48 protein-coding genes and 2 tRNA genes are annotated in these 57,671 nt (G+C 55.9%); 31 read left to right on the top strand and 19 right to left on the bottom strand.

Annotated features, from left to right (window positions below; all coding sequences use genetic code 11):
- The first annotated feature begins 39 nt into the window (after positions 1-39).
- From dnaK to greA, 7 genes are all read left to right on the top strand, one after another.
- A complete protein-coding gene (dnaK, locus tag HP566_RS00320) occupies positions 40-1,974 on the top strand; it encodes a molecular chaperone DnaK (RefSeq protein WP_249975257.1) in 1,935 nt (644 codons plus the stop codon).
- A 112-nt stretch (positions 1,975-2,086) separates the two neighbouring features.
- A complete protein-coding gene (dnaJ, locus tag HP566_RS00315) occupies positions 2,087-3,244 on the top strand; it encodes a molecular chaperone DnaJ (protein ID WP_249975256.1) in 1,158 nt (385 codons plus the stop codon).
- A gap of 322 nt (positions 3,245-3,566) precedes the next feature.
- Positions 3,567-3,848: a DUF2218 domain-containing protein gene (locus HP566_RS00310; protein ID WP_249975255.1), complete on the top strand. Its 282-nt coding sequence runs from the start codon at positions 3,567-3,569 to the stop codon at positions 3,846-3,848.
- A gap of 114 nt (positions 3,849-3,962) precedes the next feature.
- Positions 3,963-4,769, top strand: coding sequence for a 4-hydroxy-tetrahydrodipicolinate reductase (dapB, locus tag HP566_RS00305; RefSeq protein WP_249975254.1), 807 nt, complete (start codon positions 3,963-3,965; stop codon positions 4,767-4,769).
- Between the two features lie 405 nt (positions 4,770-5,174).
- Entirely contained in the window at positions 5,175-6,320 is a 1,146-nt protein-coding gene (carA, locus tag HP566_RS00300) for a glutamine-hydrolyzing carbamoyl-phosphate synthase small subunit (RefSeq protein ID WP_249975348.1), read from the top strand.
- A 71-nt stretch (positions 6,321-6,391) separates the two neighbouring features.
- Positions 6,392-9,622 (top strand): carbamoyl-phosphate synthase large subunit, encoded by a 3,231-nt coding sequence (carB, locus tag HP566_RS00295; protein WP_249975253.1) that lies wholly within the window; start codon positions 6,392-6,394, stop codon positions 9,620-9,622.
- Positions 9,619-10,095 carry a transcription elongation factor GreA gene (gene greA, locus HP566_RS00290; RefSeq protein WP_096921576.1) on the top strand — a complete coding sequence of 159 codons (477 nt, stop codon included), beginning with the start codon at positions 9,619-9,621 and terminating at the stop codon, positions 10,093-10,095. Before carB ends, greA begins: the two co-directional genes overlap by 4 nt.
- Before the next feature lie 131 nt (positions 10,096-10,226).
- Here the strand turns inward: greA and HP566_RS00285 are convergent, their stop codons facing one another.
- Positions 10,227-10,553, bottom strand: a complete 327-nt coding sequence (locus HP566_RS00285; RefSeq protein WP_249975252.1) for a YhbY family RNA-binding protein — start codon at positions 10,551-10,553, stop codon at positions 10,227-10,229.
- 111 nt (positions 10,554-10,664) lie between these two features.
- On the opposite strand from HP566_RS00285, the gene rlmE reads away from it, so the two are divergent.
- From rlmE to HP566_RS00185, 20 genes are all read left to right on the top strand, one after another.
- Positions 10,665-11,312: a 23S rRNA (uridine(2552)-2'-O)-methyltransferase RlmE gene (gene rlmE / locus HP566_RS00280; protein WP_249975251.1), complete on the top strand. Its 648-nt coding sequence runs from the start codon at positions 10,665-10,667 to the stop codon at positions 11,310-11,312.
- A gap of 204 nt (positions 11,313-11,516) precedes the next feature.
- A complete protein-coding gene (gene ftsH / locus HP566_RS00275) occupies positions 11,517-13,526 on the top strand; it encodes an ATP-dependent zinc metalloprotease FtsH (RefSeq protein ID WP_284041243.1) in 2,010 nt (669 codons plus the stop codon).
- A gap of 208 nt (positions 13,527-13,734) precedes the next feature.
- Positions 13,735-15,375, top strand: coding sequence for an ABC transporter substrate-binding protein (locus HP566_RS00270; protein ID WP_249975250.1), 1,641 nt, complete (start codon positions 13,735-13,737; stop codon positions 15,373-15,375).
- A 94-nt stretch (positions 15,376-15,469) separates the two neighbouring features.
- Positions 15,470-16,450 (top strand): ABC transporter permease, encoded by a 981-nt coding sequence (locus HP566_RS00265; RefSeq protein ID WP_249975249.1) that lies wholly within the window; start codon positions 15,470-15,472, stop codon positions 16,448-16,450.
- Entirely contained in the window at positions 16,447-18,183 is a 1,737-nt protein-coding gene (locus HP566_RS00260) for an ABC transporter permease subunit (RefSeq protein ID WP_249975248.1), read from the top strand. The genes HP566_RS00265 and HP566_RS00260 overlap by 4 nt, the downstream gene beginning before the upstream one ends.
- Positions 18,180-20,489, top strand: a complete 2,310-nt coding sequence (locus tag HP566_RS00255; protein ID WP_249975247.1) for an ABC transporter ATP-binding protein — start codon at positions 18,180-18,182, stop codon at positions 20,487-20,489. Before HP566_RS00260 ends, HP566_RS00255 begins: the two co-directional genes overlap by 4 nt.
- Positions 20,490-20,605: 116 nt before the next feature.
- Positions 20,606-21,523: a dihydropteroate synthase gene (folP, locus tag HP566_RS00250; protein WP_425348158.1), complete on the top strand. Its 918-nt coding sequence runs from the start codon at positions 20,606-20,608 to the stop codon at positions 21,521-21,523.
- The gene (glmM, locus tag HP566_RS00245; protein ID WP_249975246.1) at positions 21,520-22,869 is read left to right on the top strand and encodes a phosphoglucosamine mutase; all 1,350 of its coding nucleotides are present in this window, start codon (positions 21,520-21,522) and stop codon (positions 22,867-22,869) included. The genes folP and glmM overlap by 4 nt, the downstream gene beginning before the upstream one ends.
- A gap of 93 nt (positions 22,870-22,962) precedes the next feature.
- Positions 22,963-23,712, top strand: coding sequence for a triose-phosphate isomerase (gene tpiA / locus HP566_RS00240; protein WP_249975245.1), 750 nt, complete (start codon positions 22,963-22,965; stop codon positions 23,710-23,712).
- Between the two features lie 4 nt (positions 23,713-23,716).
- Positions 23,717-24,076, top strand: coding sequence for a preprotein translocase subunit SecG (secG, locus tag HP566_RS00235; protein WP_249975244.1), 360 nt, complete (start codon positions 23,717-23,719; stop codon positions 24,074-24,076).
- Positions 24,077-24,110: 34 nt separating this feature from the next.
- A tRNA-Leu gene (locus HP566_RS00230) sits at positions 24,111-24,197 on the top strand.
- 120 nt (positions 24,198-24,317) lie between these two features.
- A tRNA-Met gene (locus HP566_RS00225) sits at positions 24,318-24,394 on the top strand.
- Between the two features lie 317 nt (positions 24,395-24,711).
- Positions 24,712-25,173, top strand: a complete 462-nt coding sequence (gene rimP / locus HP566_RS00220; RefSeq protein WP_249975243.1) for a ribosome maturation factor RimP — start codon at positions 24,712-24,714, stop codon at positions 25,171-25,173.
- Positions 25,174-25,244: 71 nt separating this feature from the next.
- The gene (gene nusA, locus HP566_RS00215; RefSeq protein ID WP_249975242.1) at positions 25,245-26,759 is read left to right on the top strand and encodes a transcription termination factor NusA; all 1,515 of its coding nucleotides are present in this window, start codon (positions 25,245-25,247) and stop codon (positions 26,757-26,759) included.
- A 27-nt stretch (positions 26,760-26,786) separates the two neighbouring features.
- Positions 26,787-29,345, top strand: a complete 2,559-nt coding sequence (gene infB / locus HP566_RS00210) for a translation initiation factor IF-2 (RefSeq protein ID WP_249975241.1) — start codon at positions 26,787-26,789, stop codon at positions 29,343-29,345.
- Positions 29,346-29,362: 17 nt separating this feature from the next.
- A complete protein-coding gene (gene rbfA / locus HP566_RS00205; protein ID WP_249975240.1) occupies positions 29,363-29,779 on the top strand; it encodes a 30S ribosome-binding factor RbfA in 417 nt (138 codons plus the stop codon).
- The gene (gene truB / locus HP566_RS00200; protein WP_249975239.1) at positions 29,779-30,699 is read left to right on the top strand and encodes a tRNA pseudouridine(55) synthase TruB; all 921 of its coding nucleotides are present in this window, start codon (positions 29,779-29,781) and stop codon (positions 30,697-30,699) included. The genes rbfA and truB overlap by 1 nt, the downstream gene beginning before the upstream one ends.
- A gap of 144 nt (positions 30,700-30,843) precedes the next feature.
- Positions 30,844-31,113, top strand: coding sequence for a 30S ribosomal protein S15 (rpsO, locus tag HP566_RS00195; RefSeq protein WP_009723734.1), 270 nt, complete (start codon positions 30,844-30,846; stop codon positions 31,111-31,113).
- Positions 31,114-31,413: 300 nt separating this feature from the next.
- Positions 31,414-33,576, top strand: a complete 2,163-nt coding sequence (gene pnp, locus HP566_RS00190) for a polyribonucleotide nucleotidyltransferase (protein WP_249975238.1) — start codon at positions 31,414-31,416, stop codon at positions 33,574-33,576.
- Positions 33,577-33,667: 91 nt separating this feature from the next.
- On the top strand, positions 33,668-34,837 hold the full coding sequence (locus HP566_RS00185) for an MFS transporter (protein ID WP_249975345.1): 1,170 nt from the start codon (positions 33,668-33,670) through the stop codon (positions 34,835-34,837).
- A gap of 62 nt (positions 34,838-34,899) precedes the next feature.
- Here HP566_RS00185 and HP566_RS00180 read toward each other — a convergent pair whose 3' ends face one another.
- The 11 genes from HP566_RS00180 to dksA form a co-directional block, all read right to left on the bottom strand.
- The gene (locus tag HP566_RS00180; protein ID WP_249975237.1) at positions 34,900-36,078 is read right to left on the bottom strand and encodes an acetyl-CoA C-acetyltransferase; all 1,179 of its coding nucleotides are present in this window, start codon (positions 36,076-36,078) and stop codon (positions 34,900-34,902) included.
- Between the two features lie 212 nt (positions 36,079-36,290).
- Complete coding sequence (gene panD, locus HP566_RS00175; protein WP_249975236.1) at positions 36,291-36,671, bottom strand: aspartate 1-decarboxylase; 381 nt, start codon at positions 36,669-36,671, stop codon at positions 36,291-36,293.
- A gap of 32 nt (positions 36,672-36,703) precedes the next feature.
- Complete coding sequence (gene panC / locus HP566_RS00170; RefSeq protein ID WP_249975235.1) at positions 36,704-37,567, bottom strand: pantoate--beta-alanine ligase; 864 nt, start codon at positions 37,565-37,567, stop codon at positions 36,704-36,706.
- A 50-nt stretch (positions 37,568-37,617) separates the two neighbouring features.
- The gene (gene panB / locus HP566_RS00165; RefSeq protein ID WP_249975234.1) at positions 37,618-38,409 is read right to left on the bottom strand and encodes a 3-methyl-2-oxobutanoate hydroxymethyltransferase; all 792 of its coding nucleotides are present in this window, start codon (positions 38,407-38,409) and stop codon (positions 37,618-37,620) included.
- A 186-nt stretch (positions 38,410-38,595) separates the two neighbouring features.
- Positions 38,596-39,114 carry a 2-amino-4-hydroxy-6-hydroxymethyldihydropteridine diphosphokinase gene (gene folK / locus HP566_RS00160; protein WP_249975233.1) on the bottom strand — a complete coding sequence of 173 codons (519 nt, stop codon included), beginning with the start codon at positions 39,112-39,114 and terminating at the stop codon, positions 38,596-38,598.
- 12 nt (positions 39,115-39,126) lie between these two features.
- A complete protein-coding gene (gene pcnB, locus HP566_RS00155; RefSeq protein WP_249975232.1) occupies positions 39,127-40,512 on the bottom strand; it encodes a polynucleotide adenylyltransferase PcnB in 1,386 nt (461 codons plus the stop codon).
- Between the two features lie 847 nt (positions 40,513-41,359).
- Positions 41,360-42,745, bottom strand: a complete 1,386-nt coding sequence (locus HP566_RS00150; RefSeq protein WP_249975231.1) for a sigma-54-dependent transcriptional regulator — start codon at positions 42,743-42,745, stop codon at positions 41,360-41,362.
- On the bottom strand, positions 42,723-45,668 hold the full coding sequence (locus tag HP566_RS00145; RefSeq protein ID WP_249975230.1) for an ATP-binding protein: 2,946 nt from the start codon (positions 45,666-45,668) through the stop codon (positions 42,723-42,725). The genes HP566_RS00150 and HP566_RS00145 overlap by 23 nt, the downstream gene beginning before the upstream one ends.
- Entirely contained in the window at positions 45,658-45,834 is a 177-nt protein-coding gene (locus tag HP566_RS00140; RefSeq protein ID WP_249975229.1) for a hypothetical protein, read from the bottom strand. Before HP566_RS00140 ends, HP566_RS00145 begins: the two co-directional genes overlap by 11 nt.
- Position 45,835: 1 nt before the next feature.
- Positions 45,836-46,735 carry a tRNA glutamyl-Q(34) synthetase GluQRS gene (gluQRS, locus tag HP566_RS00135; protein WP_249975228.1) on the bottom strand — a complete coding sequence of 300 codons (900 nt, stop codon included), beginning with the start codon at positions 46,733-46,735 and terminating at the stop codon, positions 45,836-45,838.
- 97 nt (positions 46,736-46,832) lie between these two features.
- Positions 46,833-47,270 (bottom strand): RNA polymerase-binding protein DksA, encoded by a 438-nt coding sequence (gene dksA / locus HP566_RS00130; RefSeq protein WP_249975227.1) that lies wholly within the window; start codon positions 47,268-47,270, stop codon positions 46,833-46,835.
- A 186-nt stretch (positions 47,271-47,456) separates the two neighbouring features.
- Between dksA and HP566_RS00125 the strand changes: the two genes are divergently transcribed.
- Positions 47,457-48,617, top strand: a complete 1,161-nt coding sequence (locus HP566_RS00125) for an aminotransferase class I/II-fold pyridoxal phosphate-dependent enzyme (protein ID WP_249975226.1) — start codon at positions 47,457-47,459, stop codon at positions 48,615-48,617.
- Positions 48,614-49,342: a DNA/RNA nuclease SfsA gene (sfsA, locus tag HP566_RS00120; protein ID WP_249975225.1), complete on the top strand. Its 729-nt coding sequence runs from the start codon at positions 48,614-48,616 to the stop codon at positions 49,340-49,342. Before HP566_RS00125 ends, sfsA begins: the two co-directional genes overlap by 4 nt.
- Positions 49,343-49,346: 4 nt before the next feature.
- Here the strand turns inward: sfsA and HP566_RS00115 are convergent, their stop codons facing one another.
- From HP566_RS00115 to HP566_RS00090, 6 genes are all read right to left on the bottom strand, one after another.
- Positions 49,347-49,796, bottom strand: a complete 450-nt coding sequence (locus HP566_RS00115; protein ID WP_249975224.1) for a DUF4426 domain-containing protein — start codon at positions 49,794-49,796, stop codon at positions 49,347-49,349.
- 37 nt (positions 49,797-49,833) lie between these two features.
- Positions 49,834-50,427 carry a methionine biosynthesis protein MetW gene (metW, locus tag HP566_RS00110; RefSeq protein WP_249975223.1) on the bottom strand — a complete coding sequence of 198 codons (594 nt, stop codon included), beginning with the start codon at positions 50,425-50,427 and terminating at the stop codon, positions 49,834-49,836.
- Positions 50,427-51,623: a homoserine O-succinyltransferase MetX gene (gene metX / locus HP566_RS00105; protein ID WP_249975222.1), complete on the bottom strand. Its 1,197-nt coding sequence runs from the start codon at positions 51,621-51,623 to the stop codon at positions 50,427-50,429. The genes metW and metX overlap by 1 nt, the downstream gene beginning before the upstream one ends.
- Before the next feature lie 60 nt (positions 51,624-51,683).
- The gene (locus HP566_RS00100) at positions 51,684-52,277 is read right to left on the bottom strand and encodes a YggT family protein (protein WP_249975221.1); all 594 of its coding nucleotides are present in this window, start codon (positions 52,275-52,277) and stop codon (positions 51,684-51,686) included.
- Positions 52,278-52,307: 30 nt separating this feature from the next.
- Entirely contained in the window at positions 52,308-53,132 is an 825-nt protein-coding gene (gene proC, locus HP566_RS00095; RefSeq protein ID WP_249975220.1) for a pyrroline-5-carboxylate reductase, read from the bottom strand.
- A gap of 80 nt (positions 53,133-53,212) precedes the next feature.
- Complete coding sequence (locus HP566_RS00090; RefSeq protein ID WP_249975219.1) at positions 53,213-53,929, bottom strand: YggS family pyridoxal phosphate-dependent enzyme; 717 nt, start codon at positions 53,927-53,929, stop codon at positions 53,213-53,215.
- Positions 53,930-53,961: 32 nt separating this feature from the next.
- Between HP566_RS00090 and HP566_RS00085 the strand changes: the two genes are divergently transcribed.
- Positions 53,962-55,005 carry a type IV pilus twitching motility protein PilT gene (locus tag HP566_RS00085; protein ID WP_249975218.1) on the top strand — a complete coding sequence of 348 codons (1,044 nt, stop codon included), beginning with the start codon at positions 53,962-53,964 and terminating at the stop codon, positions 55,003-55,005.
- Between the two features lie 40 nt (positions 55,006-55,045).
- Here the strand turns inward: HP566_RS00085 and HP566_RS00080 are convergent, their stop codons facing one another.
- Complete coding sequence (locus HP566_RS00080; RefSeq protein WP_249975217.1) at positions 55,046-56,185, bottom strand: anhydro-N-acetylmuramic acid kinase; 1,140 nt, start codon at positions 56,183-56,185, stop codon at positions 55,046-55,048.
- Between the two features lie 120 nt (positions 56,186-56,305).
- On the opposite strand from HP566_RS00080, the gene tyrS reads away from it, so the two are divergent.
- Positions 56,306-57,505 carry a tyrosine--tRNA ligase gene (gene tyrS / locus HP566_RS00075; RefSeq protein ID WP_249975216.1) on the top strand — a complete coding sequence of 400 codons (1,200 nt, stop codon included), beginning with the start codon at positions 56,306-56,308 and terminating at the stop codon, positions 57,503-57,505.
- The last annotated feature ends 166 nt before the right edge of the window (positions 57,506-57,671 follow it).

The raw sequence follows: 57,671 nt of genomic DNA, 5'->3' as shown, positions 1-57,671 counted from the left end.
AACATCAGTTTTGTAATAACCGAATTCGAGGTTTTTGCTATGGGACGCATTATTGGTATCGACCTGGGCACCACCAACTCTTGTGTGGCCGTGCTTGATGGTGACAGCGCTAAAGTAATTGAAAACGCCGAAGGCGGTCGTACCACGCCTTCCATCATTGCCTACACCGATGACGGTGAAACCCTGGTAGGTCAGGCGGCGAAACGCCAGGCAGTGACCAACCCTGAGAATACGTTGTATGCGATCAAGCGCCTGATTGGCCGTCGCTTCAAAGACGATGTCGTACAAAAAGACATCAAGATGGTGCCGTACAAAATCACCGAAGCTGACAACGGCGACGCCTGGGTTGAAGTAAAAGGCAAGAAAATGGCACCGCCGCAGGTAAGTGCGGAAGTGCTGAAGAAAATGAAGAAAACTGCCGAAGATTATCTCGGCGAGCCGGTTACCGAAGCGGTGATCACCGTACCGGCCTACTTTAACGACAGCCAGCGTCAGGCGACTAAAGATGCGGGCCGTATTGCTGGCCTGGATGTTAAGCGCATCATCAACGAGCCGACCGCAGCGGCGCTTGCCTACGGTATGGATAAGTCGCGTGGCGATAAAACCATTGCGGTCTACGACCTGGGTGGCGGTACCTTCGATATCTCTATCATCGAAGTGGCGGATGTTGACGGCGAAACCCAGTTTGAAGTGTTAGCCACCAACGGTGACACTTTCCTGGGTGGCGAAGACTTTGACCTGGCGCTGATCAACTACCTGGTTGACCAGTTCAAGGCTGACAGCGGCATTGATCTGTCTGGTGATAACCTGGCAATGCAGCGTCTGAAAGAAGCCGCTGAGAAAGCTAAGATTGAACTGTCCAGTGCCCAGCAGACCGACGTTAATCTGCCGTATATCACCGCTGACAACACTGGCCCGAAACACCTTAATGTTAAGGTAACCCGCGCCAAGCTGGAATCGCTGGTGGAGGAGCTGGTACAGCGTTCGCTCGAGCCCTGCAAAGTGGCTTTGAAAGATGCTGGCCTGTCGGCTTCTGAAATCGACGAGGTAATCCTGGTCGGTGGGCAGACCCGGATGCCGATGGTGCAGAAGAAAGCGGCGGACTTCTTCGGCAAAGAAGCACGTAAGGACGTTAACCCCGATGAAGCGGTTGCGGTAGGTGCGGCGATTCAGGGCGGCGTGTTAGGCGGCGACGTGAAAGACGTACTGCTGCTGGATGTTACCCCGCTGACTCTGGGGATTGAAACCCTGGGTGGCGTGATGACGCCCCTGATCGACAAAAACACCACCATCCCCACGAAGAAGACGCAAACCTTCTCCACAGCGGATGACAACCAGACGGCGGTGACTATTCACGTCGTGCAGGGCGAGCGTAAGCAAGTGTCGCAGAACAAGTCGCTTGGTCGTTTCGATCTGGCTGATATTCCGCCGGCACCGCGCGGTGTACCGCAAATTGAAGTGGCTTTCGACCTGGATGCCAACGGCATTCTGAACGTGTCGGCTAAAGACAAGGCAACCGGCAAAGAGCAGTCCATCGTGATTAAAGCGTCCAGCGGTCTCTCCGATGAAGAGATTGAGCAAATGGTACGCGATGCCGAAGCTCACGCGGACGAGGATAAAAAGTTCGAAGCGCTGGTGCAGTTGCGTAACCAGGCCGACGGCATGATTCACGCCACCCGCAAAACTCTGCAGGAAGCTGGCGATAAAGCGACCGATGACGAGAAACAGGCCATCGAAACCGCGATCAGCGAACTGGAAGAAGCTGTCAAGACGGACGATCAGGACAACATCCAGAAGAAACTGGATGCCCTGACCGAAGCCTCAGGCCAGCTGGCACAGAAAATGTACGCCGAGCAGGCGGAAGCTGCTCAGCAGGCTGAGGGCGAAAGCACTGAAAATGCCAATGCCAAGCCAGAGGATGACGTGGTTGATGCCGAGTACGAAGAAGTCAGCGACGACCAGAAAAAGCAGTAATCAACCTCTTTCTGCCAAGGAAAGCGGCGACGCGGGAGGCACCTCCCGCGTTGCTGTTTCCGCAGCCGAGACGCCTAATTGAAAGCGTAGCTAACCAGGAGGCGTAGGACCCATGTCCAAACGCGATTATTACGAAGTCCTGGGTGTTGAAAAAGGGGCCGATCAGAAAGAGATCAAAAAGGCCTATCGCCGTTTGGCGCAAAAATTCCACCCTGATCGAAACCCAGACGATAACACTGCAGCGGAAAAATTCCGTGAGGTGTCTGAAGCATACGAAGTGTTAAGCGATGGCGAAAAACGCGCGGCCTACGACCAGTTTGGTCATGCCGGTGTTGATGGCCAGGGCGGCGGCTTTGGTGGCGGTGGTTTCGGTGGTGGTGGCGCTGGTGATTTCAGCGACATCTTCGGCGATGTATTTGGTGATATCTTCGGTGGCGGTGGTGGTGGTCGTCGTCGGGGACCCAATGCCGCTGCTCGTGGCTCAGACCTGCGCTACAACCTGGAACTTGACCTGGAAAGCGCAGTGGCCGGCACTACAGTGGATATTCGCGTACCGCGCCACATTGAGTGTGACCGCTGCGATGGCGGTGGTGCCGAGCCGGGTTCCAGCAAAGAGACTTGCCCCACCTGCCATGGTCATGGCCAGGTACGGATGCAGCAGGGCTTCTTCGCGGTTCAGCAAACCTGCCCAACCTGTCACGGCAGTGGCCAGCACATCAAAGTGCCGTGCCACAAATGTAACGGTGAAGGACGTGTGCGCGAAACCCGTACCCTCTCGGTGAAAATTCCGCCGGGTGTGGATACCGGTGACCGTATTCGCCTGAATGGCGAAGGTGAAAGCGGCTTGAATGGTGGTCCAGCAGGCGACCTGTACGTGCAGGTATCGATCAAGCCGCACCATATCTTCAAGCGTGACGGCAAACACCTGCAGTGTGACGTGCCGATCAACTTTGTGGATGCTGCACTGGGTGGCGAGTTGGAAGTGCCTACCCTGGACGGCCGCGTTAAGTTGAAGATTCCGCCGGAAACCCAAACCGGTAAGCTGTTCCGTTTGCGTGGCAAAGGCGTAAAGCCCGTGCGCGGCGGCGCCCCCGGCGATCTGCTGTGCAAAGTGGTGCTGGAAACCCCCGTCAATCTCAACGACGAGCAAAAAGACCTGCTGCGTCAGCTACAAAAGAGTTTTGACGGTAGTAACAGCCACAGCCACTCTCCGAAGAAAACCGGCTTCTTCGACAGTGTGAAGAAGTTCTTTGAAGAGATGAAACCGTAACGGTACCTACATGCTTTAACGGTTAATGCCCCAGTGACCATCCAGTTCTGGGGCATTTTTGTGTTTGCGCCCAACACCGTGCACGAAGGTTGCTGAATGTGCTCGCCGCTCTCTGGCGCCTTGGCTAAGTAACAGCTCAGTCCTTTTTGACGCTATGGCTTGCCAGCTAGATAATGGAACACGGCTGTTGTACACGTGTAGAACAGTCAGCTAAGCGCTGAACACACCGTTGCCTCAAATTCTCATTTGCTGCTTGGTTCTTATCGTCACGCGGCTTACGCTGGTGAGTACTAACTCGCAACGCTACCATGGAGAAAACAACATGCCTCTATCCCGTGCTGAAATTGCCACGCCTTCTGGAGAGCGGTTGATCAATCGGTTGTGCAAACACTGGGCGCATAAGCTTGAAGTGGAGCACAGCGAGCAGGATGCCAAAATTGTGTTCCCCAGTGGCACTTGCCTGATGCAGGCTGAGCCTGAGCGGTTGCTGGTGTCGATTGAGACCCTGGAAGAAGAGCATTTGGATCAGTTGGAAGGTGTAGTAGAAAGCCATCTGGTGCGCATGGCGAAAGATGAGTTGCTGGAGATTGTCTGGGAAAATTGAGGGTGCATGAATGGCGCTGCCGTTAGCGCCGCATCAGCAAAGGTGGTCTGCTATAATCGCGGCCACCTTTTTTGTTTCCAGTAGATGCCAAATAGCGCACGCGTAGGAGTTTCCATGACCCGAATTGCCATTGTAGGCGTAGCTGGCCGCATGGGCCGCACGTTAGTCAACGCCGTTGAGCAAGAGGCCAATGCCTCGCTAGCAGGCGGAATTGTTGAACCGGGCAGCTCCCTGGCCGGGGCCGATATCGGCGAACTGGCAGGCGTGGGCAAGCGTGGCGTGGTCGCGGTGGATTCTCTCAGTGCCATTGTGGATGATTTCGACGTGCTGATTGATTTCACTGCACCCCAGGTGACCCTGGCGAATCTGGCATTTTGTGCTGAACATGGTAAGCGCATCGTGATTGGCACCACCGGCATGAACGATGATGAGCTGGCGCAGTTGGATAGCTATCGCGATAGAGTGCCCATGGTATTTGCGCCCAATATGAGTGTTGGGGTGAACCTGACGCTGAAGCTGCTGGAAACCGCCGCCAAAGCCCTGGGCGATGAAGGTTACGATATTGAAGTGATTGAAGCCCACCATCGCCATAAGGTGGATGCACCTTCCGGCACGGCGATCAAAATGGGTGAGGTGGTTGCAGAAAGTCTGGGGCGCACGCTAAAAGAGCACGGTGTGTTTGAACGGGTAGGGCAGTGTGGCCCGCGCACCGATAAAGAGATCGGCTTTGCCACCGTGCGCGCTGGGGACATCGTCGGTGAACACACGGTGATGTTTGCCACTGAAGGCGAGCGTATCGAAATCACCCATAAGGCATCCAGCCGTATGACCTTTGCCAAAGGTGCGGTTCGCGCCGCCCGCTGGGTGGCTGACAAATCCCATGGCCGCTACGATATGCAGGATGTGTTGGGTCTTGAATAGTGAGCTGAATTCACCAATAGGCTTGTGCAGCACGTCGGATGATTTTAGGGCTAGCCGAAAGTCGATAAATCCTGTAACATTCCAAAAATTTTGGCCGAGTGGCTGCTGATACGCAGCAAAATGCCTGCAGCGAATGTCTGTGGAAAAGCACCGCGCTTGTTGCACTGGCCTTTAGGTTAGAGACAATAGTCAGCGCTTGGATTAGAGATAATAGTTAGCGCTGCGCGTAGCCAACGGCTATGGAAGAGAACAACAAGCGGGATGAAACCGATTTTTTTACTATCGGCTTCGTCCCGCTTTTTTACGACCAGACGTTTGCACGCAAACGCCGTAAAAACCGGATCGCTGAGCCTGCGCCCACAGGCTCCCACCAGCATGGGAGAACTTGTCTTGAATAACCCCGCATTGAGCAAACCCGCGATATTGGCCCTGGAAGATGGCAGTGTGTTTCACGGAACTGCTATTGGCGCGGATGGAGTCACAAGCGGTGAGGTGGTGTTCAATACAGCCATGACCGGCTATCAGGAAATCCTCACTGATCCCTCCTATACCCGCCAAATCGTCACTCTCACCTACCCCCATATCGGCAATACCGGCATTAACTCCGAAGATGTGGAATCCGCCTCCATTGCGGCAGCGGGTTTAGTGATTCGTGATCTTCCCCTGCTGGCCAGCAGCTTCCGTTCAGAGCAAACCCTCTCTGAATATCTGAAAAGCCAAAATGTGCTGGGCATTGCGGATATTGATACGCGCCGCTTAACACGCATTCTGCGCGATAAAGGGGCGCAAAACGGTGCGATTCTGGCGGGTGTGGATGCGGAGGGCGATGACGCGGTAGAGCGGGCACTGGCGGCGGCGAAGGCATTTCCTGGGTTGAAGGGCATGGATCTGGCCAAAGAGGTATCGTGCAAAGCAGCCTATGAATGGTCGGAAGGTGAGTGGACCCTGGGTGAGGGCTATGCTGATGCCACACAAGGCGAGCGCCCCTACCATGTGGTGGCGTACGACTATGGGGTGAAATACAACATTCTGCGTATGTTGGCGGCACGCGGTTGCCGTTTAACGGTAGTGCCGGCTCAAACGCCTGCCGCTGAGGTACTGGCGATGAACCCGGATGGCGTGTTCCTGGCGAATGGCCCTGGCGACCCGGAACCCTGCGACTACGCTATCAAGGCCATTCAGGAAGTGCTGGAAACCGATACACCGGTGTTTGGTATTTGCCTGGGGCACCAGTTACTGGCGCTCGCCTCCGGTGCCAAAACCGTCAAGATGGGCCACGGCCACCACGGTGCCAACCACCCGGTGCAGGATTTAGACACCGGCACGGTCATGATCACCAGCCAAAACCATGGCTTTGCAGCCGATGAAGCGACTCTGCCTGATAATGTGCGTGCCACTCACCGCTCATTATTCGATGGCACGCTGCAGGGAATTGAGCGTACTGACCGCTCTGCGTTCAGCTTCCAGGGGCATCCGGAAGCCAGCCCCGGCCCGCGTGACGTTGCGCCGCTGTTTGATCGCTTTATCGCCATGATGCAGGCGCGCCGCTAAGCGGCATCTCAATAGCAGCAATGTAACGCCGTTTTTGTCGCTCATCGTCACCTATTTTTGCGGGAACCGTTATGCCTAAGCGTACCGATATCAACAGCATTCTTATCATTGGCGCTGGCCCGATCGTTATCGGCCAGGCCTGCGAATTTGACTACTCCGGCGCCCAGGCGTGTAAAGCGCTGCGCGAGGAGGGGTACCGGGTTATCTTGGTTAACTCCAATCCGGCTACCATCATGACTGACCCGGCCATGGCCGATGCCACCTATATCGAGCCAATCACCTGGCAGGCGGTGGAAAAGATTATTGAAGCGGAGCGTCCGGATGCCATTCTGCCTACCATGGGCGGCCAGACCGCGCTGAACTGCGCGTTGGACCTGGATCATCACGGTGTGCTGGCCAAATACGGCGTTGAGATGATTGGCGCCAATGCCGATGCGATCAACAAAGCCGAAGATCGCGATCTGTTCGATAAGGCGATGAAAAACATCGGCCTGGAATGCCCCAAGGCCAAAGTGGCTCATACCATGGAGGAGGCGTGGGAAATTCAGGCGGAGCTGGGCTTCCCGACGATTATTCGCCCTTCATACACCATGGGCGGTTCCGGCGGTGGCGTGGCGTATAACAAGGAAGAGTTCGAAGAGATTTGTACCCGTGGTTTCGAGCTTTCCAACAACCATGAACTACTCATTGATGAGTCGCTGCTGGGCTGGAAAGAGTACGAAATGGAGGTGGTGCGCGACCGCAACGACAACTGCATCATCGTCTGTGCGATTGAAAACTTCGACCCCATGGGCGTGCACACCGGTGACTCGATTACCGTGGCCCCGGCCCAAACGCTGACCGATAAAGAGTACCAGATCATGCGCGACGCCAGTCTGGCGGTGCTGCGTGAGATCGGAGTGGAAACCGGCGGTTCGAACGTACAGTTTGGTATGGACCCGAAAACCGGTCGGATGGTCGTGATCGAGATGAACCCCCGTGTTTCCCGTTCGTCGGCGCTGGCCTCGAAGGCTACTGGCTTCCCGATTGCCAAAATCGCCGCCAAGCTGGCAATTGGCTATACCCTGGATGAGTTGCAGAACGATATTACCGGTGGTCAGACGCCTGCATCCTTCGAACCGTCGATTGATTACGTTGTTACCAAAATTCCTCGCTTCACGTTTGAAAAATTTCCCCAGGCGAATGACCGCCTGACCACCCAGATGAAGTCGGTGGGTGAGGTGATGGCGATTGGCCGTACCTTCCAGGAGTCGTTGCAAAAAGCGCTGCGCGGCATGGAAACCGGCAATGACGGCCTCGACCCGATTGTGACCGAGTTTACCGATGAGGCGATGGCGCTGATCAAAGGAGAACTACAGGCCGCCGGTGCTGAGCGTATCTTCTTTGTAGCTGATGCCATGCGCGCAGGGATGAGTGTGGACGAGATCTTTGCGCTCACCAATATTGATCGTTGGTTCCTGGTGCAACTGGAAGACCTGATTCTGACCGAAGCCGCTGTGCAGAAGCGTTCCCTCGCTGAGCTTTCTGCCCGTGAGCTGTTCCAACTGAAGCGCAAGGGCTTCTCTGATGCCCGCTTAGCGAAACTGCTGGGTGTGTCGGAAAAAGAGTTCCGCAAAACCCGTCAGGCAGCCAATATCCGCCCGGTGTATAAGCGCGTTGACACCTGTGCGGCGGAATTTGCCTCTGACACTGCCTACATGTACTCCACCTATGAAGAGGAGTGTGAGGCAGAGGTGTCTGACCGCCAGAAGATCATGGTGCTGGGCGGTGGCCCGAACCGTATCGGCCAGGGCATCGAGTTCGACTACTGCTGTGTGCACGCCGCGTTCGCTATGCGCGATGATGGCTATGAAACCATCATGGTCAACTGCAACCCGGAAACTGTCTCTACTGACTACGACACCTCAGACCGTCTCTACTTTGAGCCGGTGACGCTTGAGGACGTGCTGGAAATCGCTGACAAGGAGCAGCCGGTCGGCGTGATTGTCCAGTTCGGCGGCCAAACCCCGCTGAAACTGGCCCGGGAGCTGGAGGCCGCTGGCGTGCCGATTATTGGCACCACACCGGACGCTATCGACCGTGCCGAAGATCGTGAGCGTTTTCAGGTAATGATCGACAAGCTGGGTCTGAAACAGCCGCCCAACGCTACCGCCCGTAGCTTTGAGGATGCCTTCGCGAAGGCGGAGAAGATCGGTTATCCGCTGGTGGTGCGCCCCAGTTATGTACTGGGTGGTCGGGCCATGGAGATCGTCTACGACGCCTCCGAGCTTGAGAACTACATGACCAATGCGGTCAAAGTCTCTAATGACTCACCGGTACTGCTGGATCACTTCCTAAGTGCGGCGGTGGAAGTCGATATTGATGCGGTGTCCGACGGCCAGCAGGTGGTCATCGGCGGTATCATGCAGCACGTTGAGCAAGCGGGTGTTCACTCCGGTGACTCCGCCTGCGCGCTACCGCCTTACTCGCTGCCTGCCGATGTGCAGGATGAAATGCGCGAACAGGTCAAGAAAATGGCCGTGGAGCTGGGGGTTAAGGGGCTGATGAACGTGCAGCTTGCCTGGCAGGATGGCGAGATCTACGTGATTGAGGTTAACCCCCGCGCATCACGTACCGTGCCGTTCGTCTCCAAATGCATTGGCACCTCGCTTGCCCAGATCGCTGCCCGTTGTATGGCTGGCAAAACCCTGGCCGAGCAGGGCTTCGAGCGCGAAATCGTGCCACACTTCTTCAGCGTGAAAGAAGCGGTATTTCCGTTCAATAAATTCCAGGGTGTTGACCCGATTCTCTCCCCTGAAATGAAATCCACCGGTGAGGTGATGGGCTCGGGTGATACCTTTGCGGAAGCCTTCTTTAAAGCGCAGCTGGGCGCTGGAGAGGCCATTCCGACACTCGATGGTTCCCGCAAGGCATTCCTGTCGGTGCGCGAGCCGGATAAGCAGGGGATTATCGAAGTGGCCCGTTCTCTGCTAACATTAGGCTTCACATTATGTGCAACACGCGGTACGGCAGCCGCACTTGAGGCTGCCGGGCTTGAGGTGGAGCACGTCAATAAAGTCTACGAAGGCCGTCCCCATATCGTCGATCTGTTGAAGAACGACGAAATCGCCTACATCGTGAACACTACCGAAGGTCGTCAGGCAATTAACGACTCTTCGATTATTCGCCGTACTGCTCTCGCGCGCAAGGTGCCCTATGCGACCACCTTGGCGGGCGCTAATGCTGTTTGCATGGCGCTTGAGTACGGTAGGGAGATTACGGTGCGGCGCCTTCAGGATCTGCATGCAGGAGCAAGTAAATGAACAAGGTCCCGATGACGGTAGCGGGAGAGAAAAGCCTTCGCGATGAGCTCAACCACCTGAAGAGCGAAGCCCGCCCCCAGGTGATTGCCGCTATCGCTGAGGCGCGTGAGCACGGTGATCTTAAGGAGAATGCCGAGTATCACGCCGCTCGCGAACAGCAGGGGTTTATTGAAGGCCGTATTCAGGAAATAGAAAGCAAGCTTTCAGGTGCCCAGGTGATTGATGTCACCAAACTGCCGAAAACCGGCAAAGTGATCTTTGGGGTGACGGTGTCATTATTGAATCTGGATAGTGATACCAGCGTTACTTATCGTATCGTGGGGGAGGATGAGGCTGATATCAAAGCGGGCCGCATCTCCGTCACATCACCCATTGCCCGAGCGCTGATCGGTAAGGAAGAGGGCGATGTGGTGGTGGTGAAAACCCCCGGTGGTGACGTTGAGTATGAAATTGAGAGTGTTGAACACCTCTAACTACCATGAAACCATGCCTTTGGGCGCGTGTTATGCCGCGCCCAGAGAGCAAATAAAAAGCCCGCGGCAGTGATGAACTGCGCGCGAGCGTTTTTTTTCGTGTGCTTGTTAAGCACACAACAACATCAGTGTTAATGGCGCCCGTGATGATTCTCGAAACGTGTAACGTTAGAGAGCTTTGGGTTTGCCTTTGGGTTGCGGCGATACAGTAACGCCATCTTGCCAATGGTTTGCACCAAGTCAGCCTTGCTGTCGGCCAATAGCTCGTTAAGCATGGCGGCACGATCATCACGTTCGGGCAAGGCGAACTTTACTTTAATGAGCTCGTGGTCATTGAGCGCGCGGCTGAGTTCTGCGAGCAGGTTTTCGGAGACGCCGTTCTCAGAAACGGTGACCACTGGATTCAGGTGGTGGCCAATGCTACGAAATGCTTTCTTTTGTGCCTGTGACAAGCTCATGGTATCTTGCGGTATCCCGGTTAGCGCTTAACGTTCCATCTTACGGTGAAATGCCGCTAAGTGAAAGCAGTCGCGTTACGTGCCCATCTCTTATTCCAGTGTTAAGTTTCCATGCAACAAAAACCTCCAGGCCGTAAGCGTTCGGTAAGCAAGACCAGCGCCAGTTGGATGAAAGAGCACTTTGACGATCAGTACGTCAAGCAGAGCTGGCAGGATGGCTATCGCTCCCGCGCCAGCTACAAGCTGCTGGAGCTGGATGAAAAGGACAAACTGTTTCGTTCCGGCATGACGGTGATTGATTTAGGCGCTGCCCCCGGTGGGTGGAGCCAGGTTGCCGCAGAAAAAGTGGGACCGGAAGGTGTGGTTATTGCATCGGATATACTGGAGATGGATGCACTGGCAGGCGTTGACTTTATTCAGGGCGACTTTACTGAGGGGAGCGTACTTAATGCGGTTCTTGAGCGTCTGAGAAATCGTCCGGTAGACCTTGTTATGTCCGACATGGCCCCCAATATGAGTGGTATGGCGGCTATTGATCAGCCGCAGGCGATGTATCTGGTAGAGTTGGCACTTGAACTCGCCCGGGAAACACTGCCTCCCGGCGGACGTTTTCTGGCTAAAGTCTTTCAAGGGGAAGGGTTTGACGCCTACCTGAAAGAGCTGCGTGGAAGCTTTGATCGGGTGGTTACCCGCAAGCCAGGCGCTTCGCGGGCGCGCTCCAGGGAAGTTTACTTTTTAGCTGAAGGGTTTCGCGGCTAGCCATATATGAGCGCGATAGCAAAGATTTATCACCACGATTGCCAGACAGGCAAGCGTAAGGTGTGTCACATTATGCACATTGGACGAGCGTGACACAGATGGCCCAAAGCCAGATGTGCTTTGGCAATGGTTGAACGTTGATCTCTAGTGTAAGGTCTGAGTATTGACGGATAACTGACGGATTCTTGTAATGAGGGTAGCCCCTTGAACGATATGGCGAAGAACCTGATTCTGTGGTTGGTCATCGCGGCCGTTCTACTGACAGTGTTCAACAATTTCAGTACGGAAAGTGCACCACAAACCACCAACTACTCCCAGTTTGTGCAGCAGGTGCAAAATCAACAGATACGTAGCGTCACCATTGATGGCTATACCATCACTGGTGAGCGGACGGATGGTTCGCAGTTCCAAACCATCCGTCCTGCGGCTGAAGATCCGAAGCTGATGGACGACCTGTTGAGCAATAACGTCACTGTGGTGGGTAAAGAGCCAGAACAACAAAGCATCTGGACGCGCCTGCTGATTGCCAGCTTCCCGATCCTGTTGATCCTGGCTATCTTTATGTTCTTCATGCGCCAAATGCAGGGCGGTGTTGGCGGCGGTAAAGGCGGTCCGATGAGCTTTGGTAAGTCCAAGGCCAAGCTGCTCTCTCAAGATCAGATCAAAACCACCTTTGCTGACGTTGCAGGCTGTGACGAAGCGAAGGAAGAAGTGGAAGAGCTGGTGGACTTCCTGCGTGACCCCACTAAATTTCAGCGCCTGGGTGGCACGATTCCCCGTGGCGTGTTGATGGTGGGGCCGCCGGGTACCGGTAAAACGCTGCTGGCCAAGTCCATTGCCGGCGAAGCGAAGGTGCCGTTCTTCTCCATTTCAGGCTCTGACTTTGTTGAAATGTTTGTAGGTGTCGGTGCGTCCCGCGTACGCGACATGTTTGAGCAGGCGAAAAAGCAGGCGCCCTGCATCATCTTTATTGACGAGATCGATGCGGTTGGTCGTTCGCGTGGTACCGGCATGGGCGGCGGTAACGACGAGCGCGAGCAGACGCTTAACCAGTTGCTGGTGGAAATGGATGGCTTTGAAGCCAATGAAGGCATCATCGTCATCGCTGCCACCAACCGTCCTGACGTACTGGATCCGGCGCTGTTGCGCCCAGGCCGTTTTGACCGTCAGGTCACCGTTGGCTTGCCGGATATTCGTGGTCGTGAACATATTCTGGGCGTTCACCTGCGTAAGGTGCCGCTGTCAGATGACGTCAAGCCGCAACTGATTGCCCGTGGTACGCCCGGTTTCTCAGGTGCCGATCTTGCCAACCTGGTTAACGAGGCTGCGCTGTTTGCTGCCCGCCGCAACAAGCGTCTGGTAAGCATGGAAGAGCTTGAGTTGGCCAAGGATAAGATCATGATGGGCGCCGAGCGCAAATCCATGGTCATGACCGATAAAGAGAAGCTCAATACGGCCTACCATGAGGCGGGCCACGCCATTATCGGTTTGGTCATGCCTGAACACGACCCGGTGTATAAAGTCACGATTATTCCCCGTGGCCGGGCGTTGGGTGTCACCATGTTCCTGCCGGAAGAGGATCGCTACAGCCTGTCGCGCCAGCAAATCCTCAGCCAGATCTGCTCGCTGTTCGGTGGCCGTATCGCCGAAGAGATGACGCTGGGGCCAAACGGTGTCACTACTGGTGCGTCAAACGATATTAAACGTGCCACCGAGCTTGCGCATAACATGGTGGCGAAGTGGGGTCTTTCAGATGAAATGGGGCCGATCATGTATGACGAGGACGAGTCTCATCAATTCCTCGGCGGCCCAGGTCAGGGTGGTGGAAAGCTGAAGTCGGGTGAAACCACCTCTCGCCTCGATAAAGAAGTACGCAAAATTATCGATGAATGTTACGAGCAGGCACGTCAGATCCTGCATGACAATCGCGACAAGCTGGATGCCATGGCCGAAGCGTTGATGAAGTTTGAAACCATTGATGCCGACCAACTGAAAGATATTATGGAAGGCCGTGACCCCCGCCCACCTGAAGGCTGGGACGATGGCAGCTCATCCGGCGGTGGTATGCGTGTGGATGAAGATAAGCCTGAAGCAAAAGCGGAAGATAAGGCGGAGGACACGCCCCCCAGTGCGTCTGGTGATGATGGCGAAGAAGATGACGACGGGCCCCGTCGCCGCCCCTCTGACCCATTAGGTGGTCCAGCGGGCCCGTAAATAATCAACGTTGATATGTTTCAAAAGCACCCTCTTCAGGGTGCTTTTTTGTTTGTGCATACCCGGCACGGCTAACTTCTGGATAATAGCAAGCTGAGAAACGTTTAAGGAGACGTTTGACGGTTAAACGTTGCACTCATTAGGTTGGAATCGGCTTAAAAAATACAAGTGGCTACGTTTGCTTGGCTAATACGTTGAGGGAGACCTAATGAATAACGCAATAACGGAAGCGTTGGCAAAACCCTATAGTGGGAAACGCACTTCGCTGCGGGTACTGGCGGTAACGCTGGGTTTGGGGGTCTGTGCATCACAGTCTCAGGCGCAAGAGCCAATGCCCTCCATTACCTTAACCACGACCACCGAGTCTTACGACCCGATTCGCTATGAGGCGGCCTTTATCATCGCCGAGCGTTGGGAGGAGCTGGGGCTGGATGTAACGGTAGCTCCCACGGAGTTCAGTACCGCGCTTGAGCGCCTCTACGACCAGCAGGATTTCGACGCGACCATACTTGGCTGGACCGGCCGCACAGACCGGCTTGATCCGCAGTTTTTTCTAAGCACCCTGGATTCGCGGCAGTCCAATCCTGGGGGGAATAACCCTGGCGGTTACGACAACCCTGAGTTCAATGCCCTGTTTGACCAGCAATCCCAGGCCTTTGACCCGGACGAGCGTCAGCAACTGGTGATGGAGATGCAGGAACTCTATAAGCCGGATGCCCCACTGATTGTGCTTTTCTACCGGGATGAGGTGGTGGCTTATAACCACGATACCTTTGAAGGATTTGAGCCAATGGCGGGCGAGGGCTTGTATAGCGAGTGGGGACCAATGGAAGCGGAGCCGGTGGGCGAGCGTGGCACACTGCGCATCGGTGGCCCCCAGGAGCCTGACAACCTTAACCCGCTGGCTTCCACGTCTGTATGGGGATGGAAGTGGATGCGTCTCTACTACGACCGTCTGGTGCGTCTATCCGCCGATGTGGAACCGCTTCCCTGGGCGGCGGAAAGCGTAGAGCAAGTCGGTGATACCACGATTGCTGTGACGCTTCGTGAAGGTATGACCTTCCATGATGGTGAGCCGGTGACCGCCGAAGATGTGGCGTTTACGTGGAATTACTATCTCGATCAGGATTACAGCTACTTCAACTCCTATCTGGCCGCGCTTGAGAACGCAGAAGTGGTGGATGAACGTACCGTACATTTCAACCTGAAAGAGCCGTCTGCCTCTTTCGCCAGCATATCACTGTCGCAAATCCCCATCCTACCCGAGCATATCTGGTCGGAAATTGACGACGCATCCTCGCTGAGTCCCGTAGATGTGCCCACCGTTGGTTCAGGCCCGTTCCAGTTTGAGCGCTTTGACCGTGGTGAATTTATGGCCATCAGTAAGTTCGATGACCACTTCTACGCTGACGATATTGCCGTCGATGGTGTTGAATTCATCATCTACGCCGATATGGAGGGGGTTTATACAGGGCTGCAAACGGGCGAGATTGATGTTACTGCCTGGCGTATGGAGCCGGGGCAGATCAGTCTGGCGGAGAGCCAGGATCACCTCACGGTGGTCAATGTGCCGGACTTCGGCTACTACCACCTGACCTTCAACCTGCGTCGTCCTCCATTTGATGATCGTGCCGTGCGCCGTGCCTTAACCATGGCGACTGACCGTGAGCGGATGGTTAATGTGTTACTCGATGGGCGCGGTGAAGTGGGGAACAGTGTCATTGCTCCCGTCAATAACTACTGGCATGAGGCGTTCATCGAACAGTTTGAGTTCGATATGGATGCCGCTCGTGCCGAACTTGAAGATGCCGGCTACTCCTGGGATGAGCAAGGTCGCTTAGTACGCTAAGCACGACGTATTCACCCACACGATAGGTGCCTGCCAACACGCCGTGCTGCTCACAAGGCGGAGCGGAGTGTTGGCTGTTCATAGCGAGTCCGTCATGTCCTCACGTAGAAGTTACCTGATACGCCGTGTATTCCACGGTTTTATGGCGCTGTTTATCATCGCCACGCTGCTATTTTTTCTATTCCGATTAGGCTTGCCAGACCCAACGGCGGCCCTTATTACCGAGGGGTTGAATCCCGAGGAGCGCGAACGTATCCGCGCCAGCTTTGGTCTCGACCGGCCCATCTGGGAGCAGTACTTCATCTATTTGGTCAATATTGTCCAGGGGGATTTTGGCTACTCCTTTCACTACCGCGCCCCAGTGGCGGATATTATCTGGGAGCGCCTGGGCAACACCATGATCCTGATGCTGCCCGCTATCGTGCTGGCATATGCGGTGGGCGCACCGTTAGGGGCCTGGCTTTCCTGGCGTCGCGGAAGCCGTGCCGATACCAGCGGCATCTTTGTCGGCCTGATGTTTCGCTCGGCGCCGATGTTCTGGACCGGAATGATCGCTATCCTGATCTTTGGTATTGGGCTGGGCTGGCTACCTACCAGCGGTATGCGCACGTTGCCTTACGAGGCGACGGGCTTCTTCGATAAGATTTTCACCCTCGACTTCCTTCACCATCTCATCCTGCCTGCTCTGGTAGTGGCGCTCTACTATCTGGGCTCACCGCTACTGATCATGCGTAACACCATGCTTGAGGTTTATGGGGAAGATTTCATTGAAATGGCCCGTGCCAAAGGCTTGCCAGAGCGTCGCATCCTCTATGCCCATGCGGCCCGTAATGCGCTGCTACCCGTGGTTACCCAGTTAGCGGTCACGATTGGCCTGGCCGCAGGGGGGCAGGTGGTGGTTGAAGTGGTCTTCTCATGGCCGGGACTGGGGCGCGAGATTCTTAACTCGGTACGTACCTCTGACTTTCCGCTTGCCCAGGCCAGTTTTCTGGTGATGGCGGCGTTCGTCATTAGCCTCAACCTGCTGGTCGATATTCTTTACACCATGCTGGACCCGAGGGTGAGCTTCAAATGAACCGATCACGACTACTTAAAAGTGCCCAGGAACCTGTACGGGCAATTCTCGGTGATCGACTGGCGCTGGTAGGGTTGGCGGTACTGATGTCAATTATCGCCATGGCGCTGTTTGCACCGTTTCTTTCCACCCATGCGCCCCTGGCGGTCAACGAGCGCGAAGAAGGGTCTATTTTTACCCGCACCCTGGAGGGAGAGCAGGTTCGCTGGGAGGCATTACCCCCACTGGGTGATGAAACCCTGAATGCTGCTGATTACCGGGATGGCCTGGGGATGGCGGTTGGGCGCAATGGCGTGGTTTGGCGCTATGCAGAGGGTGACTGGTCGCGCCTAGATACACCGCTTACCACAACGCTGAATGCAGTCAATATCCGCGAGGATGGTGCCACCCTGGTGGCGGGCGTGCGGGGTACCGTCGCACTGTGGACGCCGGATGATAGCTGGCGAACCTACGATATGCCCGAACCAATGGGCATTAACGGTATCGTATGGCTTGATGACAGTACGGCCCTGCTGGTGGGCGGGGGTGAAGTGATCTGGCGCCTTGATCTCCCCCGTGGCGAGGTTGAAACGTTGGCAAGCCCTGTGGGGCGTGGTTTTGACCTTAATGCGGTGGCGCTGGATGTGGATGGCAGCGCCTGGGTGGTCGGAGACCGGGGCCTGGCACTGCGGCTCGATCCTGAAGATGACAGCGTGAGCCTGGAGCGGTTGCCCGGTAATCGTGCCTTAAACCATATTCACTTTGCTGATAGTGGCGCAGGGCTGATCGTTGGGGAGCGGGGCACACTGCTCATACGTGAGGATGCCAGTGCCCGTTGGCAAAGCCAAAACGCCCCGGACTCACGTGCCATCCGTGCAGGCTGGATCACCGATGAGGGGCATGCGTTCGCGGTGGGGCGTAGTGGTATCATCTTTGAACGCGAGCCGGGAGCCGACTGGCGGCTGGTGCCCAGCAGCGAAGAGCGCCATTTGCGCGCGCTGATGGTCACCGATGAGCATTATTTCGCCATTGGTTCCGACCGCTTCGTGAATCGCCTGGCACCTCCCTCGGGCGAGCACTGGTTCGGTACCGATCACCTGGGTCGTGATCTGTTCAGTCAAAATATCCACGGCTCCCAGATCGCGCTGCTGGTGGGCTTTCTGGGGGCCACGTTAGTGGTATTGATCGGCGCCAATGTGGGGCTTGTTGCCGGGTATTTCCGGGGGCGCACCGAGACGGTGCTTATGCGTACCGTGGATGTGATGTATGGCATCCCCTTTGAACCCTTTGCGTTGATTCTGGTGCTGCTGTTTGAGCCTAGCCTGTTCATTGTGATCCTGGCGGTTTCGCTGCTTACCTGGCGTACCGTGGCGCGCTTGATTCGCTCTCAGGTGTTGAGCCTGCGCGAGCGTCCCTTTGTTAAAGCGGCCAGGGTGGCGGGGGCGTCCGACCTGCGCATTATGTATCTGCATATTTTTCCCAATGTGATGCCGCTGGTCTTCCTTGAGTTGGCAATTATCGTTGGGGTGTCGATTATTGCGGAAGCGACCTTATCGTTCCTGGGGCTGGGGCCACCCCAGTCGATCTCCTGGGGCGGCATTCTGCATAACGCGCGCTTATCAGGAGCCTGGCGCGAAGCCTGGTGGTGGAACCTGCCGCCGGGACTGTTAATCATGATCACGGTGCTCTCCGTGTTTTTCATCTCCCGCTCGCTTGAGTTGGTAGCTAACCCGCGATTGAGGGCACGCCGATGACTACACAGCCACTATTAACGGTCGACGACCTGGCCATTCATTATCAAACCGGAGCTGGCCCTGTTCAGGCCGTGGATGGCGTGAGTTTCGCCCTTGCGCCTGGAGAAGCGCTGGGGCTGGTGGGCGAGTCAGGTTGCGGCAAAACCACTGCTGCCAAAGCGATGCTGCGCCTTTTGCCGCCCAATGGACAGGTGCCAAGAGGACGTATCGACTTTGCAGGCCGGGACCTGTTAGGACTCGATCCAGAAGCCATGCGCCAGGTGCGTTGGGACGAGATTGCCTGGATCTCCCAGGCAGCGATGAATGCCCTGGACCCGGTGTATACCGTGGGAGATCAGATACTTGAGGCAATGAGTGCCCACCGGAAAATTGACCGCAAAGAAGCCTGGGCACACGCTGAGCAGCTATTTCGGGATGTGGGGATTGATCCGGGGCGGTTGTCCGCGTACCCCCATGAGATGAGTGGCGGTATGAAACAGCGCGCTGTGATTGCCATGGCGCTGGCCCTGGACCCGCAATTGATCGTTGCCGATGAGCCGACAACGGCGCTGGATGTGGTGACTCAGGCGCAGATTTTGTCGCGCCTGACCAAACTGCGCCGTGAACGTGGCATGGCGTTGATATTTATTACCCACGATATCTCTGTCGTCGTGCAAACCTGCGACCGCGTAGCGGTGATGTACGGTGGCCATATCATGGAAACGGGGCCGGTGCGGAAGGTGTTTGCGACGCCTTTCCACCCTTATACCATGGGCCTGACCAATGCGTTTCCCACCCTGGAAGGTGCTCAGCGGGAGTTGATCTCAATTCCAGGCAGCCCGCCTAATCTGCTCAGTCCACCGCCAGGGTGCCGCTTTGCCGAGCGCTGCCCTTTCGCGACCGAACGCTGTCGCCAAGAGGTGCCAGCATTGGCATGGGTGGGTGAAGGGCGGCATGCGGCGTGTCACTATCCTGATCAAACAGAAGACTTCCGTCAGCGTGCTGCCCGAAACGATACCTGGCAGATTGCCGGTGAGCGCCTTGGTGAGCAGGTGCAAGGAGCAGGAAGTTTGGAGCGTCGCATGAGCGAGACACCGCTGCTTGAAGTGGAAGGGCTGAAGAAACACTTCCCGGTTGAGCAGGGGTTCTTCGAAGGACTGCGTGGCCGTCGCCAGGAGCGTAAGGTTCATGCTGTCGATGGTATCAACTTTGAATTGCGTGAGGGCGAGATTCTTGGGCTTGCCGGTGAGTCAGGTTCGGGCAAAACCACCACGGGAGAGATGCTGGTCCGACTGCAGGATGTGACCGCAGGTGAAATTCGTTTCGATGGCGAGAATATCGCCGCCCTTAAGGGCGCTGCACTTAAAGCGTTCCGGCGCAGTGCGCAGATGATTTTCCAGGACCCGTATCAGACGTTGAATCCGCGCTTTACCATTCACGATATCGTGGCAGAACCGCTGATTATCCACCGCTTAGCCGATGGTGATGAGTTGGAGCGGCGGGTGGTGGAATCGTTGGAGCGGGCCGGGCTTAAACCCGCCAGCGCCTACCAGGAGCGCTTTCCCCATGAGCTGTCGGGAGGCCAACGGCAGCGGGTAGCCATTGCACGTGGTATTGTGTTGGAGCCGCGTTTTATGGTGGCGGATGAGCCGGTATCGATGCTGGATGTGTCAATTCGTGCTGGTGTATTGAATCTGATGCGCCGGTTTCGTAATGAGCTGGGTATTTCCTTCGTTTACGTCAGCCATGACCTGCCTACGATCCGTTACGTGGCGGATCGTACGGCCATTATGTATCTGGGTGAAATTGTAGAGGTTGGCCCTACGGATACCCTGATTCGTGAACGCAAGCATCCCTATACGCAACTGTTGCTGGATGCCAGCCCTGAGCCTGATCCTGCCGTGGTGAAGGCGCCCCTGGAGAGTGCCGGCGAAATTCCCAGCGCCGTTGAACCACCCAATGGTTGCCACTTTCATACCCGCTGTCCCAAGGCGCTGGCGCACTGTGGCTGGGAGGGGCGTGATGTGGCCACTGCTTTCAGTGAATGGCGCATCAGAGGGAATGCTATCAATCACTTGGCCAGCGTCAATGTGGTGGGTCTGACAGCCCGGCTGGCACTGGCTGAAGGGGCCAGCGAGGCCACTGCCCAGGATGAGCTTAACGCTATACTCTCTGCCAAGCATCCCTCCTTCTGGCAGGCGGCTCGGGTAGAGGTACAGAACGGCTATCTGAGCGTCCAGTTTGACGCACAGGCATCGCCAACGCGCCGTTTAATTGCCCGAGAGCATGAGGTGGCCTGCTATCTTTACGATAAACCGGTGGATTAGGGCGTAGCTGTGCTGTCATTTACACAACTGCCTTGACTGCGGCGCCCCAATCCGGGGCGCCTTTTGTTATCCTTACAGTCAATAGCTTTTTACCCATTTGCTCATCGGACGCCTGTATGACAACAAATGCCGACATCTCCATGCGCCAAACTCCAGGCGGCGCGGCTCAGCAACTGCGCTGTGGACGTCACTTACTGGATCTTTCCTTTCCCCGCGTGATGGGCATCCTGAATGTAACGCCCGATTCGTTTTCTGACGGCGGTCAGCATATCGCTGTGGACGATGCGCTGCGTCATGGCGAGCGCATGTTGGCAGAAGGGGCTGCGATGATTGACGTGGGCGGGGAATCAACTCGCCCCGGCGCCCATCCGGTCACTGAGCAGGAAGAGCTGGATCGCGTTGCCCCAGTGATAGAAGCACTGGTGCGCGAGCTGGACGCCCTGGTATCAGTGGATACCAGTAGTTCTGCCGTAATGCGTGAAGCCGGCGCGCTGGGGGCAGGGATGATTAATGATGTGCGGGCGCTGGAGCGTGAAGGCACACTGGCCGCAGCGGCCAGCAGCGGCCTGCCTGTCTGCCTGATGCATCGCCAGGGCGAACCCCAGGATATGCAACAGTCTCCCCGTTATGATCAGCCGGTTGAAAGTGTTGTGGCCGCCTACCTGGCCGAGCGCATAGCGGCATGCGAAGCGGCGGGGTTGCGACGCAGCCGATTGTTGATTGATCCCGGGTTTGGCTTTGGCAAAACCGTCGAGCATAACTTGCGCTTGCTGAAATATATGGATGCTTTACAAGTGTTGGAGCTACCGCTGTTGGTGGGCATGTCCCGTAAAAGTATGATTGGTAAAGTATTGGGTCGCCCGGTTGAAGAGCGTTTGGCCGGGGGGCTGGCGCTGGCGGCCATGGCCGTTGAGCGAGGCGCGAATATTTTGCGGGTCCATGATGTGGGGCCAACGGTGGATGCCGTTAATATGGCCTGGGCGGTGCTGCAGGAGGGCTGCGAGCTGACGCTGAATAAGGAGTTCAATGCATGACGCGACGTTATTTTGGCACCGATGGCATCCGTGGCACTGTGGGGCAATCGCCGATTACCGCTGACTTTATGCTCAAACTGGGGTGGGCGGCAGGCCAGGTGCTGCGCCGTGAAAAAGGCCGCACACGGGTGTTGATTGGTAAGGACACGCGTATTTCCGGCTATATGTTTGAATCCGCGCTGGAAGCCGGCCTTTCAGCAGCGGGCGTTGATGTCTCTCTGCTGGGGCCCATGCCGACGCCTGGCATTGCGTATCTGACGCGTACCTTCCGGGCCGATGCTGGCATTGTGATCTCTGCGTCCCATAATCCGTTTGACGATAACGGCATCAAATTTTTCTCAGCAGAAGGCAAAAAACTACCCGATGAGATCGAGGATCGTATTGAGGCGATGCTGGAGGCGCCGCTCACGACGGCAGAGGCTGCTCAGTTGGGCAAGGCAACGCGTATCGACGATGCCGCCGGTCGCTATATTGAGTTTTGTAAGTCAACACTGCCCGACCGGCTGAGCCTGCATGGACTGAAAGTTGTGCTGGACTGCGCCCATGGGGCTACCTACCATATCGCGCCCAATGTGTTTCGTGAGCTGGGGGCTGATGTACGGGTGATTGGCGTTGCTCCCGACGGGTTAAATATTAACCATCAGGTAGGCTCTACCCATCCCGCCGCATTGCGGGCGGCTGTCATTCAGCAGGGGGCTGATTTGGGGGTCGCTTTTGATGGTGACGGTGACCGGGTGCTGTTGGTGGATGCTGATGGCCGTGAAGTGGATGGCGACGATATCCTCTACCTGATTGCCCGGGATCGGCATGAACGTGGCCTGTTAGCCGGTGGTGTTGTGGGCACCCAGATGAGCAATTTTGGCCTGGCCATGGCCCTGGAAAAACTGGGCATCCCGTTTGAGCGTGCCAAAGTAGGCGATCGCTTTGTCATGGAGATGATGGCCGCTAATGGGTGGGAACTGGGAGGCGAGGCATCTGGCCATATCGTTTGTGGGCACGTACAGACGACCGGTGATGGGGTTGTCTCAGCGCTGCAGGTACTGGCACTTATGATGCGTGAGCAAAAGACGCTGCCTGTGCTGCTTAAAGGGCTGGAGAAAGTGCCCCAGTCATTAGTGAATGTTCGCTTGCCCGCCGGAGCGAACGCAAAGGAAATAGTGGCATCTAAACCTCTACAGCAGGCGGTTGCCGCACTGGAAGAACAACTGGGTGATCAGGGTCGTGTGCTGCTCAGACCATCCGGTACCGAGCCATTAATTCGAGTGATGGTGGAAGGGCGAGCCCACCTGGATGTGGATTCGTTGGCGCATACGGTAGCCGATCAAGTGCAGGCCCTGCTCAACTAACTTGCTCAAGAAACCCAGCTGTGCTTGCAACAGCGGTTGTCTTGACAAGGCCGCTCCTATACCATTTCGCTCCACCTTGAGTGAGGATAGTCAATGCGTACGCCATTAATTGCCGGTAACTGGAAAATGAACGGTTCTACGGCGTTGATTAACGCGTTTGGAGACACTTTCGCGACAGCCACGCTGCCTGCGAATATTGATGTTGTCGTGATTCCGCCGTTTCCTTACCTGGATGCCGCGCGTCATGCGTTCCAGAACACGCCGTTGCAGTTAGGGGCGCAAACGCTCAATCCTCAGCACTCTGGGGCGCATACGGGGGAAATTAGCGGCCGTATGCTGAAAGAGTTTGACGTGACTTACGTGCTGGTAGGCCACTCTGAGCGTCGCCAGCTATATCAGGAGACCGATGCTCAGGTGTTTAACCGCCTGGTGGCTGCCCTTGATGTTGGGTTGACGCCCATTCTCTGCGTCGGGGAAACCCTTGAAGAGCGCGATGCGGGGCGTACCATGGACGTTGTGCTACGTCAGGTGGGGCATGCAATGGCACGTTTAGAGCCTGTGCAGCGCCTGCAGATAGTGATTGCCTATGAACCCGTATGGGCGATTGGCACCGGGCGGACAGCAACGCCTAAGCAAGCCCAGGAAGTGATGGCGGGTATTCGTTCCTATCAGGCTGGGTTTGATGTTTCGCTTGCCGAGCAGCTTAAACTGCTGTACGGCGGCAGCATGAATGCAAGCAATGCGGCTGAGTTACTCGCACAGCCGGATATCGACGGCGGTTTAGTGGGCGGTGCTTCGCTCAAAACCGACGATTTCTACGCCATTTGTCAGTCAGCAGGATAACTCCATGCAAGTTGCAATTCTTATGGTTCATGTGGTGATTGCGGTCGCCCTGGTTGTACTCATCCTGCTTCAGCAGGGTAAAGGTGCCGAAGCGGGCGCTGCCTTTGGTGGAGGGGCGTCACAAACGGTCTTCGGTTCTCGGGGAAGTGGTAGCTTTCTATCACGCACTACGGCTGTTTTGGCGGCGGGCTTTTTCGTTACCTCCATGGCGCTGGCTTACTTTGCCACTCAGGCGGGCCAGGCGCCCGAGGCAGGTATTCCCGACTCGCGCCTGATTGAACAGCAGCGCAATATTCCAACGCTTGACGACGGTCCTGCAAGTATGGATAATACCGCGCCAGTGCTAGAGGAAAGCAGTGAGTAAGTTATTGAAGTCGCTTTCTTTAGCCTCCCCTGATGCCGAAGTGGTGGAATTGGTAGACACGCTATCTTGAGGGGGTAGTGACCGTATGGTCGTGCGGGTTCAAGTCCCGCCTTCGGCACCATCTGTTTCGCTGGTACGCCAGCTTTCCAGAGTTTTTTGTCAAGAAAATCGGGATTGGCACAGACGAAAACAGTACTTGACGTAAGCGGTTCAAGTGTCTATTATCGTCGACCTAGATTGATGCGGGGTGGAGCAGTCTGGTAGCTCGTCGGGCTCATAACCCGAAGGTCATCGGTTCAAATCCGGTCCCCGCTACCATTATCTGGTGGCATGTAAAGTAGCTTGGTCGCGATCATTATTGAGTGACTGGGTTGGCGGGAAAGATACGTCGCATGTTGCTAAAATGGTATTACAGGTTTCTTTCGAAAAGCCCCTTCCTGTGAAGGGGCTTTTTGTTAGTAGCTTTTTTGTCAACAGCTTTAACGAGCCAAGCGTGTCTCATGAGTGGATGTCGTGTGCAGTGTTAGATATCCAGGTTGCCAGAGACACATTTCCGGGTAACGCCAATCAGCCACCTAGCTTTTCTTATGACTCCTGGCCAGGTGCCTGATGCAACGGCTATAGGAGCTTTGTCTGTGGCCACAAAACACGCTGCGCTTCACGCGCTGATCGAACCTGTCGTTGCCGCCATGGGCTTTGAACTGTGGGGTATCGACCATGTTTCCCAGGGCAAACATTCGCGACTGGTGATCTACATCGAACGTGAAAGCGGTGTCAGTGTTGAAGACTGCGCTGATATCAGTCGCCAAGTCAGTGCCGTTATGGACGTAGAAGACCCTATTCCCGGTGAATACCGGCTGGAAGTCTCTTCGCCAGGTATGGCACGCCCCTTATATACCCTGGATCATTTCATCCGTTATCAAGGTCATCAGGTCGCGCTAAAACTACGCGTTGCCTTTGATGGGCGGCGGAAATACCAGGGGCTGCTTGCGGGAGTTGAGGGTGATGAGGTGCTGCTTCAACTGGATGGCGAAGAGTACTGCTTTCCTATTGAAAGCATCGATTCTGCACAAATTGTCCCGCAGTTCGACAATTAAAACGGGTGGCGGCTTCCGGCAGGTTTGCCGGGTGATGCACAAAAGGACAGGTTTTCTGGCGAGGCAGACGCATGAGTAAAGAAATTTTAATGGTCGTGGACGCGATCTCCAACGAAAAAGGCGTTCCCCGTGATGTTATCTTTGAAGCGGTAGAAGCCGCTCTTGCAAGCGCGTCACGCAAGCGTTTTGAGAATGAAGAAGCCAACGTGCGGGTGCGGATTGACCGCCGGACAGGCGATTACGATACCTTCCGCTACTGGACCGTTGTTGAAGATGACGAGTTCGAAACCCCTGATTACGAGATCAAAGAGAGCATTGCCGAGCAGCGCGAACCGCCACTCAAATTAGGCGATGTTGTCGAGCAGAAAATTGAAAACGCAGTATTTGGCCGTATTGCCGCGCAAACCGCGAAGCAGGTCATTGTGCAAAAGGTTCGCGAAGCCGAGCGCGCCGAAGTGGTGCGCCAATACGCGGACCGTGAAGGTGAGCTGGTAGCGGGTATTGTGAAAAAGACCACCCGTGACGGCTTGATTATTGATCTTGGCGAAAACGCCGAGGCCTTCCTGCCGCGCAATGAGATGATTCACGGTGAACGCTACCGCATGAATGAACGCGTGCGCGCGCTGCTGGTAAAGGTAGACCCGGATGCCCGTGGTGCCCAGCTACAGCTGTCGCGTACCAGTCCTGCCTTCATTATTGAGCTGTTTAAGATTGAAGTGCCGGAAATCGCGGAACAACTGATTGAAATTAAAGGCGCTGCGCGTGACCCAGGCTCCCGGGCCAAAATCGCTGTTAAAACCAATGACCGCCGCATTGATCCTGTCGGTGCCTGTGTTGGTATGCGTGGTTCACGTGTGCAGGCTGTCTCTTCCGAGTTGCAGAATGAGCGTGTGGATATCGTGCTGTGGGATGACAATCCCGCGCAGTTGGTGATTAATGCCATGGCGCCTGCCGATGTAGCATCTATTCTGGTTGACGAAGATGCTCACGCCATGGACGTGGCGGTTGCGCAAGATAACCTGGCCCAGGCCATCGGTCGTAGTGGGCAGAACGTGCGCCTGGCTTCAGAGCTTACCGGCTGGCGTATTAATGTCATGACCGAAGATGAGGCTGAGTCCAAGCGTGAGCAGGAAATCGATAGTTTGGTGGACTCCTTCGTTCAGCACCTGGAAGTGGACGAGGATGTTGCCCGCCTGCTGGTAGAAGAAGGGTTCACTACCCTGGAAGAAGTTGCCTACGTGCCGCTTGAAGAAATGCTCGAAATCGAAGAGTTCGACGAAGAGTTGGTAGAAGAGCTGCGTGCACGTGCGAAAGACGAGCTACTGACGATGGCAATTGCCTCGGAAGAAGCGCTGGATGGTGCCCAGCCAGCAGATGACCTGCTGGAAATGGACGGTATGGAGCGCCACCTGGCCTTCATTCTGGCTAGCCGAGGCATTGTTACCATGGAAGATCTCGCCGAGCAGTCTGTCGACGATCTGGTCGATATCGAGGAGTTGGACGAAGCGCGCGCAGCGGCACTGATCATGACTGCCCGTGCGCCCTGGTTCGAAGGCGATGGCGTATCGGATTCGAACACACAGTAAACAGGTCACGGGCTGAGGAGGGTCACTATGTCAGATATGACAGTTAAAGATTTTGCAGTAAAGGTGGGCCGTGATGTGCCCCGCCTCTTGGAACAGATGAAAGAAGCTGGTTTGAAGCACGCGTCCGAAAGCGATGCGGTATCGGAAGAAGACAAGCAAAAACTACTGAGCTTTCTAAAGAAAAGCCACGGTGGCGGCGATAGCGATGCGGGCAAAAACCGCATTACACTGACCCGTAAAACCCGCAGCCGTATTAAAACCGGCGAGCGTGGCAAGACCATTGAAGTTCAGGTGCGTAAGAAGAAAACTTACGTTAAGCGTGCCGAAGACGAAAAACCGAAAGCCGCCGAGCCCAAGCACTCCGGCCCGCGTCAGTTGGTAGGCGATATGGCTGAAGCGGAAGCTGAGCGTAAAGCCCGTGATGCTCGCGAGGCGGAAGAGAAAGCCGCAGCAGCCAAGGCCAAAGCGGCTGAAGATGCCGCACGCAAGCAAGCGGAAGAGCAGGCCAAAGCTCAAGCAGCCAAAGCCGCTGCAGTACCCGATATCGCAGTACCTGAGCTTGAAATCGACGACACTCCGGTAGCTGATGATCTGCCGCCTGCGCCGCCGAAAGAGGGTCGTACGGACCGTCGTACTGCGCCCCCGAAAAAGGCTGCTGCGAAGAAGAAAGGTCGTGATGACGACGATGATCGTGGCGATCGCGAAGAGCGTAAACGTGGCGGTGGCAAGAAAGCAAAGCGTGCCGAACGCCGTGGTGGGCGTCGCGGCGGCGGCGGTGGTGCCAGCCAAAGTGGCAATGGCAAGCATGGCTTCCAAAAGCCGACCCAGCCGATTGTGCGTGAAGTTTCGATCCCTGAGTCCATCAGTGTTGCTGAGTTGGCCGACAAAATGTCGATCAAAGCCAACGAAGTCATCAAGGCCATGTTCACCATGGGCGCCGCGGTGACCATCAACCAGACGATTGACCAGGATACAGCGGCCATCGTTGTGGAAGAGATGGGCCACAAGGTCAAACTGGTGAAAGATGACGCGCTGGAAACGGAAATGCTCGAAGGCATCTCCTATGAAGGCGAAGAGATCACCCGTTCACCGGTTGTAACCGTCATGGGTCACGTTGACCATGGTAAAACCTCGCTGCTGGATTATATCCGTCGTGCCAAAGTGGCTACTGGCGAAGCCGGTGGTATTACTCAGCACATTGGTGCTTACCATGTGGAAGATGACCACGGCGGCGTGACCTTCCTGGATACCCCTGGCCACGCAGCGTTTACCGCCATGCGTGCCCGTGGTGCCAAGGCAACGGACGTGGTTATCCTGGTGGTGGCAGCAGATGACGGCGTTATGCCCCAAACCGTTGAAGCGATCGAGCACTCCAAAGCGGCTGAAGTACCCATGGTCGTGGCGGTGAACAAGATTGATAAGACGGGCGCCGACTTTGACCGCATTCGTAATGAACTCTCGCAGCATGGCGTGATTTCAGAAGAGTGGGGCGGTGACACCCAGTTTGTGCACGTCTCAGCGAAGACCGGTGAAGGCATCGAAGAGCTGCTGGAAGCCATTCAACTGGTATCTGAAGTACTTGAGCTGAAAGCCGTGCCATCTGCACCAGGTAAAGGCGTCGTGGTGGAGTCACGCCTCGATAAAGGCCGTGGCCCGGTGGCTACCGTGCTGGTGCAAAACGGTACGCTGAAGAAAGGCGATATCGTTCTGGCTGGTCTGCACTATGGCCGTGTACGTGCCCTGACCAATGAACTGGGCCAGCAGGTGGATACCGCAGGTCCTGCCATGCCGGTAGAAATTCAGGGTCTGGATGGTACGCCGGATGCCGGTGATGACTTCATGGTGGTGGCCGACGAGAAGAAAGCGCGTGAAGTGGCGAACTTCCGTCAAGGCAAATACCGCGAAGTGCGTCTGGCGCGTCAGCAGAAGGCCAAGCTGGAAAATATGTTCAGCCAGATGGGCCAGGACGAAGTGGCCAAGGTCAATATCGTCCTGAAAGCGGATGTTCAAGGCTCACTGGAAGCGATCAAAGGCGCCCTGGAAGAGCTCTCCACGGATGAAGTACAAGTGGCGGTTGTTTCTTCCGGTGTTGGTGGTATCACCGGTACCGATGCCAATCTGGCACTGGCTTCTGAAGCTATCGTGGTCGGCTTTAACGTGCGTGCCGACGCAGCAGCCCGCGAGATCATCGAGCGTGAAGGCCTTGATCTACGTTACTACAGCGTCATCTACCAGCTGATTGATGAGGTCAAGCAGGCGATGAGCGGCATGTTGGCCCCCGAGTGGAAAGAAGAGATCGTGGGCGTGGCCGAAGTACGCGACGTGTTCCGTGCGCCGAAGATCGGTGCGGTGGCTGGTTGTATGGTCGTCGAAGGTACCGTCTCGCGCAGCAAGCGCATCCGTGTTCTGCGTGACAACGTGGTGATTTACGAAGGTGAACTCGAATCGCTGCGCCGTTTCAAAGATGACGTTCAGGAAGTGCGTAACGGCATGGAGTGTGGCATCGGCGTGAAGAACTACAACGATGTCCAGGTCGGCGACAAGATCGAAGTCTTTGACCAAGTGAAGGTCGAGCGCAGCCTGTAAGGCCGCGAGGAGCAACCATGCGCGAATTTAAGCGTACCGACCGGGTAGCCGACCAGCTCCAGAAGGAGCTGGCGGTACTGATCCAGCGCGAAGTGAAAGACCCGCGCTTGGGCATGGTAACGGTGAGCGGTGCCACTGTAAGCCGTGACCTTGGCTATGCCGATATCTATGTCACCCTGCTGGGTGAACAGGACCCCGAGCGAATCAAGGAAAACCTTCAGGTACTGAAACGTGCCGCAGGTTTTCTAAGAAGCCAGATTGCCAAGCGTATCAAGCTGCGCCATGTGCCCGAGCTGCGCTTTCATTACGATGAAAGCGTAGTACGCGGCCAGCACCTCTCATCGCTGATTGACGAAGCAGTCTCAACAGACCGTGCCCGTCAGCAGCATGACGAGGACGGCAGTGAAAACAGCAATGGTGAGGAGACGCGCTGATGGCACGTCGCCGTCGTGGATTACCGGTTAACGGCGTCGTGTTGCTGGATAAGCCGAAAGGTATTTCCAGCAACCATGCGTTGCAGCGAGTGCGCCGTCTGTTTGAGGCGCAGAAGGCTGGTCATACCGGCACGCTGGACCCCATGGCCACGGGCTTGCTGCCGATTTGCCTGGGGGAGGCCACCAAGTTCTCCGCGCACCTGCTGGAAGCCGACAAGATGTATCGCACCCGGGTGGAACTCGGGGTGATCACCGACACCGGCGATGCGGAAGGCACCGTGATTGAGCAGCGCGAGGTGCCAGACCTCACCGCTCAGGATGTTGAGTCTGTCTTGACGCGTTTTCGTGGTGAGATAGAGCAAGTGCCGCCGATGTACTCGGCCTTGAAGCATCAGGGTAAAAAGCTCTATGAGTTGGCCCGCGCAGGAAAGCAGGTTGAGCGTGCAGCGCGGCGGGTAACCGTGTATGATGCGCGGCTGCTTGCGTTTGAGGGCACTGCCTTTGAACTGGAAGTAAGCTGCAGCAAAGGTACCTATATCCGCACATTGGCCGAAGATATTGGTCATGCTTTGGGGTGTGGTGCCCACATTAGTCAGTTGAGAAGGCTTAAAACCGGGCCTTTTAGCGGTGACGGCATGTGGACACTGGACGCCCTTGAGGCATTGGCGGGGCAAGCCACCCGTGAGGCTGAGCTGATGCCTGTGGATGTGCTGGTGGAACATCTGCCTTCACTGGCAGTGGATGAGACGGCCTATGGTCGGCTTTCCCACGGCCAGTCAGCCAGTTTGTCCATCGGAACGTTAATGCCTGATGCGCTGGCAAGGCTTTATTACGCTGAGTCGTTTATCGGCCTTGGTGTTGTAAAAGGAGCACAGGAAGTGGCTCCCAAGCGGCTGTTAAGTACCGTCGCTTGTTCGTAAATTCGCCTGTAAAACGTTGCAAGGAAGTAACGATTTGCGCGAAAATCGTACGTGAAGATTGTACGTGAAGAGAGTCGACTGAGACTGCAAATATGCGTGGTCTCACCCATTCATTTTTAGGCATATTGCTTACTGGAGAGACAGATGGCATTAACCGCTGAGAAAAAGGCCGAGATCGTCAACGAATACGGCCGCGGCGATAACGATACCGGTTCCCCTGAAGTTCAGGTTGCACTGCTGAGCGCCAACATCAATGGCCTGCAGGACCACTTCAAAACCAACAAGCAGGATCACCACTCGCGTCGTGGTCTGATCCGCATGGTAAACCAGCGTCGTAAGCTGCTGGACTACCTGAAGCGTAAAGATTTCGAACGCTATCAGTCTCTGATTCAGCGTCTGGGTCTGCGCCGCTAAGCGTTACCGGCAAAGATTAAAAAACGGGCAGCTCTTACGAGCTGCCCGTTTTTTTTATAGTGCGCCAGTCAAGGCGTTGTTCCTGGGGGCGTCTCTAATATCCCTGATTAACTATTATGCTGGCCCATCCGGTGTTGCCATTAGCTTCAGAGTGCTTTTATAACGTTATCTAAAACATATTTCAGCGACTTTTTAGCCGCCTCAACAGGCGATTTTGGGTTTCTGGTAGCCCTATGGCGCGGCAACGCCTAGAATGGTGACGAGTCAAAACGACCCAAACGAATAGACAAGTAGATATTAATGTTAAAGGAAGTCGCCGTGAATCCGGTAAAAAAAACGTTTCAGTACGGTCGTAGCACCGTCACTCTTGAAACTGGACGCATCGCCCGCCAGGCCACCGGTGCCGTTATGGTCACCATGGATGAAACCGTCGTACTGTGTACGGTAGTGGCAAAGAAAGATGTGAACCCAGGCCAACCCTTCTTTCCGCTCTCGGTACATTACCAGGAGAAAACCTACGCAGTAGGTAAGATTCCCGGCGGCTTTTTCAAGCGTGAAGGGCGTCCGACTGAGAAAGAGACCCTTACTTCGCGTTTGATCGATCGCCCGATCCGCCCGCTGTTTCCCAAAGGGTTTATGAACGAAGTGCAGGTGATCTGTACCGTTCTGTCCACTGACCGTAATCATGATCCTGATATTGCGGCCATGCTGGGTACCTCGGCAGCGCTGGGCATCTCTGGTGTTCCCTTCAAAGGCCCGATTGGTGCCGCTCGTGTTGGCTTTAATGAAGAGCAAGGCTACTTCCTTAACCCAACGGTTGAAGAGCTGGACACTTCAGAGCTGGATATGGTGGTGGCGGGTACTGAAAACGCCGTACTCATGGTGGAGTCAGAGGCTCAAGAGCTACTCGAAGACGAAATGCTGGGAGCCGTGCTGTTTGGCCACCAGGAGATGCAGGTCGCCGTTAGCGCCATCAAAGAGCTGGTGGCTGAAGCCGGCAAACCCCGTTGGGAGTGGCAGCCGCCCCAAGAGAATGTGGCGCTGAAAACTGCCATGGCCGATGCTTTTGAAGCCAAGGTGGGTGATGCTTACCGCATTACCGACAAAATGGCCCGCCAGGATGCCCTGGCCGTGCTGAAAGAAGAAGCTCTGGCACAGTTGGCTGCTGTTGATGGCGAAGACGTGGAAGGCAAGTTTAGCGCCGATGAAGTGAAAGGCGCGTTTGCGGGTCTTGAAAAGCGTGTTGTACGCTCTCGTGTGGTGAAAGGTGAGCCGCGTATTGATGGCCGCGACAACTTCACTGTGCGCCCGCTGGCGATTGAAGTGGGTGTGCTGCCCAAGACTCATGGCTCTGCCATCTTCACCCGCGGTGAAACCCAGGCGATTGCGGTGGCGACGTTAGGTACGCTGCGTGATTCGCAACTGATCGAATCCTTGGAAGGTGAGCGTAAAGATCGCTTTATGCTGCACTACAACTTCCCTCCCTACTCGGTAGGCGAAGCTGGCTTTATGGGTGGCCCGAAGCGCCGCGAAATTGGTCATGGCCGCTTGGCGCGCCGTGGCGTGCAGGCTATGTTGCCCTCGGAAGAAGCCTTCCCCTACACCATTCGCGTGGTGTCAGAAATCACTGAATCCAATGGTTCCAGCTCGATGGCGTCCGTATGTGGCTCCTCCCTGGCGTTGATGGATGCGGGTGTGCCGCTGAAAGCGCCGGTCGCGGGTATCGCAATGGGTCTGGTGAAAGATGAAGATGGCTACGCGGTATTGACCGATATTCTGGGTGATGAAGACCACCTGGGCGATATGGACTTCAAGGTTGCCGGTTCTGAGGAGGGTGTCACCGCCCTGCAAATGGACATCAAGATTGAAGGCATCAACGAAGAGATCATGGAAACGGCGTTGCAGCAGGCTCACAACGCACGTATCAGCATTCTTGAGCAGATGAATGTCGTGATCAGCCAAAGCCGTACCGAGGTATCTGAAAACGCCCCGTCGATGGCCACCATCAAAATCGATCCAGACAAGATCCGTGACGTTATTGGTAAAGGCGGTGCCACCATTCGTAAAATCTGCGAAGACACCGGTGCCTCTATCGATCTGGACGATGACGGTACCGTGCGGATCTACGCGGAAGATAAAGCTGCCGCGAAAAAAGCCATTGATACCGTGCTGGCTATTACGGCAGAAGCGGAAATCGGTAAGCTCTATAACGGTAAAGTGGTACGCATCGCTGACTTTGGCGCCTTTGTGAACATCATGCCGGGTACTGACGGTCTGGTGCATATCTCGCAAATCGTCCAGGAGCGCGTGAATAACGTACGCGACTTCCTAAACGAAGGCGATGACGTGATTGTGAAGGTGCTGGATATTGATAACCGCAACCGGGTGAAGCTCTCTATTAAAGAGATCACTGAGGAAGAGAAAGCGGCGTTTGCAGCTGCTGAGGCGGAGATCGTTAGCTAAATAGCAGTGCGTTAGTTCTACCGCCCCCGTAGTCACTGGCTGCGGGGGCGGTGTCGTTTTTATGCAGCGCATAGGAAAAGAGAGGAGTGCCATGGAGCAGGAGCAAACGCCGCGCTGGTGGGCGGTAGTGGCCGTTATGATCGGCATTTTTTTATTGGTGACCGCGGAGCAGCTACCCATTGGGCTGCTTTCACAAGTGGCGGCGTCTATGGGTGTCACTCCCGGTATGGCAGGATTAATGGTGACGGTGCCCGGTGTGGTGGCGGCGTTTTCAGCCCCATTGCTGCCGGTGGCTGTGGGCCGTTTGGATAGGCGCGTGATGCTCACACTGATGATGGTGGTCATGGTCATCGGTAGTGCACTATCCGCCATGGCGAGCAGCTTTGCGTTGTTGTTGGCAGCTCGTGTGTTAGTGGGTATCAGCATTGGTGGATTTTGGGCGATTGCGGGGAGTATTGCCCCGCGCCTGGTGCCCCAGGAGCAGGTGCCTAAAGCGATGACGGTAATTTTTGGTGGCGTAGCCGCCGCTTCGGTACTGGGTGTACCGTTGGGCACGCTGTTAGGGGATCTGAGCAACTGGCGGGTGGCATTTGGCGCACTGGGTGGGTTCAGCCTGCTCACGGCCATAGCCTTATGGTGTTGGTTACCACCACTGCCTCCCAGAGAGCCCGTGCGCTTACGGGTATTGGCGCAGCAGTTTAGTAATCAGGGAGTACGGGTCGCGGTATTGACCACGGGGTTTGTCGTCGTCGGGCATTTTGCGGCCTACACTTTTATCAGCCCCATCCTGCAGGAGATCAGTGGCGTTGCACAGCGCCATGTGGGTAGCCTACTGCTGCTATACGGGGCGGCGGGTATCCTGGGCAATATCGCTGCCGGAGCCTTCGCCGGGCGGCACCCTTACCGCGCGGTGCTGGCCATTCCCAGCCTACTGCTGGTGGTCGTGGCGGTATTCCCGCTATTAGGTGTGCAGCCCACCAGCGGTGTCATGCTGTTGATGGTATGGGGGGCTGTCTTCGGTAGTGTATCGGTCAGTATTCAAACGTGGATTCTGCGCGCGGCACCCAATACTGAGGCGGCAACTGCGCTCATGGCCTTTGTGTTTAATATGTCCATTGGCCTTGGCGCCATGGTGGGTGGGCGTGTTGTGGATGGCACCAGCTTACCCATAGCAATGTGGGCCGCCTCGGGACTATTTCTGCTGGGAGCGCTGTTGGTATGGCGGACACCCGCCAGTGTGGTGGGGGAAAAACACCGCTGATCCATTAAAAAAATCCCCCGTTAGTAACGGGGGATGGCGGCTTGCTGGGCTAAACGTGCGACTTAGCGGCGCTCAATCGCCAGCGCAACGCCCTGGCCGCCACCGATGCATAGCGTGGCCAAGCCTTTCTTGGCATCGCGGGCGATCATCTCGTGCAGCAGTGTCACCAGTACACGGCAGCCCGAAGCACCAATGGGGTGGCCCAGGGCGATGGCGCCGCCATTAACGTTTACCTTTGAGGTATCCCAGCCGAGCTCTTTGTTGACTGAAAGTGCCTGGGCGGAGAACGCTTCGTTCGCTTCTACCAGGTCCAGGTCATCAAGGCTCCAGCCGGCCTTTTCCAGGCAGCGACGCGTGGCAGGTGCTGGGCCAATGCCCATGATGGCCGGGTCCACACCGGCGTTGGCGTAGGCTGCAATGTGAGCCAGAGGCACCAGGCCAAGCGCTTTGGCTTTTTCTGCCGAGCAGAGCATGACCACCGCGGCGCCATCGTTCAACGACGAGGCGTTACCGGCGGTAACAGTGCCGTCTTTCTTAAACGCGGGACGCATACCTGCCAGTTTGTCGGCAGTGACTTCCCGCGGGTTTTCATCGGTATCAAAGACGATGGGGTCGCCTTTGCGCTGGGGCACTTCCACCGGCACTATTTGGCTCTTGAATTTACCCTCTTTGATGGCAGCGGCGGCTTTTTGCTGAGACGCTGCGGCAAACTCATCCATTGCCTCCCGGGTAATGCTGTATTTTTCGGCTAGATTTTCTGCTGTGATGCCCATGTGGTAGTTATTGAAGGCATCCCATAGTCCGTCGTGAACCATGGAGTCGATGGCTTTCCAGTCGCCCATGCGCTGGCCGTTACGGGAGTTGGGAAGAATATGCGGAGAGGCCGACATGTTTTCCTGGCCTCCCGCCAGAATAATCTCCGCATCACCACAGCGAATGGCCTGGGTTGCTAAATGCAGTGCCTTAAGGCCAGAACCACAGACCTTGTTAATGGTCATGGCTGGTACGGATTCGGGTAAGCCCGCTTTAATGGCGGCCTGACGAGCAGGGTTCTGGCCAACACCTGCGGTAAGCACTTGCCCGAGCAGGACTTCATCAATCTGTTCCGGGGCAACTCCCGTGGAGGCGAGAATATCTTTGATCACCAGTGCACCTAAGTCACTGGCGGGAATACCAGCGAGTGATCCACCAAAACTACCTACGGCGGTGCGGCGAGCTGCAACAATAACCACGTCTTGCATAGGAGGACTCCTTGGGTAAGTAACGCGAACGGTCCGCTTGACGGTGGGTCAGCGAAAACTCTGCTGCCCATCCATTATTGGTCAGCCGTGTCTTGTCAGACTTACCCTTCAGCATAGGGGAAGGTTGTGCGTTGCGGCAATACGCTTTTTAGCCAAATAAAAACGGGCCGATGAGCGGCCCGTTACCCTGTACGCTTAGCGTGTTATTGGGCTTATGCCAATTGCACCGGAATTGCGTTGCTGGTATGGCTGACGTGATTACCTTCCTGCAGATACACCAGCGCTGGCTGGTGGCCATCAAGTTCGGCATCCGAGTAGTGAGCGTAGCTACAGATAATGATGCGGTGCCCTGGCGCTGCCAGATGGGCTGCCGCGCCGTTAATGGAGATCATTCGGGAGCCTTCTTCACCACGAATGGCATAGGTGGTAAAGCGCTCACCGTTTTCCACGTTGTAGATCTGGATCTGTTCGTTTTCGCGGATACCCGCCATATCCAGTAGGTCGCCGTCGATGGCACAAGAGCCTTCATAGTTCAGTACTGCATGGGTAACACGGGCCATATGCAGCTTGGCTTTGAGCATAATGGTATGCATGGAAACAAACTCCTTAGAACGGCTCGCGCCGCTTAATGGCTAGAGGTGGCGTTGGGCAGCTGTACGCTGAGGTTGTCGATTAGCCGGGCAGGACCCAGCGTGGCGGCTGCCAGTAGCACGGCGTTGCGCGTAGCAGGGGTTACCGGCGCAAGTGTCTCATCACGCAGCTCAAGGTAGTCGGGGGTAAAGCCTGCACCTGTTAGCAGGCTGGCTCCCCGCTGTAATACCTCTGCGGTGCTTTCTCCGCGCTCAAGAGCGTCCCGCAGCTCACACAACGTGCGATAGAGCATGGGGGCAGTGGTGCGCTCCTGTTGGCTTAGATAGCCATTGCGGGAGGAGAGGGCCAGACCATCATCGGCACGCACAATGGGCACGCCGATGATCTCAATAGGCATATGCAGGTCGCTCACCAGTTTGCGAATAACCGCCAGTTGTTGATAGTCCTTTTCACCAAAGCAGGCGATATCTGGCTGAACCAGATGAAAGAGCATGCTGACTACCGTTGAAACGCCATCAAAATGGCCTGGCCGTGCTGCGCCGCATAGGCCCTCACCCACCTTGGGAACATGCACACGAGTCTGGGTGTCCAGGCCGTTGGGGTAGAGGGCGCTGACGGTAGGCGCGAATAGAATATCGCAGCCTGCGTCGGTCAACTGCGTCTGGTCTGTCTCGAAAGTGCGTGGGTAGGCATCAAGGTCTTCACCTGGGCCAAACTGCATCGGGTTCACAAACAGGCTGGCTACCACGATATCGGCATGTTGGCGTGCGCGGGCGACAAGCGCCAGGTGGCCTTTGTGAAGGTTACCCATAGTGGGCACTAACCCAATACGCTGGCCGCGCATACGGTGTGCACGAAGAGTGCTGCGGAGGTCGTTAATATCTCGCAAAGTACGCATAGGAGAGTGGTCGTCATTCACAGGCGTTGCGTTAAAACCGTGGGCATCGCTTAGAAGCAGTGCTCCGGTGCAGGGAAAGTGCGGGCTTTGACCGCTTCGTGGTAACGCTGAAATGCACTTTGGATACTGTCAGCGTCCGCCATAAAGTTTTTAACAAAGCGTGGTGTACGGCCGTTGGTAACGCCTAGCACATCGTGCATGACCAGAATCTGGCCATCTGTACCGGGGCCTGCACCAATACCGATGACAGGTACATCCAGGGCCTCAGTGACCGCTTTACCCAGGCTTGCGGGTACACATTCAAGCAAAATCACCGAGGCACCCGCTTCAACCAGTACTTTGGCGTCGTTGATGATTTGTTCGGCCTGCGCCGCTTCCCGGCCCTGTACTTTATAGCCGCCCATCTGGTACACGGTTTGCGGTGTTAACCCCAAATGCGCGCATACCGGTACGCCCCGGCGGGTGAGCTCGCGGATACCTTCGGCCATCCATGCTTCACCTTCTACTTTTATCAGTTCCGCTCCGGCGCGCATTAAGGCGGCTGCATCTTCGAGCAAGCGCTCAGTGGTTGCGTTACTCATAAAGGGCAGATCAACCATCAGCAGGCTATGCCCTTTGCCGCGCGCCGCGCAGCGGGTGTGGTAGCAAATGTCGTCGATGGTCACGGGTAGAGTACTGGTATGCCCTTGTAAGACCATGCCCAGGGAATCGCCTACTAATAGGACATCAACGCCTGCAGTACTCGCCGCATGGGCAAAAGAGGCATCGTAAGCGGTAAGGCAACTGAACGTTTCACTGGCTTTTTTGTACGCCTGCAGGGTGCTCAGGGTGACGGTTTTCATGGCGTGCTCTCGTAATTTCTACGTGGGGCCGATGCCGCTTGGCCGATGACTGAAAACGTGCTTTGCGCGCTAATGTTCCAGGCATCTTCTAGGCAGCCGACCATTATTATCGCTGCATCCCTGCAAACGCGAAGTGGCGTAACCGGCAATTGTTACCTGAATGTGGGTCTGGTGTCGAGATTTGAGTCAGATGGTAGCAGTAGCGGTGATGTTCTGGTCGGTCAAACGGTGTATTTCGGTTTGTTGCAGACCATCCAGCCAGCTGCCTAGTGGCTGCTCATACAGAGTCAGCGGATGATCCAAGGCCCGTACCAGCTCTGCTAGGGGGATCAGCACAAAGCCACGTTCGTGCATCTCGGGGTGGGGAACCTGCAAACGTGGATGATTAATTGCTTGCTGATCATAGAGCAGCAGGTCCAGGTCAAGCGTACGCGGCCCCCAGTGGCGCAACCGCCGGCGGCGGTGGCGCTGCTCTAGTGCCTGAAGCTGGTCGAGCAGTGCCAGTGGTGACAACCGGGTTTCAATGGCAGCCACCGCGTTAATAAAGTCGGGCTGATCCTGCGGTCCCACTGGGGGGGTGGCATAGAGCGAGGATGCCGCCACTAACCGGCCAAGTGGAAGATCGTTCAGCTCGATTAACGCTTGACGTACCTGGGTGACGGGGTTTTCGAGGTTACTACCTAAACCGATATAAGCACGGGGCATGATGGGTGGCGCTCACTGTTCGGCTTTACGCGGTTTACGGCGTTTTTTGCGGCGGCGGTCACCCTGGCTGGCCGGGTCGCTGCCAACTTTTTGCAGTAATCGGAGCTGCTCGTGTTCGTCGCCTTGCTGGAAAGCAGTCCACCAATCTCCCAGGCCACGCGGTATTTCACCTGCCTGTTCACGGAGGAGCAGTAAGTCATAGGCGGCGCGAAAGCGCGGATGTTCACGGGTCTGGAAGGCTCTTTTTCCTCGCCGCATGGGTAAGCGTGCCTGTAGTTCCCAAATATCGCGCATGGGCATACCAAAGCGTTTGGGAATAGAGGTGTGCTGAAGCTGACGTGCAACCACTTCCTGGGCTGCTGTTTGCAAGGCGGGAATGGCAGGCATTCCATCGCGCTCCAGCTCTGCCTGGCGATGAGCCACTGGTGCCCATAAGAAGGCGGCTAATAAAAACGCGGGGGTGACCGGGCGGTCTTCAGCAATGCGCTTGTCAGTATTGGTAAGCGCCTGCTCAATCAGCTCTTCGGCCCAGGCTGCATCGGCCATTGCTTCTTCCGCTTCAGGGAATAGCATGCCAAATAAATTGTAATGACTCAGCAGGCGGAAAGTGATTAAGCCATTCCCCGACATAAATAACTTGAGTACTTCATCGAAGAGCCGCGCCGGAGGAATTTGCAGCAACAGTGGCGCCAGCTCGTACATGGGTGCTTCGGTGTTTGGCTCGATAGTGAAATCAAGCTTGGCAGCAAAGCGTACGGCCCGCAGCATGCGTACGGGGTCTTCCCGGTAGCGAGTGGCAGGGTCACCAATCAGACGTAGCGTGCGCGACTCAATATCCCTTGCACCGTTGGCGAAGTCATGGATGGTGAAGTCGGCAATGTTGTAGTAAAGCGCGTTAACAGTGAAGTCACGGCGCAGTGCATCCTCTTCGATGTTGCCCCATACGTTATCGCGTAATAACAGGCCGGCATCCGACTGTTGGGCGATGTGGTCACCGTGTTCATCCTGGGGTTGGCCACGGAAAGTAGTGACTTCAATCACCTCACGGCCGAAGCGCACATGCACAATGCGAAAACGCCTGCCAATCATGCGTGAGTTACGAAATAAGTCCCGCACCTGTTCCGGCGTGGCGTTGGTGGCCACGTCGAAATCTTTAGGCATCTTGCCCAGTAGCGCATCACGAATACAGCCGCCTACCAGATAGGCATCAAAGCCGGCACTGTTCAGGCGATAGAGAACCTTTAAAGCGGCGTCGCTCATCTGCTGACGAGAAACAGGGTGCTCGGAGCGCGGAATGATACGGGGACTGAGAGCATCAGTGGTGCTCTCTGGGGAATCGAGCAGGGGTTTCAATTGCTCTCCCGGGCTATGTAAGAAACGGGTAAATCCTTTGAACATGCGACGATATCGACTCGCAGGGTTTTTTTTGAAAAAGTGACCGTGCAGTTTGGTGGTAAGTCGCTGAGTGTAGCCGACCCCTCAATGCTTGCAAAGCACCTAAGTCGGTTTGTAAAAAAACAAAACCTTTAAACGCGGAAAGGGGAGGCTAAGCTAGCCTCCCCTATAAAGCAGACAATCAGCGTCCATGCTGCTGTTTTTATTCATGATGGCACATCGCCCTGAATACGCACCGCAGTCGGTAGATATAAATACCTGATCAATTCCGACCGCCTCGTATTCAAAACAATAATCCAACCGCGAACTTTTCCCTCCCGGCGAATTGTTATTGGCTCCGGGGGTGTACACACGCTCTACTATTATTCTTGTTGGTACGTAGAGTCTCCGTTGTACATCGCGTCCTTTTTGGGCACTTGCTGGCTGTTGTTATTGTTCGCTGCGCTTATGCTGCCTGGCGCAAGCAAGTAGTGAGACTCAAGCCTGTTGTTCTTGTTGGTGCTGTTATCTCTGCCTGGCCCTGTTGTTTTTGTTTTGGCTCAGGTCGGGGCGGTGTCTTGTTGTTTTTGTTGGCGACTTACCGCGCTGCCCAGTTTATTTTTCTTACCCAGTAATATTGCACTCGTCGTGCCACTTGTTGGATAAGCTATAAATTTCATGGAGTTGGCGTTTTTGTGCAATGCCAGGTCGCACGTGAAAGCTGAAAGTGTTACCCGCATTTAGTGGATTTTTAAGCCGAGTTGTGTGGGAAGGTAACAGTGGTGAGGTAACGCTATTTTGAATATTTTTTATTAAAATCAGTGTATTATACGTTAGTCGTAGGTGTGCGGTGATTTGCCAGCGGCACCGCTTAACCGGGGCGCCGTGCTGTTTTTTTGCGGGGTATGCCCAGTCGTTGGCGACGTTCCCATAAGTTTTTTCGGCTGATTCCCAGCTTTTGGGCCAGCTCGGTTTCACTCATCTGGTCCTGGTGCTCTAACACAAAGTGTTGAAAGTAGTCTTCCAGCGACAGATCCTCCTCATCCCCAGGCAGTGATGTGGATTCTGTCCCGTTTGTAGGTGCGGTGCTGCTGGGGGTGGGAGGACGGTTTACTACCGGCCCCAGGCCCAGGTCATCCGGGTGGATCAGGTGGCCTTCGGCGAGGATCACCCCCCGTTCAAGGGCATTCTCCAGCTCCCGTACGTTACCCGGCCATGGGTAGTCCTGCAGGTCTTGGCGTGCCGCTCTGGAGAGCCGCAGCCCTGGGCGCTCATGACGTTTGCAGGCTTTTTCCAGAAGGATATCGGCAATCTTCAGCACATCCTCTTCGCGCTCCCTCAGTGGTGGCAGTGCAATCTGCATCACATTGAGCCGGTAGTAGAGGTCCAGACGGAACTCGCCGCTTCTCGATAGCGCCCGAAGATCCCGGTGAGTCGCGGCGATGAGACGGACATCCACATGGCGCGTTTCGACAGAGCCAATTTTGCGAATTTCACCCTCTTGCAAAACACGTAACAGCCGCGCCTGGGCATCCAACGGTAGCTCTCCTATCTCATCCAGGAAGAGCGTGCCACCGTCAGCGGCTTCCACCAGACCTGTACGTGCGGCACTGGCACCAGTGAAAGCCCCTTTTTCATGGCCGAACAGCTCAGATTCGATGAGAGTTTCCGGAATAGCGGCGCAGTTAACGCAGATAAGCGGTGCGTTGGCACGCTTGCTTTGTTGGTGAATTGCACGGGCCACCAGCTCTTTACCGGTACCGGATTCCCCTTGTATCAGTACAGTAACATCGGCGGGGGCAGTCTTACGGATACGGGTATAAACCTGCTGCATGGCGGCGCAGTCACCGATCATGGTCTGGCGTCCGCCCCCCTCATCGGTGATGTCAGGAGGCGTGCCGTGCTGCATTGTCTGCTTATGCAGAATACGCTCGACAGTTTCAAGCAGCTCCGTGTGATCGAAGGGTTTGGCGACATAATCAACGGCACCTTGTTTCAGGGCGTCAACCGCAGAGCGCATACTGGCATAGCTGGTCATGATCAGTACCGGAGCAGGGGCGGCGGCGCTGATCAGTGTGGTTCCGGGTTCACCCGGCAGGCGCAGATCGCTGATGATGAGGTCAAACTCGTTGAGTGGCAGGGTACCGGCTTCTTCAGCGCTCGCGGCTTCGCTCACGGTATAGCTGTGACGTTCCAGTAAGCGCTTTAGTGCGCTGCGAATAATCGCTTCATCTTCAACAATCAGTATCCTGGGCATGGAGTGAAAGATCATCCTGTTGGTAAAGCGGTAGCCAGAGCGTAATGGCCGTGCCGCGAGGCTGTCCGGGAGGTGGCGAGGCCACGTCTATTTTGCCTTGATGCTCATTGATAATCTGGTACGCCAACGATAACCCAAGCCCGGTGCCTTCGCCTGCTGGTTTGGTAGTGGTAAAGGGTTCGAACAGGCGATTCTTAACGCTGGGCGCAATACCGTGGCCATTGTCGGTCACTCGCCACCAGGCATGGCTGGCCTGGGTGCCTGCCTCAATCAAAATACTTCCCTGATCCTGGCAGGCATCCCGGGCGTTGCTCAGCAGATTAACCATGACCTGGGTTAGGCGCTGGGAATCACCACGTACCGCGATATCGTCCGGGCAGGCATTGGTGAAGATGATATCCTCGCCCGAGCGAGCTAAGTGGATCAAGTGTAACGCGTCTTCGCTAATAGTCTTAAGCGATACCGGAGAGACGGGAAGTGGCCCCGTCGGACGTCCTCCATGAGCAAATCCCACCAGCGAGTTGACGATTTTAGTGACCCGTTGGGTAAGCTGTTGGATCTGGTCGGCGGTTTCCAGTAGTGCTGGGTCATCAGTGTCGTAGCGCAGGTTTTGCGCCAACGATGAGATGCCAGTAATAGGGTTGCCAATTTCGTGAGCGACCCCGGCGGCGAGCTGACCAATCGAAGCAAGGCGCGCCGCATGGACCAGCTCATCTTCCAGCCATTTCATTTCGCTGTGGTCTTCAACCAGGATCACACTGCCGCCACGGCTATCATGGCCGCTTAGTACGGCTTTATGCAGGGTAAGGAAGTAGTCTTTGCCATGTAGTGACACAGCCTGTTTATAGAGCGGTGTGTGGGGGGCGTGGAGCACGCTCCCCAACAGCGTGGGCCATGGGGCGGGCAGGCTGTCACGGCGTGACCCGATAACGCTTTCGCCGCTAATACCCGATAGCTGTGAAAGCGCCTGATTCCACATGAGCAGTTCATCGTCGTCGCCCAGTACGCACAGACCCACTGGCAGGTAGGCAAGCGTCTGCCGGTGATGGCGGCGTAGTCCGTCCAGCTCCCGGGCAAGCCCGGTAAGTCTTGAGCGGTAGGCTTCCAGGCGGCTCTCTACAAAATGGATATCGTCGGTAACAGGGGCATCGTCATGGCGATAGGGCAGGTAACGGTCCACGATATCCCGTGCCACAGAGGGACCCATCAGGCCGGAAAGGTTGGCTTGAATTCGGTCACGTAAACGCCGCAGCGCGTAAGGGCGGCGCTCTTGGGGAGTGAAGTTAAGTGCCTTAAGGGCCCGGGCCACTTCCCGGCTGGCGGCCTCATCGCCGAGCGCCTGGGCCAGATGGGTCGAAAAATCACCGGCGGTTGCCGCTTCCAGCGGTAAGCGCTTGGACCGGATGACGGCATCTACCGAGCAGGCTTCAGCCGCAGAGCGCTCCCCTTCAGACGTGCGGGTGAAGAGTGAAATAACGATTAACAGCACAATATTAACCGCCAGGGAGATCAGCGTGACGTTATACCAGGGGGGCGCATCGACCGGCATTAACGGCGTAAAGGGCATCGCTGGCATAGGGATATCGAAGAGCAGGGGTAGCCATAGTCCCCATAGCCACATCACGATCCCGCCGATCAATCCGGTCACCATACCTTTGCGGTTAGCTCCCGGCCAGTAAAGTAGCGCGAGCATGCCTGGCAGGCACTGTGCCATCCCCACAAATGCAGACAGCCCAAGGCTCGTCAGAGAGTGGTGGCGGCCAACACTTTCAGCAAACAGCCAGCCCCCCACAATGACCGCTACCACCAGGCCACGCCGGAGCCATAATAACCAGCCGTATAAATCGCTGCGTGCCTCGGGAGGGCGGGCGACCAGTACTACGTGATTGAGCACCATGCCGGAAAGTGCCAGGGCAATCATAATCATGGTGCCGCTGGCGGCAGCTAGGCCGCCCAAAAACGCTAGCGCGCCCACCCACCAGTGTTCAGACATCATGTAGGCGGCATATGCCGCCACGGGGATGGTTTCGTGCGTCGATTTGGCAGCCCACCATATCAGCGGAACAGGAAGGGCCATGAGGAGTAAAAAGAGTGGTAGCGTCCAGCTGGCCTGAAGCAAGGTATGGCGGGAAAGGCTTTCAGCGAAGGTGATGTGGAACAGGTGCGGCATCATAAACGCTGCTGCAAAGAACAGTAGCAACAGGGTGCGCCATTGGGCAGCCTCAAGCTTAGGGGTGGCCGCCTGGGCTGTATACCCTGGCCCTTCCAGCCATAGCTGCAGGTCCTGAGGGCCGTCAAATACCCACCATAGGGCAATCGCACCTAACCCCAGCATGGCCATAAGCTTGATCACTGACTCAAGCGCGAGCACGCTCAGTAGCGTGTCGTGACGGTTGTGGTGGCTATGGCGTGCACCGAATAGTACGGCGAACGCTGCAATCACGCCACAAAACAGCAGCGCGACGGCAGCGCTGAAGCGGCTACCCGTGAGCAGATGTACCGCATCACTCAGGGTTTGCACCTGGATACCCAGTAACGGTAATACCGCGAACAGGCTAAGCAGCGTCACCAGGGTGCCTACCCAGCGAGAGCGAAAGCGAAAGGCAAACAGGTCAGCCAGTGAGGAGAGCTGGTAGGTGCGGGTAATGCGCTGAATGGGCACCAGCAGAACCGGCGCAAGCAGAAAAGCGCCCGCAGCGCCCAGGTAGTAGGCCAGATAGCCAAAGCCTGCCTGGGAAGCCAGTTCCACGCTGCCATAAATGGCCCAGGCACTGGCGTATACCCCTAAAGCAAGGGTGTAAACCATCGGGTGGCGCGTGATGCGCACGGGAACCCAGCCGCGCTCAACGGCCATACCGCAGCCAAACAGCAGTGCCAGATAGCCCAGGCCTAGGAGCAGTACGCTGATTAACTCAACGCTCATCTAACTTCCTCTTTTGCTCCAGCCACAGTGTTAAGGCGATTAACCCTCCCCAAATGGCAAACGGGCGATACCAGGCAACGCTGGGGTCGCCCCAGCCATTCATCAGTAGCGGGGAGAGCAGATACCCACCAAACACCAGGAACAGCATGATGCGATAAACGTACATGTTAAGGCTCCTGGGGCAAGCGGCGGTGGGCGGTGGGAGACAACTGCGCAATGGACCAGTGTTTCGTTGCCCAGCGCAGTTGGGTCTCTGGTGGCTCCTCAATAAGCGTATCAGGCGGTGACTGGTCCAACACCTGCAAGGCATTAAATAACTGGCGGCGAATGCCACGGGTTTCCTCCGCCAGGGCCGGGGCCAGATTTTGCTTGGAGAGCTTTTGCCCTGCAGCGGTCACAATGAGTGGAAGATGAAGATAGCGGGGTGTTGGCAGGCCAAGGGCTGACTGGATTTGGCACTGCCAGGGCGTATTGTCCAGCAGGTCAATGCCTCGAACCACATCGGTAATATCCTGCTCCGCATCGTCGACCACCACAGCCAATTGATATGCCCACAGCTGATCCTTGCGCTTTAACACCACATCGCCGAGGGTGGCGGGATCAAACTGCTGAAAGCCAAACAGGCGATCATGCCAAGTGATTGGGCGCTGTGCCAAGTCACTGCGCAACCGCCAGGCAACGGGTTTTGTTGCGTCACGTACGCCGCTGCGGCACCAGCCGGGGTAAATCGAGAATGCCTGCCACTGTTTGCGCGAGCAGCTGCAGGGGTAAGCCAATCCCTGGGCAATCAGTTGATCCAGAGCCTGCTGGTAGGCTTCACTGTGGTTATGTTGCCACTGTACCGGCTCATCCCAGTGCAGGCCGAATGCTTCTAGCTGGCGCAGGATAGTGTTGTCACTGCCCGGCGGACAACGAGGTGGGTCGATATCCTCAATCCGCACCAGCCACGTCCCGCCAGCGGCTCGGGCGTCTAAATAGCTGCCTAAGGCCGCCACTAGCGAACCAAAGTGTAATGGCCCTGAGGGTGTGGGAGCAAAGCGACCCCGGTAGCGAGAAGTGTGTGTCATGTCAGCCAGTAACGGTATTTATTAAAACGCAAATAAAAACGGGCACCCCAAAGGTGCCCGGATTTGATCATAGCGTGCAGTGTCCTGCCGCCGACAGTTAACCGCCGAGCTGTTTTTCTTTAAGCTCAGCGAGGGTTTTACAGTCAACGCACAGCGTTGCTGTGGGGCGCGCTTCAAGGCGGCGGATGCCGATTTCAACACCGCACGCTTCACAGAAGCCGTAGTCGTCCTCATCGATCTTTTCGATGGTTTCGTTAATTTTCTTTAGCAACTTACGCTCGCGATCCCGGGTGCGCAGCTCAAGACTAAAGCCTTCTTCCTGAGTGGCACGGTCGGCGGGGTCGGCGTAGTTGTTAGCATCTTCCTGCAGGTGGCGTACGGTACGATCCACCTCTTCCATGAGATCCTGCTTCCAATCCAGAAGCAGCTGGCGGAAGTGCGCGAGCTGCTTCTCGTTCATGTACTCTTCACCCGGTGCCGACTCGTACGGTGTGAAGGACTTGGACGCTTCCGATTTCTTTTCCGCTACTGGCATGGGAGTGCCCCTTACGTATGTGACTGCTGATAGACCATGAGCGTGTGTCACGATCTCACGCCAAAGGGATGCTTGTTTAGCTGAAAATTAAGCGCATTGCAAGCATAATAACGCACTTTCTACTATGGTCCTACAGCTTGTGCGACCTGTGTCACGTTTTACTACTGTTTAGGTGAAGGAACCGCTATGGTCTGGAATTCCCGCGTGGAGCATGTTGCGCCCTTTCGCGTAATGCACTTACTGGAAATGGCTCAGGCCCGTGAGGCTGAAGGGCATGATGTGATTCATCTCGAAGTGGGAGAGCCTGATTTTGCCACGCCAGCACCCATTGTCGCTGCTGGGCAACAGGCGCTGGCAACTGGCAAAACGCGCTATACCCCGGCGGCAGGACTACCTGCTCTACGCGAGGCCATTGCTGGGCACTATGCCGAACACTTTGGCGCCACCGTAGACCCCGCCCGGATTCTGGTGACGCCCGGGGCCTCAGGGGCTTTACTACTGGCCAGCCAGCTACTGGTGGAAGCGGGGGACCGTGTCATCATGGCGGACCCCAATTATCCTTGTAACCGCCACTTTATGGCCCTGGCCGGGGCGCAGGTGGATGCTATTCCCGTTGACCGAAAAAGCGGCTGGCAGTTGGATGCCACGCTGATTAATCAACATTGGAAGACGCGCACACGACTGGCCATGCTGGCGTCACCCTCTAACCCCACCGGCCATACGCTAAGTGCCGATGCTCTCAAGGAAGTGTTCAGTACGGTATACGCCAAAGGTGGTGAGGTTATCGTGGATGAAATTTACCAGGGGTTAAATTACGACGATGCGCCTTTATCAGCGACCTCACTGTCAGATAAGGCCTTTGTGGTTAACAGTTTTTCCAAGTACTTCGGTATGACAGGCTGGCGCCTGGGATGGCTCGTTGCGCCGGGGCACGCGGTTGAACCGATTATCCGACTGGCCCAAAACGTGTTCCTTGCCGCGCCAACGCCCTCACAGCACGCGGCGCTGGCAGCCTTTACTCCTGAGTGCCGGGATATTCTTGAAACCCGCCGTGCCACGCTGAAAGAGCGCCGCCAGGTGTTGCTTGATGGGTTGGCGCAGCTGGGGTTGGCGCCGGACCTGCCACCCCAGGGAGCGTTTTATCTGTGGTTGGATATCTCCCGCTATAGCCGCGACAGTCAGGTTTTTTGCGAACGCCTGCTGCTGGAAGAGAATGTGGCCGTTACTCCAGGGATTGATTTTGCTGTTGAAGGCGGTGAACACCATGTACGCATTGCCTTCACCAATGATGTTGAGCGGCTCCAGGACGCCATCGTGCGTATTGCCCGTTTTGTGAGCCGCCTATGATTGCCTACACGGGGCTTGAGCCGGGTATTTTGCTTCGCCGCTATAAGCGCTTTCTGGCGGATGTGTGCCTGGATAATGGGCAGGAGGTGGTGGCCCACTGCCCCAATACTGGGTCAATGAAAGCCGTTAATGTGCCCGGTTGCCGGGTATGGCTTTCACCCAGTGATAACCCAAAGCGTAAGCTGGAATGGACCTGGGAGTGGATTGAGCTGCCCCAGGCAGATGGCTCCACCGCCATGGCATCGGTACACACAGGGCGGGCTAATCGTATCGTGGAAGCCGCGATTGAGGCAGGCGATATCGCGCTGTTAGCCAGTTATCAAACCCTCAAACGTGAGGTGAAAGTCCCTGGTGCCCGGCTGGATTTTCGCCTGGATGACCCTGAGCGTGGCGCAGTCTATATTGAGGTGAAGCAGGTTACGCTCAAAGAGGCGGATGGCCATGGCTACTTTCCTGACTCGGTAAGTGTGCGGGGCACCAAGCATTTACACGCGTTGCAAGCGCTTGCTGAACAGGGGGAGCGGGCAGTGTTACTGTTTTGCGTTGCGCATGAGGGGATTCATGATGTGGCGCCCGCTGCTCATATTGACCCAGACTACGCGGCAGCGTTGGCTGAGGCGGTGCAGGCCGGGGTGGAGGTATTGGCCTATGGCATTACGTTGCAGTGGGAGGCAGGCCGACCGGTAGCTGTTCGCTTATCACGCCCGCTACCGGTACGTGTATGAGCGGTTAATACTCAATGTAGAATCGTTGCATGAAGTTGATGGTCTCAGGGGCCGAGTTACGATCGTAGCGTACGTCCATCTCAAATCGCATGGCCTCATCATGGCGTATGGTGAACGGCGCCAAATGGTAGGTGGCATCGCCATCGTGAACCGTGCGGAAACTCAGTGGCTCCTGGGTTCCCGTCAGGCCGCTGACATAACCCTGTATACCCGCACTCACCGGGCGCGTACTGCCATCTTCCATGCGTTCCCGCACGCTGACATTGACCAGACCCCGGTTAGCACTACGTTGAATATTGTGCGCCTGGGCTACTTCCGGGGTTAGAAAGCTGGTGCTGACCGCGCTGTAGTGGATATCGTAGTTACCGACCTGTACAAACTGCTCGGCATGGGCATTCAGTGTGCCGAGTAACGTTGCAGCAAAGGCCATGCTGAGTAATAGGCGGCGTAACATGATGTGCTCCTCCGGTGCTTGTTTCCAAGCCGCTGTATTAACGGCGGCGTACCCTGAAAATAGCGATTTCGCCAAATAAATTGGGCCACCACTTTGATGTCCAGTGCCCCCGGTGGTCGCCGACACCGACGGCTCGATCGACAATCACCAACCCTTTTTCCCGACACAGGTGCTCAAAGTCGTTAAAGGTGGACAAGTGGATGTTGGGCGTATCGTACCAGGCATGGGGCAGTGACTTGGAGACGGGCATATAGCCGCGTAATCCAAGATGCACCCGGTGACGCCAGTAGGCAAAGTTAGGGAAGGTGATAATGCCTTCTTCCGCGACCCGCAGCATTTCATCCAGCATCTTATCGGGGCGGCGCAGGGCTTGCAGCGCTTGCGTCATAATAACCTGGTCGTAGCTGTTGTCACAGAAACTGCCCAAGCCGTCGTCAAGATTGTGCTCAATGACGTTAACGCCTCGCGCCACACACTGGGTAATGCCTGCCGGGTCGATTTCCAAGCCATACCCCGTGACGCTTTTTTCCTGAGCCAGGCGCTCCAGCAGTGCCCCATCACCACAGGCCAGGTCTAATACGTGGGTACCCTGAGGTACCCAGTCATAAATCAGTTCAAGATCAGCGCGCATTACTTCGCCTCCTCACTACCCGTTGCTTGGATATTTAACTCGTGGGCAACCCTACCCATAAAGGCGCTGAACAAGGCCTGGTAGCGCGGCTCGGGAAGCAGGAAGGCATCATGCCCATGGGGAGAGTCGATATTGGCATAGCTGACAGGTTTGCCTGCACGGGTCAGCGCATCTACCAACTCACGGGAGCGTGATGGCGGGAAGCGCCAGTCGGTGGTGAAGCTAACGATCAAAAATGGGCACTGAGCAGGAGCCAGCGCACTGGCCAGGTCCCCCGCCTGGGCTGCTGCCGGGTCGAAGTAATCGAGTGCTTTTGTCATCAGCAGATAGGTGTTGGCATCAAAGGCCGTGGAGAACGTGTCTCCCTGATAACGAAGATAGGACTCCACCTGGAACTCGACATCAAAGCCAAAGTTCAGGTCGTTACTGCGCAGATCACGGCCAAACTTGCTACCCATGGCATCTTCTGACAAATAGGTGATATGCCCCACCATCCGCGCCAGCTTTAACCCCCGCCTGGGTACGGTGTCGTAATCGGCGTACCAGCCATCGAAGAACTCAGGGTCGGAGCGAATCGCCTGGCGGGCTACCTCGTTAAAGGCGATATTCTGGGCGGAAAGCCGGGGTGTGGCAGCGATTACCACGGCGTTAGCCACCCGTTCGGGATACGTTATTGTCCACTGGAGAACCTGCATTCCGCCAAGGCTGCCGCCAACGGCAGCGGCCCAGCGCTCAATGCCAAGATAGTCAGCCAGGCGTGCCTGACTGGCGACCCAGTCACGGACCGTCACCATGGGGAAGTCGGGGCCCCACTGGCGCCCTGTTTCCGGGTTGTGGCTCACCGGCCCGGTGCTGCCATGGCAGCCACCCAGATTGTTTAGAGACACCACGAAAAAACGGTTGGTATCGATGGATTTTCCAGGGCCTATGTGGGCATCCCACCAGCCGGGTTTACGGTCATCGGCATGATGGTAGCCCGCTGCATGATGGTGGCCTGAAAGCGCGTGGCAAATTAACACCGCATTGGTGCGCTCAGCGTTCAGCGTACCGTATGTCTCATAAATGAGTTCGTACTCAGGCAGCACTTTGCCACAGGCAAGCGAAAGCGGCGTGTCGAACTTAGCGATGTGAGGTGTGACAAGGCCGACGGAGTCCGCCGGCCGGTCAGCATACGCAAGAGTGTCTGAATCAGGCATCGAAAACGTTAATCCTGCTGAAAAGAAGCACTGCTAACTAAATAGCCAGGCGAGGAGTGATTAAAGCCCCACGAGCGCGCCGGGCATGCCTGCTGCACGAACTAACGAGCCCACCACCAGGCCATCCACCAGGTTAATGGCGATAAACACCACGATGGGTGACAGGTCGATCATGCCGAGCGGGGGGATCACTTTCCGCACGGGGGCGATGATAGGCTCGACCAGTTGCATCACCAGTAGTGCGCCTGGATGGCTGGCATTCGGTGCTACCCAGCTTAGGATGATCATCACGATCATGGCGAAGAAGTAAATTTTCAGGATGGCGTTAGCCAACGCGGCGACGCCTGCAATCAGCACTCCTGCGATAGGGGGCATGCCTAAGCCAATCACCATAAAAATCGCGATAATACTGACGACTTTGAGCACAAAGCCTGCGGCAAGCGTTGCCAGATCAAAACGCCCTGCAACGGGCCCCAGAAAGCCTTGGAACAGGCCAACGACGGGCTGGGTTATCTTAACGACCGACTGGCTGAGGGGATTGTAGTAATCCGCCCGCGAAGCCTGCAGCAAAAAGCGCAGCATCAGTAGGAATAAATATATGTTGATCAGCGTGTTAACTAACATCAATCCGGCGCTACCCAATTGGCTGCCCATCACTTGCGTCTCCGTTGCGTTATATCGTGCTTAGTTTGCGCTTAATTCTTTGGCCATTGCTTGGGCACGCTTTGCGCAGGCCTGCATGGCATCGGCAATCGTGGTGCGCAGTTGCGCATCTTCCATATGCGCAATGGCACGTTCGGTGGTGCCGCCCGGCGACATCACATTCTGTTTGAGCGTAGCGGGGTCTTTATCGCTTTGCTGAGCCATGGTAGCGGCACCCAGAGCGGTTTGAATTGCCAGACGTCGCGCGGTGGCTGCTGGAAGTCCCTGCTCAACAGCGGCTGCTTCCATGGCTTCAAACATTAAAAAGAAGTAGGCCGGAGCACTGCCTGAGACAGCAGTGACTGCATCAAGCAGTGACTCTTCCTCAACCCATTCCACAATGCCAACGGCTTCCATCAGCTGCGTTGCCAGACTGCGCTGGGCATCGCTAACCGCGCGGTTAGCATAAAGTCCGCTGGCGCCAATGCCTACCAATGATGGTGTATTGGGCATGCAGCGTACCAGTGAGGTGTTGCCGCCCAGCCACTCGTCAATGGTAGCGGTATCCAGGCCCGCCGCAATGGAAATGATTAAGGGCTGCTGCTGTTGAACACTATTGCGAAGCGCTTCGCAGACGGGGCGCATAATCTGTGGTTTAACCGCAAGTACGACCACATCGGCACCTTTAACGGCCTCACTATTATCGATCTGGGTATGCACCCCCAAACGCTGATGCAATGCCTCCAGCTCGCTTGCATTAGGTGCCGTGGCCGTGATGTCTGACGGGGCGACACCGCTATTGATCAGGCCACCGATAATGGCACTGGCCATATTGCCTGCGCCAATGAAGGTGATTTTGCTCGCCATATGGGTATCCTGTGTTGAAAAGTGAGCCGCGCTTGGCGGCGATGTTCTTTCAGGTGTAGGCCTGATGCTGTCACCACGGATCAGACACCACCGCGTGCTCCAAAGATAGCGGTGCCTAACCGTACCAGAGTGGCGCCCTCAAGAATGGCTGCCTCGAGATCATCGCTCATCCCCATGGAAAGGGTGTCCAGTGGTGCTTCTGGCAGCTCCGACTGTAGTTCTACTAATAGTTGGTGCAGTGCCGAGAACGGTTTTCGCTGAGCTACCAGGCCGTCGGCGGGTGCCGGGATTGCCATCAAACCACGTAACCGGAGTTTGGGTAAGGTCGCGACTGCTTGAGCAAGCGCCTTTACCTCCTCGGGCATGACACCCGATTTGGATGCTTCATGGCTGATATTGACCTGTAAACAAACATTGAGAGGCGATAAGTGCTCAGGGCGTTGTTCACTTAACCGCTGAGCTATTTTCAAGCGGTCAATGCTATGCACCCAGCAAAAATGTTCTGCGACCGGGCGGGTTTTATTGGACTGCAATGGACCAATGAAGTGCCACACGATATCTTCTAAATCAGACAGCTCGGCCTGCTTATCCAGTGCTTCTTGTAGGTAGTTCTCACCAAACTCCCGCTGCCCAAGTTGCCATGCCTGACGAATCATTGACGCGGGTTTGGTTTTGCTCACCGCCAGCAGTGCCGCACCGTTAATCGGTCGGCCAGCATCCTGAAGGGCCTTGTGGAGGCGTTCACGCGCCTGATCGTATGAGTAACCGAGTGACTCGGGAAGCGCGATGTCTGTCATACTCAAGCACCTTACCGCAGCTGGGGGAAAAGATGGATATTACCGAACTGCTGGCATTCTCGGCAAAGCAGAATGCATCTGACCTGCACCTATCCGCTGGTCTGCCACCCATGATACGTGTTGATGGCGATATTCGTCGGCTTAATGTACCCGCGATGAATAATAGTGATGTGTGCAGGCTGATCTACGACATCATGAATGATCGGCAGCGCCAGGACTATGAAGAACACCTGGAGGCGGACTTCTCTTTTGAAGTGCCGGGGGTGGCGAGGTTTCGGGTTAATGCGTTTAATCAGGCGCGTGGCGCAGGGGCTGTGTTTCGCACCATTCCAAGCCAGGTGCTCTCCATGCAGGTGTTGGAGTTAGGCGATGTTTTCGAGCGGATCGCCATGCTGCCCCGCGGCCTTGTATTGGTCACCGGGCCAACAGGGTCGGGCAAAAGCACCACACTTGCCGCAATGATTGATTATATTAACGATCACCGGTTTGAACATATTTTAACTATCGAAGACCCTATTGAGTTTGTGCACACCAGCAAGCGCTGTCTGATCAATCAGCGCGAGGTGCATCGTGATACGCATAGCTTTGCCAGCGCACTGCGCAGCGCTTTGCGCGAGGACCCTGATGTAATTTTGGTGGGTGAGTTGCGGGATCTGGAGACAATCCGCCTGGCGTTAACGGCGGCGGAAACCGGGCACCTGGTATTTGGTACGCTTCATACCACGTCAGCAGCAAAGACCATCGACCGGATTATTGATGTATTTCCCGGTGAAGAAAAGTCGATGGTACGTTCGATGTTGTCAGAGTCGCTACAAGCTGTCATTTCGCAGACGTTGTTAAAGCGGCAGGGAGGTGGGCGAGTGGCCGCCCATGAAATACTGATTGCCACCGCTGCCGTACGTAACCTTATCCGTGAGGATAAAGTGGCGCAGATCTACTCGGCTATCCAGACAGGTGGAAACCTCGGAATGCAAACACTAAATGCTTCCCTTGCTCAGCTGGTAAACGAGGGGGTAATCAGCCTGGAAGATGCCCAGGCAAGGGCAAAAGGCGTGCTCTCGCTAAAAGATGAATAATCTCCTCGGAGCACAGACCCGGATGGTTGCTCCTCTTGGTTTAGCGGGCATAGATGCCGCCTAATACCCTTGAGCCGCAAGCGCCGGTAACGGAAGGCAGGTTACCCGGTTGGTGGCATAAACGCTGGTGAGCCAGCCATGCAAAGGCGCCTGCTTCAATCCAGTCTTCTGGCCAGCCGTAGGCCGCTGGTGACTTAAATATAGTGTTGGGCAAATGATAGGCGAGACGGCACATCAAGTAGGCGTTATGCGCACCGCCACCAGCGCTAATAAGTGTCGCGCTTTCGTGGGACAGGGGCAGTTGCTGAATACCCTGTGCCACGCTGACCGCGGTTAGCTCTGCAAGGGTGGCCTGTACATCGGCAGCTGTTTCATTACCTACTAGGCGACGTTCAAGCCAGGCTAAGTGGAATAGCTCCCGCCCGGTGCTGCGTGGTGGTGGCTGGTGAAAGAAAGGCTCTTCCAGCAACCGCTCCAGTAGCGGATGGTTAATGTTGCCGCTGGCTGCCCAGGCGCCATCTGTGTCAAATCGGCCGCCTTGATGTTTGGCAAACCAGGCATCCAATAAAACATTCGCCGGGCCAGTATCAAAACCAATAACAGGCTGCATGCGATCACTGGGTAGCCAGGTCACATTGGCAAAGCCGCCCAGGTTAAGGATCAACTGCTCACCTTCCTCCTGCCCAAATAGCGCTTGATGAAATGCTGGAGCCAGTGGGGCTGCCTGGCCGCCCGCTGCCAGATCGCGACGACGAAAATCGGCTACTACGGTACAGAGGGTCAACTCTGCTAAAAGGCTAGGATTGTCGAGCTGTAACGTATAGGCGGGACCGCCATGGTGACCATAAGGTGCGTGCTCAATGGTCTGCCCATGGCTGCCAATGGCGCTGATTTGATTGGCCAACATACCCTGCTGTGCCAACAGCATCGCTACTGCGTTTGCCTGTAGCTCGCAAAAGGCGGTTTCTGCCTCGGCTAGCTCTGCAAAGCTCACTTGTTCAGCATGGCAAAGATGCATCAGTAATGCATGGAGTGCTTTTGGCATGGGCTCCGCGTGGGTGGCAACCAGCCTGGGGAGCGTATCGGGTGCTATAGCAACCAGGGCAGCATCAACACCGTCGAGGCTGGTGCCCGACATCAAGCCAATATAGTAATGCAGTGAGGCAGCAGGTGTTTTCATAAGGTGACTCATCCAAAAACGATGTGAAGGCTCAACCAAGGCCTTTGGGCATGGTAACATCGTCGGCTATTTATCATTGGTATGCCCTTTTAAAGGGCGCATGTTACGTGGAGAGAGGCGATGAGTGAGGTGGATCAGACGTTAGCGCTGCTGGCGCGGGGCACGCATGAAATTCTGGTAGAAGACGAGCTAAGAAAGAAGCTGGCCTCTGGTCGTAAGTTGCGTATTAAAGCTGGTTTTGATCCCACCGCGCCCGACCTGCACCTGGGGCACAGTGTCCTGTTAACGAAAATGCGCCAGTTTCAGGACCTGGGGCACACCGTCATCTTTCTTATTGGCGACTTTACTGGCCGCATTGGCGACCCTACCGGTAAAAATGTTACCCGCAAACCGCTTACAGAAGCAGATGTAAAAGCGAATGCGGAAACCTATAAAGAGCAAGTGTTCAAAATTCTTGACCCCGAGAAAACGGAGGTCCGCTTTAACGCCGAATGGTTTAGTGAGCTAACTGCCGCCAAAATGATTGAGCTGGCGGCTCAAAGCACAGTTGCCCGTATGCTGGAACGTGACGACTTTGAGAAACGCTATAAAGCCAATCAACCCATTGCGATCCACGAATTTCTCTACCCGCTTGTTCAGGGCTATGACTCGGTGGCTCTGGAGGCAGATGTTGAGCTGGGTGGTACCGACCAGAAGTTCAACCTGCTGATGGGGCGTGAGATTCAGAAGCACTTCGGCCAGGAGCCGCAAGTCGTTATCACCATGCCGCTGCTGGAAGGCCTGGACGGCGTGCAGAAAATGTCCAAGTCACTGGGTAACTATGTAGGCGTTGATGAAGCACCAGGCGCTATGTTCAATAAGTTGGTGTCCATGCCGGATAGTTTGATATGGCGCTACTTCGAACTGCTTTCGCTGAAATCCAACGAAGAGCTTGATGCGCTCAAACAGAGTGTGGAGCAGGGCGCGAACCCACGTGACGTTAAAATGGAGCTGGCACGCGAATTGATCTCCCGCTACCACGGCGAGGAAGCTGCCGCTAATGCGCACAAGTCGGCGGGTAACCAACTGGCCGATGGTGAACTGCCGGAAGACCTGCCAGAAGTGGAAGTGGGTTTCGAGGGTAGTGAGCAAGCGCCGATTGCTGCTGTACTTAACCGTTCAGGCCTTACCAAAAATAGTGCCCAAGCCAAAGACATGCTGAAAAACGGCAGTGTTAAGGTGGATGGAGACGTTGTTACTCAGGACACCATGCTCGCTACGGGCAAGGCCTACGTTATCCAGGCGGGGAAAAAACGTTACGCCCGTGTGACGCTTATTTGAACTTTTTGATAATTTTTCTCTCTAAAAGCATTGCCAAGTCGGCAGCGAATCCGTAAAGTACGCATCCGCTGCCGGGGACGCATGGCGTTGCCAGCGGTGCATAAGGTTGAAAAAACCTTGGTTTGTCAGAGGGTTGGCGAAAACGCTGCCATGCTATTAAGGCACG

Origin of the sequence: Vreelandella olivaria (genome assembly GCF_023507745.1) — a bacterium.
Taxonomy (GTDB): Bacteria; Pseudomonadota; Gammaproteobacteria; order Pseudomonadales; family Halomonadaceae; genus Vreelandella; species Vreelandella olivaria_A.
Note: the sequence above shows the minus strand (reverse complement) of the source record. Positions and strands in the feature narration are given on the sequence as shown.

Coding starts and splice junctions, on each gene's coding strand:
- HP566_RS00180 (WP_249975237.1), bottom strand. CDS start 36,078: ATGCAAGACGTGGTTATTGTTGCAGCTCGCCGCACCGCCGTAGGTAGT.
- pcnB (WP_249975232.1), bottom strand. CDS start 40,512: ATGTTCAAAGGATTTACCCGTTTCTTACATAGCCCGGGAGAGCAATTG.
- HP566_RS00285 (WP_249975252.1), bottom strand. CDS start 10,553: ATGAGCTTGTCACAGGCACAAAAGAAAGCATTTCGTAGCATTGGCCAC.
- sfsA (WP_249975225.1), top strand. CDS start 48,614: ATGATTGCCTACACGGGGCTTGAGCCGGGTATTTTGCTTCGCCGCTAT.
- dapB (WP_249975254.1), top strand. CDS start 3,963: ATGACCCGAATTGCCATTGTAGGCGTAGCTGGCCGCATGGGCCGCACG.
- HP566_RS00260 (WP_249975248.1), top strand. CDS start 16,447: ATGAACCGATCACGACTACTTAAAAGTGCCCAGGAACCTGTACGGGCA.
- HP566_RS00310 (WP_249975255.1), top strand. CDS start 3,567: ATGCCTCTATCCCGTGCTGAAATTGCCACGCCTTCTGGAGAGCGGTTG.
- HP566_RS00145 (WP_249975230.1), bottom strand. CDS start 45,668: ATGAGCGTTGAGTTAATCAGCGTACTGCTCCTAGGCCTGGGCTATCTG.
- rlmE (WP_249975251.1), top strand. CDS start 10,665: ATGCAACAAAAACCTCCAGGCCGTAAGCGTTCGGTAAGCAAGACCAGC.
- infB (WP_249975241.1), top strand. CDS start 26,787: ATGTCAGATATGACAGTTAAAGATTTTGCAGTAAAGGTGGGCCGTGAT.
- dksA (WP_249975227.1), bottom strand. CDS start 47,270: ATGCCAGTAGCGGAAAAGAAATCGGAAGCGTCCAAGTCCTTCACACCG.
- HP566_RS00185 (WP_249975345.1), top strand. CDS start 33,668: ATGGAGCAGGAGCAAACGCCGCGCTGGTGGGCGGTAGTGGCCGTTATG.
- rpsO (WP_009723734.1), top strand. CDS start 30,844: ATGGCATTAACCGCTGAGAAAAAGGCCGAGATCGTCAACGAATACGGC.
- HP566_RS00090 (WP_249975219.1), bottom strand. CDS start 53,929: ATGACAGACATCGCGCTTCCCGAGTCACTCGGTTACTCATACGATCAG.
- dnaK (WP_249975257.1), top strand. CDS start 40: ATGGGACGCATTATTGGTATCGACCTGGGCACCACCAACTCTTGTGTG.
- tpiA (WP_249975245.1), top strand. CDS start 22,963: ATGCGTACGCCATTAATTGCCGGTAACTGGAAAATGAACGGTTCTACG.
- HP566_RS00115 (WP_249975224.1), bottom strand. CDS start 49,796: ATGTTACGCCGCCTATTACTCAGCATGGCCTTTGCTGCAACGTTACTC.
- glmM (WP_249975246.1), top strand. CDS start 21,520: ATGACGCGACGTTATTTTGGCACCGATGGCATCCGTGGCACTGTGGGG.
- HP566_RS00100 (WP_249975221.1), bottom strand. CDS start 52,277: ATGGGCAGCCAATTGGGTAGCGCCGGATTGATGTTAGTTAACACGCTG.
- secG (WP_249975244.1), top strand. CDS start 23,717: ATGCAAGTTGCAATTCTTATGGTTCATGTGGTGATTGCGGTCGCCCTG.
- panC (WP_249975235.1), bottom strand. CDS start 37,567: ATGCGTACTTTGCGAGATATTAACGACCTCCGCAGCACTCTTCGTGCA.
- HP566_RS00085 (WP_249975218.1), top strand. CDS start 53,962: ATGGATATTACCGAACTGCTGGCATTCTCGGCAAAGCAGAATGCATCT.
- rbfA (WP_249975240.1), top strand. CDS start 29,363: ATGCGCGAATTTAAGCGTACCGACCGGGTAGCCGACCAGCTCCAGAAG.
- HP566_RS00140 (WP_249975229.1), bottom strand. CDS start 45,834: ATGTACGTTTATCGCATCATGCTGTTCCTGGTGTTTGGTGGGTATCTG.
- truB (WP_249975239.1), top strand. CDS start 29,779: ATGGCACGTCGCCGTCGTGGATTACCGGTTAACGGCGTCGTGTTGCTG.
- panD (WP_249975236.1), bottom strand. CDS start 36,671: ATGCATACCATTATGCTCAAAGCCAAGCTGCATATGGCCCGTGTTACC.
- HP566_RS00150 (WP_249975231.1), bottom strand. CDS start 42,745: ATGCCCAGGATACTGATTGTTGAAGATGAAGCGATTATTCGCAGCGCA.
- greA (WP_096921576.1), top strand. CDS start 9,619: ATGAACAAGGTCCCGATGACGGTAGCGGGAGAGAAAAGCCTTCGCGAT.
- HP566_RS00125 (WP_249975226.1), top strand. CDS start 47,457: ATGGTCTGGAATTCCCGCGTGGAGCATGTTGCGCCCTTTCGCGTAATG.
- dnaJ (WP_249975256.1), top strand. CDS start 2,087: ATGTCCAAACGCGATTATTACGAAGTCCTGGGTGTTGAAAAAGGGGCC.
- proC (WP_249975220.1), bottom strand. CDS start 53,132: ATGGCGAGCAAAATCACCTTCATTGGCGCAGGCAATATGGCCAGTGCC.
- HP566_RS00270 (WP_249975250.1), top strand. CDS start 13,735: ATGAATAACGCAATAACGGAAGCGTTGGCAAAACCCTATAGTGGGAAA.
- gluQRS (WP_249975228.1), bottom strand. CDS start 46,735: ATGACACACACTTCTCGCTACCGGGGTCGCTTTGCTCCCACACCCTCA.
- HP566_RS00080 (WP_249975217.1), bottom strand. CDS start 56,185: ATGAAAACACCTGCTGCCTCACTGCATTACTATATTGGCTTGATGTCG.
- HP566_RS00255 (WP_249975247.1), top strand. CDS start 18,180: ATGACTACACAGCCACTATTAACGGTCGACGACCTGGCCATTCATTAT.
- panB (WP_249975234.1), bottom strand. CDS start 38,409: ATGAAAACCGTCACCCTGAGCACCCTGCAGGCGTACAAAAAAGCCAGT.
- carB (WP_249975253.1), top strand. CDS start 6,392: ATGCCTAAGCGTACCGATATCAACAGCATTCTTATCATTGGCGCTGGC.
- metW (WP_249975223.1), bottom strand. CDS start 50,427: ATGCGCGCTGATCTTGAACTGATTTATGACTGGGTACCTCAGGGTACC.
- folK (WP_249975233.1), bottom strand. CDS start 39,114: ATGCCCCGTGCTTATATCGGTTTAGGTAGTAACCTCGAAAACCCCGTC.
- tyrS (WP_249975216.1), top strand. CDS start 56,306: ATGAGTGAGGTGGATCAGACGTTAGCGCTGCTGGCGCGGGGCACGCAT.
- pnp (WP_249975238.1), top strand. CDS start 31,414: ATGTTAAAGGAAGTCGCCGTGAATCCGGTAAAAAAAACGTTTCAGTAC.
- folP (WP_425348158.1), top strand. CDS start 20,606: ATGACAACAAATGCCGACATCTCCATGCGCCAAACTCCAGGCGGCGCG.
- metX (WP_249975222.1), bottom strand. CDS start 51,623: ATGCCTGATTCAGACACTCTTGCGTATGCTGACCGGCCGGCGGACTCC.
- HP566_RS00265 (WP_249975249.1), top strand. CDS start 15,470: ATGTCCTCACGTAGAAGTTACCTGATACGCCGTGTATTCCACGGTTTT.
- nusA (WP_249975242.1), top strand. CDS start 25,245: ATGAGTAAAGAAATTTTAATGGTCGTGGACGCGATCTCCAACGAAAAA.